The sequence below is a fragment of the Amycolatopsis methanolica 239 genome (assembly GCF_000739085.1).
Classification (GTDB): Bacteria; Actinomycetota; Actinomycetes; order Mycobacteriales; family Pseudonocardiaceae; genus Amycolatopsis_E; species Amycolatopsis_E methanolica.
The window spans coordinates 4,887,552-4,943,505 of sequence record NZ_CP009110.1 but is presented as its reverse complement, the minus strand read 5'-3'; the positions used below and the strand labels follow the sequence as shown (position 1 = coordinate 4,943,505).

The following is a 55,954-nucleotide window of genomic DNA, read 5'->3' as shown; positions in this document are numbered from 1 at the left end:
GAACTCGCGTGGTTGAGCGCAGAACTCGCGTGGTTGAGCGTGGGACTCGCGTCGACGCTAGGTCAGGGCTGGGCGCCGACCTTGGTGACCGCTCGCGCGCCCAGCCGCACACCGGATCGCAGGACGTCCACAGTGGACGACCCGCGGAGCCAGGCCGCCAGCACGCCCGCGTCGAACGCGTCGCCCGCGCCGGTGGAGTCCACGCACTCCGCCTCCTCCGCCGGCACGCTCACCTCACCGTCCGCGGACACCCACGTCGCGCCGTCCAGACCTGCCGTCACCACCACCGCGCCGACGTCGTCCAGCAGCGCCTTCGCCGCCGACGATGACGCCGAACCGGTCAGCGCCAGCAGTTCCTCCGTGTTGGGCAGCAACAGATCCGTGCCTCGCACGTCCGCCAGGAACGCCCGTGGATCGGTGATCAACGCGGCCGCCTGCGGGTCCACCGACGTGGTCAGCCCGGCCTCCTTCGCCGCCGCCAGCGCGGCCAGCCCCGCGGGCCGCGACGAGGGGTCGAGCAGCACGTACCCCGACAGGTGCAGGTGGTCCGCGCCGGCCAGCACCGCCGGGTCGATGTCCGCCGGCTCGAACCGCGCCATCGCGCCCCGGTCCGGCAGCATGCTCCGCTGACCCGAACCGTCCACCAGCACCACGACCACGCAGGTCGGCGCCTCACCATCGACCGCGAACGCGCACGACACGCCCGCCGCCTCCAGCTCGGCCCGCACCGTGCGCCCGCCGGCGTCATCGCCGACGCGCGCGACCAGCGTCGTCTCCACGCCGGCCTCGGCCAGCCACACCGCCGTGTTCGCGCCCGCGCCGCCGCCGGCCAGCCGCACCCGCGACCGCGAGTCGCCGCCGTGGACGATCGGTCCCTCGTGCCGGGCCACCACGTCCAGCCCGGCGTCCCCGACCACGACGACCTTCACGCGAGCTCCACCGCGACCTCGGCCGCCACCCGCGCGTTGGACACCACCAGTTGCTCGTTCGCGTCCAGGCTCACCCCGCCGCTCGCGGTGTGGAAGTGCTCCAGCAGCACCGGCGTGACCTCCTTGCCGTGCACGCCGCGCGACTCCAGCAGCGCCAGCCCCTCGGCCAGCAGCCGGTCGTGCAGCTCGGCGTCCATCTCCGCCTCGGCCGGGATCGGGTTGGTCAGCAGCACCCCCGACGACGAGTACTGCCGGTGCGCGGCGACGACGGCCGCGGCCGCGGCCGGGTCGTCGACCCGCCACGGCACCTCGAAGCCGGAGGTCCGCCGGTAGAACGCGGGGAACTCGCCGGTCCGGTACCCCAGCACCGGCACCGAGTTCGTCTCCAGCACCTCCAGGGTGGCGGCGATGTCCAGCACCGACTTCACCCCCGAGCACACCACCAGCACCGGCACCCGCGCCAGCACGCCGAGGTCCGCGGAGATGTCCCAGGACTCGGCCGCCCCGAGGTGCACGCCGCCCAGCCCGCCGGTGGCGAACACGCCGATCCCGGCCGCGTGCGCGAGCGCCGAGGTGCTCGCCACCGTCGTCGCGCCCGAGCGGCCGAGGCCGATCGCGGGCCCCAGGTCACGCAGGGACAGCTTGTCCAGCCCGGCGTCGGGCGCGCACACGCGCTCCAGCTGCGCGCGCGACAGGCCGGCGTACACGACGCCGTCGAGCACCGCGATGGTGGCCGGCACCGCGCCGGCCTTCCGGACGGTCTCCTCCAGCCGGTTCGCGACCGCGAGGTTGCGGCCGGGAGGCAGGCCGTGGGACAGGATCGTGCTTTCGAGCGCGACGACCGCGCGGCCGCTGTGAACGGCGTCGGCGACCTCGTCGGCCAGCGATATCGGGGGTGTCACGAGGGACCATCTTCACCGACGGTCCGGCGTGAAGTCCCAGCGGGTGGGCGAGCCGCCGAAGTCGCGCTCGTCCAGCCCGAACACCCACCGCGGGCGGACCCGCACGGTCGCGTTGACGCCGGGGTCGAGGAAGTCCATGCCGTAATCGGTGCGGTACTTGGCGTTCACCGCGTCCAGGAACGCCCGCACGGACACCGTGTCCCGCACCACCTTGGCGACACCCTCCAGCACGACGGGGTTGAGCGCGTCGTCCGTCGAGATCGTGACGGCCGGGTTGGCGAGCAGGTTGCGCACCTTCCGCGCGCCGCGCGACGAGGAGAACCACAGCGCCTCGTCGTGCCACACCGCCCACACCGGCATCAGGTGCGGGCGGCCGTCCGGCCACACGGTCGCGACCCAGTAGTCGTGCGAGTCCCGCAACCGCTTCTCCGCCCAGGACCAGGGCAGCAGTCCCGTCCCCTGGTCGGCGGGCAGGGTGCCGTAACCGGGCATGTGCGGGCGGGTGGCGCGGGGAACGGCCATCGGCGGAGCCCTCCCTTCACCCCAGATACTGCGCCACGCCCTCCCCGAAGGACCAGTCCACCGGCTGGTTCTCGGTCACGCTGACGAACACGTTCCGCGGCTCGATCCCGGCCCGTTCGGATGCCAGCTCCGCGATCCGCGCGTAGAGCGCCTTCTTCTGCGCGTAGGTGCGGCCCACCCGCATCGTGATGCTGACGAACACCACGCCGTCGTCCCGGCGGATACCGAGGTAGCCGGGGTCGTAGCGGAGGTGGCCGTCGGAGCGGGTGACGATCTGGAAGAAGTCGTCCCGCGGCACGTCGATCGTCTCGGTCATGGCCTCATGGACCGCGTCCCCGAGCGCGGTCAGGGTTGCGTCGTCGTGCACGGGCAGGGCGTCGATGCGTACGAGTGGAATGCGACCATCGTACATACCAGTAGGTACAGAAGCCAGTGTGTCGGGCACGGCGGGTGCTGCGGCAAAATGGAACACATGAGCACCCAGACGCTGCCCGAGGTCGACACACGCCCGGAGACCACCGACGAGACCGACAGCGATCAGCCGAAGGTCTTCCACTACGTGCGCAAGGACAAGATCGCCGAGAGCGCGGTCATGGGCACGTACGTGGTGGCGCTGTGCGGCGAGGTCTTCCCGGTCACCCGCTCGCCCAAGCCCGGCTCGCCCGTGTGCCCGGCCTGCAAGGAGATCTACGAGGGCTTGCGCCCCGGCCCCGACGGCGAGGACTGATCCGCGAGGTCGTCCTCCTCGGCCGCGGGAGCTTCCTCCTGCTTGCGCGGCTTCCGCAACGGCTGCGTGGTGCGCTCCCACAGTGACGGCGAGTCCGCACGCAGCCGTTCCTTGGCGCGCTCCATCTCCAGCCGCCGCCACTTGCGGCGCTGGCGGCGCGTCATCTTCGCGGGCCAGAGCTCCTGGATGGCGGCGTTGAAGTAGGCGCCGCCGACGATGGCCATCCCGATGAAGAACGTGAACAGCAGGAACGCGATCGGCGTGGCCAGCGCGCCGTAGGTGTAGCCGGTGCTGGTGATCCAGGACAGGTAGACCCGCAGGCCGACACTCGCGAGCAGGAAGATCACCATCGCCAGCACCGCGCCGGGCAGCCCGCGGTGCCACGGCAGCCGGCGCGGGAGGGCCAGCTTGTACAGCGTCGCCACGGCCAGGACCAGCAGCACCCCGATCACCGGGTAGTACAGCCAGCTGATCCACGTGGTGATGGTCGGCGCCCAGCCGTCGGGCAGGAAGTCGATCAGGACGTTCGGTCCGATCGCGATGATCGGCAGGCCGACCACCAGCAGCACCAGGCTCGCCAGGTACAGCAGCAGCGCGTAGATCCGCTGCCAGACCTCGTTGCGCACGCCGTACTGGTCGTGCGCCACGGTGATCGCGTCGACGAACGACGACATCGCCGACGAGCCCGCCCACAGCGAGATCAGGAAGCCGACCGAGACGATCTCGCCCTTGCCGATGGTCAGGATGTCGTCGACCGTGGGCTCGATGATCTGGCTCACCACGTTGCCGCTGAAGATCTTGTCCGCGAACGTGATGATCCGGTCGTGCACGGCGGTGACGAAGCCCTGGCCGAACCAGTCGCCCATGAAGCCGAGGCTGCCGAGCAGCCCGAGCAGCAGCGGCGGCAGCGACAGCGTCTGCCAGAACGCCGCCTCCGCGGACTCGGAGAAGATGTTGCCGTCCCACGCCTTGTTCAGCGTGCGCCCCAGCAGGCGCGCCGGACCCTTGCGGCGGGCGGCGCCATCGGGCGTCTCGTCGGACGGTGAACTCATGTCAGCCCCAAGCATGGCGGAATCGGCGCGGTTTGGCTTGTCAAGACCTGTGGCGTGTTCAACTCCGCCGTGCCGTTCGCGGCCCTTGTCGGGGGGGACGGGTAATCTCCGATGAGCCGCCCTCACCCCCGTCCGGCATCGCGGCCGGGCAGTTCCGTGGGGGCATTCGCATGTCGCGTTCCATCGTCGGCGAGAGGAGGGGGAGGAATCCCTTGTCGGACACGGCCCAGGGTAATCGGACCGGTCAGGGCTTCGCCGCACCCGAGCCCCAGCACGACTCCACCGCCCGCCCGCTGCGGGCCTGGCAGCGCCGCGCGCTGACGAAGTACCTGAGCACGCAGCCGCAGGACTTCCTCGCCGTCGCGACGCCGGGCGCGGGCAAGACGGTCTTCGGCCTGCGCATCGCCGCCGAGCTGCTGTCCGACCGCACGGTCGAGGCGGTCACCATCGTGACCCCGACCGAGCACCTCAAGCACCAGTGGGCGGCGTCCGCGGCGATGGCGGGCATCCCGATCGACTCGAACTACCGCAACGGGCAGGGCGCCGTCGCGGCCGACTACCGTGGTGTGGCGCTGACGTATGCGCAGGTGGCTGCGCACCCGACGCTGCACCGCGTGCGCACCGAGGGCCGCAAGACGCTGGTCATCCTGGACGAGATCCACCACGGCGGCGACGCGAAGAGCTGGGGTGACGCGATCCGCGAGGCGTTCACCCCCGCCGTGCGGCGCCTGTCGCTGACGGGTACCCCGTTCCGCAGCGACGACTCGCCCATCCCGTTCGTCACCTACGAGCCCGACGGCGACGGCTCGCTGCGCAGCAAGGCCGATCACGCCTACGGCTACGCCGACGCGCTCGCCGACGGCGTCGTCCGGCCCGTCGTGTTCCTCGCCTACAGCGGTGAGGCGTCCTGGCGCACCAGCGCGGGGGAGGAGTTCACCGCGCGGCTGGGCGAGCCGCTGACGGCCGAGCAGACGGCCCGCGCGTGGCGCACCGCGCTGGACCCCGGCGGCGAGTGGATCCCCGCCGTCCTGCAGGCCGCCGACACCCGGCTGCAGCAGCTGCGCAGCGGTGGCATCCCGGACGCGGGCGGCCTGGTCATCGCCACCGACCAGGAGTCGGCGCGCGCCTACGCGAAGATCCTGGCGCGGATCACCGGCGAGGCGCCCACGGTGGTGCTCTCCGACGATCCGAAGGCGACCGCGCGGATCAGCGAGTTCTCCGAGTCGACCGACCGGTGGCTGGTCGCGGTGCGGATGGTGTCCGAGGGCGTCGACGTGCCGCGTCTCGCCGTCGGCGTGTACGCCACAAGCGCGTCGACGCCGCTGTTCTTCGCCCAGGCCATCGGCCGGTTCGTGCGGGCCAGGCGCAAGGGCGAGACGGCGAGCGTGTTCCTGCCCAGCGTGCCGGTGCTGCTGGAGCTGGCCAGCGAGCTGGAGGCCCAGCGGGACCACGTGCTCGGCAAGCCGCACCGGGAGAAGGACGGCTGGGACGACGAGCTGCTGGCGCAGGCCAACCGCACCGAGGACGAGCCCGGCGAGGAGGAGAAGGCGTTCACGTCGCTGGGCGCCTCGGCCGAGCTGGATCAGGTGATCTACGACGGCAACTCCTTCGGCACCGCGGTGTTCTCCGGCAGCGAGGAGGAGCAGGAGTACCTCGGGCTGCCCGGGCTGCTGGAGCCGGACCAGGTGCGGGCGCTGCTGCGCAAGCGGCAGGAAGAGCAGCTCGCCGACGCCAGCCGCCGCAAGCCGGAGAAGGAGCAGGTCCCGGCGCCTGCGCCGCGGCCGCAGTCGGTGAACGAGCGGATCGCCGCACTGCGCAAGGAGCTGAACACCCTGGTGGGCATGTACCACCACCGCACGCGCAAGCCGCACGGCGCGATCCACAACGAGCTGCGCCGCGCGTGCGGCGGCCCGCCCACGGCGATGGCGACGATGGAGCAGCTGGAGGAGCGGATCGCGACGCTGCGCTCCTGGTGAGAGGGGCTCGCGGCGCGGGGCCGACCTCGGTGATCATGAGGGCCGGGCACGGCCCGGCCGGTCGTGGCCCGCGGGGCGGGCCCTGGTGGGGCCGGCAAGCGGCGGTGGGGGCGATTGGCCCGGCTGGTCGTGGCCCGCGGGGCGGGGCCCGGTGGGGGCCGGCAGGCGGGGGCGCGATCGGATCGGCTCACCGCGCCTCGCGCGGCGTTTCCGGCCCCGGTGACCGCAAGACCGGCCGCCGTTGGCCGCCCCGGGGCGGCCCGGGAGCGCGGGCTGCCCCGGGGCGGCCCGCCGCTACGTCCCGGCGCGCGCCACGGTGGGGCGGCGGCGGTGCGCCCGCCACCCGAGGAAGGCGTCGAGCAGCAGGAACGCCAGCAGCGACAGCCCGAAGACCGGCATGAACCAGCCGACCACGATGCCGGCGGCGGCCAGCGGCACCAGCACCTTCATCGGCAGCCGCCGCAGCGAGCCGCGCACGAAGGGGCGGCCCACCGGCCGTCCGGCCGGGCGGCGCTGCCACCACATGCGGTACCCCCAGACGATCATGGCGATCAGACCGGCCATCACCACGGCCAGCACGATCTGGTTCGCCAGCCCGAACAGCAGGCCCATGTGCGCGTCGATGCCCCAGCGGGCCAGCTTCGCGGCCAGCGGCCAGTCCTCGAAGCGCAGCACGTTGAGCACCTCGCCGGTGGCGGGGTCGATCGCGGCCGAGTCCTGCCTCTCCGGCCAGCTGCGCTGGATCTGTTTGACCACGTAGGCCTTGCCCGCCCCGGGCGGGGTGATTTCGACCGGGTCGTCCAGGCCCACCGTGCGGGCCGCGGCCAGCGCCCCGTCGAAGTCCACCGCGGGGGCGGCGGCCGCGCCGGGCAGCTTCGACGGCACCGACGGCGTCTGCCAGCTCAGCGCGGCCCTGACCTCGGAGATGTTCTGCCCGGCGAACTGCGACCACGTCAGGCCCGTCGCGGACAGGAAGAACAGCACCAGCGCCACCCACGTGCCGGTGGTCGCGTGCCAGGACAGCGTGCGTGCCCGGCCGGTGGTGACCTTGCGCTTGCGGCGGCGCCCGCCCCACCACAGCACCAGCCCGCCTGCCACCACGACCGCCAGCCAGCTGGCTGCCAGCTCGCTGTAGATCCGGCCGACGTCACCCAGGTGGAGGTTGCGGTGCAGGTTGTCCAGCCAGCCGCGGATCGGCATCGGGCCACCGGAGCCGTAGGTGTCCAGCACGCCGCGGATCTCGCCGTCGTAGGGGTTCACGAAGGCGGTGCGGTAGTAGCTCTCCGGCAGGCCGTCGACCTTGAAGACGACCTGGGTGGTGTCGGTCGCCGTCGGGCCGGGGCGCACGCTGTACAAGGTCCCCTCAGGCACCGCGTTCTCGGCGGTGGCGACCTGCGCGGACAGCGGCTGCGCCGTGGTTCCGGCCGGCACGTGCAGCTCGTGGTCGTAGACGACCTGTTCCAGCTGCGGCGTGAACACGTACAGCAGACCGGTGATCGCGGCCACCACCAGGAAGGGGCCGACGAGGATCCCGGCGCAGAAGTGCAGGCGCAGCAGGACCGGTCGCAGCGTCCCGCGGGGCGTGGACGGGGCGGCGGGCGGTGCGGTTGGCTCCAGGATGTCGTCCGTCGTCATGCTGCTCCTCGGCGGGGAGGGACCGGCTTTCCCTCCAGGTCGCCGGGATCAACGCGACGGTTCCCGGTGTGACGTCGGGCACATGACAAGCGGGCGCCCGGGTGAACCCCGGGCGCCCGCCTGCTGTCTGTGGTCTGGCTCAGCCGCGCTGGATCTCCGCAGCGATCTCCTTGAGCTTCGACTCGTACTCGCGGGCGTGGTGGCCGCAGAAGAGCAGCTCCCCACCGCTGGAGAGGATGGCTCGTACCTGTGCTGCGGCGCCGCACCGGTCACAACGGTCGGCTGCGGTCAACTCGGGGCGGGTGAGCGTCGGTGATGTCATTGGAGTCTCCCTCCGTCCCGGCATCGGCTGCCCGATGCCATCGATCCAGCGGCGACCACTTCGGCCCTGCGGTTGCCCGTCGGCTCCGCGGTGTTCGCTGGCCTCCACTCTTGCAGACGCTGAGCGCCTGGCAAGTGTTCCCGGCTGCTTGGGATGTGTGTCACGCATAATTACCCCGGATGTCGTAGATCAATCCCGCCATTCAGGACGGAGAAACCTGTCAGAAACCCGTTTCCCGTGGTCAGGACCAATGTGAGCAGGCGGAAATCGGCTCGTGCGAACCCGTGTCAAGCGGGCGCGCGGAGCAGCTTGTTCGTTCTCAGCGGAATTCGGTGGACCGGTCCGAGGCAAGATCGTGATCAGTCCGTGTGCGAAACCATCCCCCGCGCGGGGCACGTGAGACACTCCCTGTCATGACGAAGCAGGCGTCGGCGGCCGCGAAGGACCTGGCGGCAACCGGGGTCGGCGGGGCGCAGATCGCCTGGGCCGACAACAACGGCATCCCGCGCTCGCGGATCGTGCCGATGTCCGGCCTCGCCGCGGCCGCGACCCGGGGCGTCGGGATCACGTCGTTGTTCGCCGTTTTCGACACCCACGACGTCATCACGTTCGGCCACCCGGGACTGGGCACACCCTCGGGTGACGTGCGTCTCGCGCCGGTGATCGACCGGCTGCGACGGCTCGCCGGGCAGCGCGCGCTCGCCTGGGCGCCCGGGCGGCAGATCGCCGCCGACGGATCGCCGTGGCCCTACTGCCAGCGCACCGCGCTGGAAACCGTGGTGTCCGCCACGGCGAACCTGGGTTACGAGATCCGCGCCGGCTTCGAGATGGAGTTCGCCGTGGCTCCCGCCGGGGCGCCGGACATCGCCTCGGCGCCCGGCCACCACGGTCCGGCCTACAGCCCGCACGCCTTGATCCCGCTGGACGACTTCGTCGCGACCGTGCTGCACGACTTCGACGCCAACGGCCTGTGGCTGAACCAGTTCCACGCCGAGTACGGCCTGGCGCAGCTGGAACTCTCGCTCGCGGCGACCGATCCGGTGTCCGCGGCCGACGACCAGCTGCTGGCTCGTCAGACCCTGCACGCCGCTGCGCACAAGCACGGGCTGCGGCTGAGCTTCGCGCCGATGGTCAGCCCGGAGGCGGCGGGCAACGGCTGGCACCTGCACACCTCGGTGTGGCGCAAGGGGCGCAACCTCCTCGCCGGCGTGCCGCACGCCGAGGGCGCGGGCTATCTCGCCGGGCTTCTGCGGGACCTGCCCGCCATCACGGCGGTGACCGCGCCGAGCGTGCCGTCCACTCTGCGGTTGCGCCCGGGGTACTTCGCCAGCGCGTACGCGTTCTGGGGTGTGGAGAACCGCGAAGCGCCGTTGCGGTTCGTGCCGGGGTCCGACCTGCTCGGCGACGAGCACGCCAACGTGGAGCTGAAGCCGTGCGACGCCTCGGCGAACCCGTACCTGGCGCTCGCCGCCGTGATCACCGCCGGGATCGCCGGACTGGAAGAAGGGCTCGCCCTGCCCGATCCCGTCGGCGAGGATCCCGGCGTCTGGACCGAGGACGGCCGGGCGGCCGCGGGAATCCGCCGTCTTCCGGCCACATCGGACGAGCAGGACGAGGCGCTGGCGTCCAATGACCGGATGCGCGCGGCGCTGGGGGAGGAGCTGCTCGGCGCGTTCCGCGCGGTGCGCGCCTCGGACCGGCGCTGGGCCGCGGACCGGACGGTCGAGGAGATCGTCGCCGCCCACCTGTGGCGGTACTAGTGGGGCTGCTCGACGAGGTGCGTTGGTTCCCCGGCGCCACGCGCCTCATCGACCTCGCGCGGGCCGAGATGCCGCAGCAGAAGGGCGAGTCGGCCGCGTTCGTCACGCTGGTTTCCCTGCGGGCGCACGGGATCGTGGTCGCGAACCAGGACGACACCGCGTCCGCGGGTTTGTCGCCGGCGTCCACCGCGGCGGCCGTCGCGGAGCTGTCCGGGGGCGAGCTGACCGCGGTCGCCGCCGAGGGCCGGTGGACCGCCGCCGCGTTGCGCGCGATCCTGGCCGGGGTGCCTGAGCTGGACGCCACGCTGGTGGCCTTTGTGGACACCGCAGACCTCGGCGCGCCGGACACCCCGGACGCCGCGCTGCGCGACTACCTCGACGGCGGGCTGCCGCCGTTCTGGAGTTCCCGTTGGCGTGCCAGGAATCCGGTGTTCCTCGCGGGCGTGCTCAGCGGTGTGGGCGGCACACTGGTGGCCATTGTGGACGGTTATCGCTGGGCGGGCCGGGATGGGGTGCACCTGCAGATGCTCGACCGGGTGGTCGCCGCCCTGCGCGGGCTGCTGCTCGTGGTGCCCGCCGCCGACGCGGCCGCGGCGCGGGCGCTGGTCGCGCGGGCGGGGTTCACTCCTTGACCGCAAGGCGGGAATGCCTGCGGCCGTAGGCGAAGTAGATGACGAGGCCGATCGCGAGCCAGACGGCGAACCGGATCCAGGTCAGCACGTCCAGGTTCAGCATCAGGTACAGGCAGGCCAGCGCGGCGATGACCGGCAGCGCCGGGGACAGCGGCACCATGAAGGGCCGCTTGAGGTCCGGACGCTTGTGGCGCAGCACCGGCACCGCGATCGCGACGATCACCATCGCCGACAGCGCGCCGATGCTGACCATGTCGGACAGCTCGGTGATCGGCACGAACGCCGCGAGCAGGGCGATCAGCACCGCGCCGCCGATGGTCATCCGGTGCGGCGTGCCCCAGCGCGGGTGCGTGGTGCCGATCGGCTTGGGCAGCAGACCGTCCCGGCCCATCGCGAACCCGATGCGGCCGATGGTGACCAGTTCCACCATCATCACCGAGGTCAGGCCGGTGACCGCGCCGAGCGAGATGAGGGCGCTCACCCAGTGCTGGCCGACCGCGTCGAACGCGGCGGCGAGCGGCGCGCTCGTGTCGATGTCGGTGAACGGCACCATGCCGGTCAGCACCAGCGACACGGCGAGGTAGAGCAGGGCGCACACGCCGAGGGCGCCGAGGATGCCGATGCGCAGGTCCTTGCGCGGGTTGCGGGTCTCCTCGCCGAGGTTGGCCAGCGCCTCGAACCCGGTGTAGGCGAAGAACACGATCGCCGCCGCGGACAGCACACCGCCGATGCCGTACACGGACTGTTCGAGCCCCAGCCCGGCCTGCACGACCGGCTGGTGCAGCACGCTCGCCCCGCTCTCGTCGGGCTGGGCGGGCGGGATGAACGGGGTCAGGTTGGCGCCCTTGATGAAGAACACGCCCACGGCGATGATCAGGACGCACACCGCGACCTTGACGAGCACCAGCACGTTCGTCACCCGGGCCGACTCGCGGATCCCGAGCACGGCGACGACGGTGAGGACCGCGATGATGGCGACGGCGCCCACGTTGACGGTCGCCTCCTCGCCGAACCACTCCTGCGGCAGCCCGAGCAGGTTCGCGAGGTACCCGGACCACCCGCGCGACACCACGGCCGCGCCGAGCGCGAACTCGAGGAGCAGGTCCCAGCCGATGATCCAGGCGAACACCTCCCCGAGCGTGGCGAACGCGTAGGTGTAGGCGCTGCCGGCTGTCGGCACGCTGGAGGCCAGTTCGGCGTAGCAGAGCGCCGCCAGGCCGGCCACGACAGCCCCGATCACGAACGACAACGTCACGGCCGGCCCGGCGTGCGTCTTGGCCTCCACGCCCGCGAGCGTGAAGATGCCGGTGCCGATGATGATGCCGACCCCGAAGCCCACCAGATCCCTGGCCCGCAGGCGGCGCTTCAACTCGCCGGACTCCTGCCGGGCGAGGACTTCGTTGACGTCAAGCGTTCGGGTGATGCCCATGGTGGAACGTTAGAAGATCACCTGGCTCCCCGCAGCGCGGTGGCCCTTTGCTGTGACGAAGGCGGCGAGGACATCTTTTGATCTTTTTCCTGCGCTTCGCGCAGGAGCGCCTCACGGCGCTCGAACGGTCACCTGTCGACCCCCGCCCCCGATGCCTGAATGTGTTTCAGTCGCCGAGCAGGCGTGTCAAGGCGGGGAAGCGTACCTTGACACCCCTGCTCGGCGACTAAAGATCGGCTGTGGATCGGGAGGTCTGGTTGGGGTAGTCGGCCTACTTGCGTTGCCGGCTTGCGTTGCCTTGTAAGAGAAGAAGCCCGGGCCTGGTGGCCCGGGCTTCCTCTTTTGCTCTCAGTCCAGGTAGTCCCGCAGGACCTGCGAGCGGCTGGGGTGCCGCAGCTTGGACATCGTCTTCGATTCGATCTGCCGGATGCGCTCGCGCGTGACCCCGTAGACCTGGCCGATTTCGTCTAAAGTCCTCGGCTGGCCGTCGGTCAGGCCGAAGCGCAGCCGGACCACGCCGGCCTCGCGCTCGGACAGCGTCTGCAGCACCGACTGGAGCTGATCCTGCAGCAACGTGAACGACACGGCGTCGACCGCGACGACCGCTTCCGAGTCCTCGATGAAGTCGCCCAGCTGCGAGTCGCCCTCGTCGCCGATCGTCTGGTCCAGCGAGATCGGCTCGCGGGCGTACTGCTGGATCTCCAGGACCTTCTCCGGGGAGATGTCCATCTCCTTCGCGAGCTCCTCGGGGGTGGGCTCGCGGCCGAGGTCCTGCAGCAGCTCACGCTGGATGCGGCCGAGCTTGTTGATCACCTCGACCATGTGGACCGGAATACGGATGGTCCGGGCCTGGTCCGCCATCGCGCGGGTGATCGCCTGCCGGATCCACCACGTCGCGTACGTGGAGAACTTGTAGCCCTTCGTGTAGTCGAACTTCTCGACCGCACGGATGAGGCCCAGGTTGCCCTCCTGGATCAGGTCCAGGAACGCCATGCCGCGGCCGGTGTAGCGCTTGGCCAGCGACACGACCAGACGGAGGTTCGCCTCCAGCAGGTGGTTCTTGGCGCGCTCCCCGTCCCGGATGATCCAGCGCAGGTCGCGGCGCATCTGGGTGGCGAGCTTCTCGCCCTCCTCCTCCGCGATGCGCAGCCGCTCCGCCGCGTACAGGCCGGCCTCGATCCGCTTGGCGAGCTCGACCTCCTCCTCGGCGTTGAGCAGCGCGACCTTGCCGATCTGCTTCAGGTACGCGCGCACCGAGTCCGCGGACGCGGTGAGCTCGGCGTCCTTGCGGGCCTGCCGCAGGGCCTCCGACTCCTCCTCGTCCCAGACGAAATCACGATCGGTCGACTTGGCGCCCGACTTCGCGGCCGGCGTCTTCTCGTCCGGCTCGTCCTCGTCGAGGTCTTCGGCTTCGTCGGTGACGGTCGCGTCGACGACGTCGACCTCCACCTCGCCTTCGAGGTCGGCGAGATCGGCTTCGAGGTCGACGTCCTCGATGTCCTCGCCGCCGGGGCCGTCCGGCTCCCCGTCGTCGGTCTTGCCGGCCTTGCGGGTGGTGCGGCCCTTGGCCGGAGCCTTCTTCGGGCCCTTGGCCGCGGCCGGCTTACGGGTGGTCGCCTTCTTCGTGGCGCCGGAGCCCTGAGCCTCGGCCTCGGTCACGTTCTCACGGCCCGCGTTGGGTTCCGCGCTCACGTCGGCGGCGCTCGTTGTCTTCGTGCCGCTTCGGGTAGCGGTTTTTGCGGCTGCCACGTACGCCCTTTCGCAGCGGTCGATCACGGCGAGCCGGGATGGTGCGTCCCGGCTGCCTCAGATTCGGGGAACGTCCCGCGGCCTGCGGTTTTGTCCTCCGCGACCGTGGGCCGTGTTCCATTGTAACGACGATACGCCGGTGCGTTGCGGCCGATCATCGTTCAAACCCGCGGCGGCCTGTTCGCTGGTCAGTGCTCCAGGCCCTCGGCCGCGGCCAGCGCCGCGCCCACGATCCCCGCGTTGTTCTGCAGCGATGCCACCAGGACCGGTGTCCTGATCTCCAGCAGCGGCACCCACTTCTCGGCCTTCTTGCTGACCCCGCCGCCCACGATGAACAGATCCGGCCAGATGAGGTTCTCCAGCACGGAAAGGTAACGGTTCACGCGCTTGGCCCAGTGGGGGTAGGACAGGCCCTCGTTGTCCTTGACCGAAGCGGCCGCCTTCTTCTCCGCGTCGTGCCCGTCGACCTCGAGGTGGCCGAACTCGGTGTTCGGCATCAGGGTGCCGTGCTGGAACAGGGCGCTGCCGATGCCGGTGCCGAACGTCAGCAGGGTGGTGACGCCCTTGCGGGCCCGCGGGTCGCCGTAGCGGATCTCGGCCATGCCCGCCGCGTCGGCGTCGTTGAGCATCGCGATGTCGTCCTCGTGGCGGTCCAGCCGCTTGGCGAACAACGCGTCCGCGTCGGTGCCGATCCAGCTGGGGTCGATGTTGGCCGCGGTGTGCGCGACGCCCTTCTTCACCACCGCGGGCAGCGTGATGCCGACCGGGCCCTCCCAGCCGAAGTGGGCCACGACCTGGGCCACCGCGTCGGCCACCGCGTCCGGGGTCGCCGGCCGCGGGGTGTCGATCCGGAAGCGGTCGCCGATCAGTGCGCCCTTTTCCAGGTCGACAAGGGCGCCCTTGATACCGCTGCCGCCGATGTCGATTCCGAAACCACGGGTCGCCGTCATTGGCGCCGTCCCTTCTCGCTCGATTCAGAAACCTGTGCCGGAGACTTTAACCGGGTGTGGTCCCATGGTGGACGTGGGAGCTGCCGAAACAGAGTTGAAGGACGTTGCCGTCCAGGTCGCGGCTGAGGCCGCGGACCTGGTCCGCCGTGCCCGTGACGCCATGGTCGCAGGTGAGCCGGTGTCGGTCGAGACCAAGACGACCGACACCGACGTGGTCACCGCGGTCGACCGCGCCGCCGAGCAGCTGGTGCGCGACCGGCTGGCGGAGCTGCGGCCGGGGGACCACGTCCTGGGGGAGGAGGCAGGCGGCGCGGCGGGTGACGGCGTGACGTGGGTGGTGGACCCGATCGACGGCACCGTCAACTTCCTCTACGGCGCACCCCTGTTCGCCGTGTCGCTCGCGGCGCAGGTGGACGGGGTGTCGGTGGCCGGGGCGGTCGTGGAACCCGTCAGCGGGCGCTGCTGGACGGCCGTGCGGGGCCAGGGCGCGTGGCTCGACGGGCGGCGGCTCTCGGTGTCCTCGCCCGAGCGGCTGGAGCTGAGCCTGATCGGCACCGGGTTCGCCTACCAGGCCGAGCGGCGCGCCCGGCAGGCCCGGTTGGTGTCCGGGCTGCTGACCCGCGTGCGCGACGTCCGCCGGGCTGGGGTGGCCTCGCTCGACCTGTGCGCGGTGGCGGCCGGGTGGCTGGACGGGTACCTGGAGCACGGCCTGCACCGCTGGGACTGGGCGGCCGGAGCGCTGGTGGCGGAGGAAGCGGGCGCGGTGGTGCACCTACCGGGCTCGGACCCGGCCCTGGGGGCGGACGCGACCTTCGCGGCCGCGCCGTCGATCGCCGGAGCGCTCTACGACGCGGCCGTGGAGTGCGGCGTCAAGGAGGTGTAGCGCCCGACGGCGACCGCTGCGGCCGGGTGCCGAACTCGCGCTCGTGAGTGTGGGACTCGCGGGCGGGAATACGGGACTCGCGGGTGCGAGCGGGTCAGCAGGTGCCGGGGCGGGCGGCGGCCAGCAGCGCCTTGTCGATCACCGGCGGGTTGACCGCGGACTGCTCGCCGCCGTCGCCGTCGTGCTGGTTCGACCACGCCTGCAGCTGCGCGAGGATGTCGCGCGCCGCCTGCGTCGGCACCACGTCGCCGAAGGCGCTGCCGATCGCCAGGTCCACGCTCGCGTCCTCGCGGTTGTCCCGCACCAGTTCGACGCACGGCACGACCAGGCTGAGCGTGCGCGCCGCGGAGCTGCCGTTGTCGCCGAAGCGCAACTGGCCGCGGCAGGCCGCCTCGTCGGTCGCGTAGGCGGGGTCGTTCTCCGGCGGCGCGATCTGCGTGAAACCCAGCTGCCGCAGGCTTTCCGTGGTGATCGCGGCCTGCCCGCGCTTCTCGCTCGCGTTGAGCACCTTCACCGCGATCCGGTCGGCGGGCACGGGTGTGGTCTCGTCGAGCGCGTTGTAACCCAGGTTGGTGTACGTCACACCGGGTGGCGGCGTGGGCGGCGGATCGCACCGCAGCGCCTCGTCGATGTCCTGCTTGCTGGTGATCGCGCGCACCCAGATGACCATCGCGACGAGTCCGAGCACCCCGATCACGATCAGCGCGGGTAGCGGGCGGCGCTTGCGGTAGGGCCGCGATCTCCGGTTGCCGTAACCGATCCCCGACGACACCTGCCCCACCCCTTCGATCGAAGACCCGAACACCCGCTCGCCCGAACCGTCGTTCCTGATCAGCGTAGGCGTTACAGTGCACCAGCGTCGTCACCCGTCCGAAGCCGGGGTACGTGTCGCACCGTCCCACGGGCGTCCCCGGGAATGTGTTCCCTCTGTTGGGTGACGTATGCCCTGCTTCGAATGACACTCTGCGCGCGCGGGTAAAGCGTGAGCTACCCTCTGCGGGCTCCGCCCGTAGATCAGGTACCGAAACACGTTGCTGAAGAGAGACCTGGCTCACTACGGCGGCGGGCACAAATCGGGGCGCTGGGACGTTGACCAGCGGCACGACGGCATGCGAACAGTGTGCTTGAACAGTGATTACGAAGCTGATCGCAGGGGTGAGGGACAATGGCGACCGACTACGACGCTCCGCGCCGCAGCGAAGCCGACGAGCTCGCCGAGGACTCGTTGGAGGAGCTGAAGGCTCGCCGGAACGAGACGCAGTCCGGCGTGGTGGACGTGGACGAGGACGCGAGCGCGGAGAACTTCGAGCTTCCGGGCGCGGACCTGTCCGGGCTGTCGGGTGAGGACCTGACGGTGAAGGTGGTGCCGAAGCAGGCTGACGAGTTCACCTGCTCCGTGTGCTTCCTGGTGCACCACCGGAGCAGGCTGGCGGAGGAGCACAACGGGCAGATGATCTGCCGCGACTGCGCGTGAGACCGCGGACGGCCGGGCTACTTCCCTGAGCGGAGCAGCTCGGCCAGGGCCTCCGGCCTGCGGGTACTGAACACCCAGTAGGGGGTCGGGTCCGCGGGGTCGGTCAGGTGCACGCGCAGCAGCGAACCGACCCAGCCGCGATGCGTCACGTATGCGGCGGGGTCGAGTTCCGGTCCCATCGCCTTCCGCTTCCGGTCCTTACCGATGACCTCGACCTCACCCACGAACCGCAACGGCAGATGAGCGTCACCGACTTCGAGCTCGTCGCCGGTCACCCGGATCCGGGCCCGGCCCATGGCCACCAGCCACGCCACCATCAGCGGCATCAGCACCGCGAACGGCAGCCACAGCGGCACCGAGGGGTAGCCGAGGTGGATCTCGTAGGCCAGCAGCGCCGCGCCCGCCAGCGGCAGCGGCCAGCCCCACCACGACAGGTACAGCCGTTCGGAATACCGCGTGCTGCCGTCTCCCGCAGTCGTCTCGCCCACCGCACCGGCCGCGCTCGCGTGCTCACCCATGCCTCCAGGGTAGTCTCGCCGCCCGTGTCCCCCGTGCAGGTCCTGCTCACCCGGCTCGATCCGGGCGTCCCGATCCCGTCCTACGCAAGGCCCGGCGACGCCGGCGCCGACCTGGTGACCACCACCGACGTCGTGCTGGCGCCCGGCGAGCGGGTGCTGGTCGGCACCGGCGTGGCGATCGCGCTGCCGCCTGGCTACGCCGGGTTCGTGCACCCGCGCTCCGGCCTGGCCGCGCGCACCGGGCTGTCCGTCGTGAACACGCCGGGCACCATCGACTCGGGCTACCGCGGGGAGATCAAGGTGTGCCTGGTCAACCACGACCGCAGCGAGCCGATCCGGCTCGCGCGGGGGGACCGGATCGCGCAGCTGGTGGTCCAGCGCGTGGAGACGGCGGAGTTCGTGGAGGTCGCGGAGCTGGCGGCGACGGAACGCGGGGCGGGCGGGTACGGCTCGACCGGCGGGCATGCGACGCTGACCGGGAATCCCGGGGAAGGAACGAGGGAGTAGTGGGCATCTTCGGACGCAAGAAGCGGGGCCGCCACGCGATGGCCGACCCCGGCGAGTCCTGGGACCCGGACATCGCCGAGGAGCCGGAGGAGGAACCGGAGCCGGAGCCGGAGGCCACCGACGGGCCGTTCGACATCGCCGACGCGCCGGAGGACGGCAGGCCGCGGATCGACCTCGGCTCGGTGCGGGTCCCGGTGCCCGACGGCACCCAGGTGCAGGTCGAGATGGACCCGCAGGCCGGTGGGGTGCGCGCGGTGCACGTGGTGACGGCGCACGGCCAGGTCACGGTGAGCGCCTACGCGGCGCCGCGGTCCGGCGGGCTGTGGCGCGAGGTGGTCGGCGAGCTCACCGAGCAGCTGCGCAACGACGGCGCCAAGGTCGCGCCGGGCCAGGGTGAGTGGGGGCCGGAGCTGTCCGCGCTCATCGGCGACGTGGCGCTGCGGTTCGTCGGGGTCGACGGGCCGCGCTGGATGCTGCGCGGCGTGATCGCGGGCCCGCAGTCGATGGCGGCCGAGGCGCCCGCCGTGCTGCGCGACATCGTCCGGGGCACGATCGTCGACCGCGGCGACGCGCCGATGCCGGTGCGCACTCCGCTGCCGATCACGCTGCCGGAGGCGGTCGCCGAGCACATCGCGCAGCAGCAGGGCCAGCAGTAGGCAAGCACTCGGTGGTCGCGGGAGCGCGCGCCAGGGTGCGTGCTCCCGCCTTGTCCGATCGGGTTCCCCGCCGGGATGGTGAACATCGCCGCGGAGGCCGACCGATTCGACCGACAGCCGCGGCGTACCCGCCGCGGGGCGCGAGCTTGTGAAGCGCTGCCGTGCGACTCTGCTCGCCGCCGCGGTGCGGGCCTCAGCCGCCCGCCTGGAGCCACGCCAGCAGCGCGGCGCGGCCCAGTGACTCGTGGTCGGCGCCGAGCGCGGTCAGCGTGGTCTCCTGGACCACGGCGCGGGGAAGCGCTTCCGCCCAGGCGTGCGCCACCGCGACCGGGTGGACCGGATCGTCGGTGCACGCGGCGATGCCGACCGGGACGTCCAGTCCGGCCAGCGCGTCCAGCGTCGGCGCGGCGTGGGCCGCCGCGACGCGCAGGCTCGCCGCCAGGCCCTCCCCGTGCCGCCGCCAGGCCCTCGTCAGCTCGGCGGCGAGCCAGGGTGCCACTCCGGCCGTCGCGAGCCGCAGCGCCTCCGTCAGTCCGCGCGAGTCGACCAGGTCGGCGGAGGCGCGCGCGGCGAGCGAGGCAGGCGCGTCGCCCGGACGACCGCACCAGGCCGGCATCGCGAGCAGCAGGCCGGCGCATCGGCCGGGGTTGCGGACCGCCCATTCGGCCGCCAGGTGCGCGCCGAGGGAGATGCCTCCGGCGAGCACCGGGCCCTCGGTCGCCGCTTCGTCGAGTGACGCGAGCAGGCCTGCTGTCACAGCGGTGCCGCCCGGCGGTGCGGGGGTCCGTGTGCGTATGCCGAACGCACCCAGTGGACCTGCGAAAACAGACCGGACGAACACCTCGTCCGAGCCCGTCCCCGGTAGCAGGACGGCGGCCGGTTCCGGCATTGCGGACGTCACGTTGCGATCTTGCCGCAAAGCGGTTGTGCTGGCCCCCACGAGGTTAGGCTGGATGACGTACGGGCCGTTCAAGTCGGGGGCCCCGGAACAGGAGCAGACGCCTATGTCCGCCAAAGACGGCGGCTATTTCAGCCGGCTGGTGCGCAAGCTGACCAGCGACGTCGAGGAACTCGACGCTGATGATCTGTCCGAAAAATCCGAGGCAGGCGGCGCGCGACGAGCATGCGACTGCCGGTCGGGCGAAGAGGTGACCGTCCTCGGGCGGTTGCGCAGCGTGGAGCTGTGTCCCACGAAAGAGGCGGCGACACTGCGTGCCGAGTTGTTCGACGGCACGGAGGGCGTGACGCTAGTCTGGCTGGGACGGCGCCGCATCCCGGGCATCGAACCGGGCCGGACCATCAAGGTCCGGGGACGCATGGCCGAGCGAGACGGCCAGAAGGTGCTGTACAACCCGTTCTACGAGCTGCAGACGACCTCCTGAGTTGGTAACCGCGTGACTGAACCCGCCCGTCCAGGCGACAAGACCGATCCGCACCCCGCCGCGAACGGGGCCGAGCCTGGGCGGGCGGGTGAGCGGCCCGAGCCCACGATGCTGGAACAGATGGGTGGGGTGTCCGGCCTCGTCTACTCCTCCGTGCCGATCGTGGTGTTCGTGCTCGCGAACTCGTTCTTCGGGCTCACGGTGGGCATCTGGAGCGCCGTCGGCAGCGCCGCGCTGATCACGATCGTGCGCCTGGTGCGCCGCGAGTCGCTGCAGCCGGCCATCTCCGGACTGTTCGGCGTCGGCATCGGCGCGTTCATCGCCTACCGCACCGGGTCCGCGAAGGGCTTCTTCCTGTTCGGGATCTGGGCGAGCCTCGTCTACTGCGGCGTGTTCGTGCTGTCCGTGGTGGTGCGCTGGCCGCTGGCGGGCGTGATCTGGAACTTCCTCAACGGCACCGGCACCGCGTGGCGCCGGGACAAGCCGTCCCGCCTCGGCTACGACGTCGCCACCCTGGCGCTGGCCGCGGTGTTCGGCGCGCGGTTTGTGGTGCAGCGGTGGCTGTACGAGGCCGACTACACCGGGTGGCTGGCGTTCGCGAAGATCGTCATGGGCTGGCCGCTGTACGGGCTGGCGCTGCTGGTCGTCGTGTGGGCCGTGCGCCGCTCCGACAAGCGCCTCAAGGAGATCGAGGAGGCCCGCGTCGCCGAGGAGGCGGACGCCGAGGCCCGCCTCCGCCTGAAGTACGGCCAGCCGCCGCAGGAGGCCTAGCGCGCCTGGTCCGCCTCCGCGCGCGTGCCGGTGAGCAGCCGGTCCTCGGGCGCTGGTAACCCAGTGCCCGAGTAGCCCAGCGCCCTACTCGTCGGGTAGGACCTCGCTGTAGGCCGGCCGCGAGTGATCGTCGACGAGTGAGTGGACGTAGTCATAGCCGATCGGGTTGTCGCGACGTTCGCGAGTTCGACCGATCTCGCGGCCGTGCGCCCGCCAGCCACCGCCGTCGGGGATCTTGCCGAGCGTCTTGACATCCATATGGACCACCTCGCCTGGGCGGTCGCGTTCGTAGCTCGGGCAGTAGCGTGGGACACGAGAACCTCCGAGTTGGAGTGGGCCTTAGACAAGCCACATCCCATTCGGAGGGTTCTCGTTCGTTCAACCAGGCTCGCCGCTACCAACGTCTCGGCCGGGTACACCTAGTAACCCAGCGCCTTGCGGATGTCGTTCTCGACCTCCGCGTTGGCCACGAACAGCAGTTCGTCGCCCGGCTCCAGCGGGTCCTCCGGCTGCGGCACGATCACCCGGTCGCCGCGCAGGATCGTCACCAGCGCGGCGTCCCGCGGCAGCGCCAGGTCGCTCACCGGGCGGCCGGCCAGCGGGGTCTGGTCGGGCAGGGTCAGCTCGACCAGGTTGGCCTGCCCCTGCCGGAACGTCAGCAGCCGCACCAGGTCGCCGACGCTGACCGCCTCCTCGACCATCGCGGCCAGGATCCGCGGCGTCGACACGGCGACGTCCACACCCCACGCATCGGTGTAGAGCCACTCGTTCGCCGGGTTGTTCACCCGCGCCACGACCCGCCGCACCGCGAACTCGGTCTTCGCGAGCAGCGACACGACCAGGTTCACCTTGTCGTCACCGGTCGCGGCGATCACCACGTCGCAGCGCTCGATGCCGGAGTCCTCCAGCGTCGAAACCTCGCACGCGTCGCCGAGCACCCAGTCGGCCTGCTCGACGGTGTCCGGCTCGAACTGCCCGGCCTGCCGCTCGATCAGCATGACCTGGTGGCCGCCGTCGATCAGCTCCTTGGCGATCGACCGGCCAACCGCGCCTGCTCCCGCGATCGCGACCCGCATCAGGCTTCCTCCTCCGGCGCACGCGCCGCGGTGCTCGTCACGTCGCCGACGGTTCCGGACCTCGCGGCCACGTAGACCAGGTCGTCCGCCTGCAACACCGTCTTGGAATCGGGCAGAACGGGCGTGCCGAACCGCATGATGAACGCGACCCGCGCGCCGGTCGACTCCTGCAGCTCGTTGACGCTGCGGCCGACCCAGCCCTCGTGCAGCGGCAGCTGCAGCACCGCGACGTTACCGCTGGGGTCCCGCCACGCCGAGGCCACCCCGTCGGGCAGCAGCGTGCGCAGGAACCGGTCGGTCGTCCACGGCACGGTCGCCACGGTGGGGATGCCCAGCCGCTCGTAGACCGCCGCCCGCTTCGGGTCGTAGATGCGGGCCACGACGTGCTCGACGCCGAAGTTCTCCCGCGCCACCCGCGCCGAGATGATGTTCGAGTTGTCGCCGCTGGACACCGCGGCGAAGGCGCCCGCCTTCTCGATGCCCGCGTCGATCAGCACCTGCCGGTCGAAGCCCATGCCCAGCACCTGCTGGCCGTGGAAGTCGCTGCCGAGCCGCCGGAACGCCTCCTGCGCCTTGTCGATCACCGCGACCTCATGACCCAGGCGCTCGAGGGCCGCGGCCAGGGACGCGCCCACCCGGCCGCACCCCATGATCACCACGTGCACGTCACTGCCTCCTGTGTGTCACCCGAACGGCGGTTACCCGGTAGATGCCGACGCAGAACCTACCTTGTCCGGCCCCCTCGCGGACCCGCCCGTACCCTTCTGACGTGTCGAAGATTGCGACCGCCACCAAACGGCTGCTCGTCGGCCGTCCGTTCCGGAGCGACCGGCTCTCCCACACCCTGCTCCCGAAGCGGATCGCGCTGCCGATCTTCGCGTCGGACGCGCTCTCGAGCGTCGCGTACGCGCCCGAGGAGATCTTCCTGACGCTGAGCGTCGCCGGGCTGTCGGCCTACGCCTACTCGCCGTGGATCGGCGTCGCCGTCGCGGTGGTCATGCTGGTCGTGGTGGCTTCCTACCGCCAGAACGTGCACGCCTACCCCAGTGGTGGCGGCGACTACGAGGTCGCCAGCACCAACCTCGGCGGCAGATTCGGCCTGACCGTGGCGAGCGCGCTGCTGGTCGACTACGTCCTCACCGTCGCGGTGTCGACGTCGTCCGGCGTGGCCAACATCGGGTCGGCGATCCCGTTCGTGGCCGAGCACAAGGTGCTCAGCGCGGTGATCATCGTGGTGGTCCTGACCTCGATCAACCTGCGCGGCGTGCGCGAGTCCGGCAAGGCCTTCGCGATTCCGACATACGGGTTCATCATCGGCATTCTGGGCATGGTCCTGTGGGGTCTCTTCGAGGCGGTCCGCGGCACGCCGATGCGCGCCGAGAGCGCGGATTTCGACCTGCACGCCGAGGCGTCCTTCACCGGCTTCGCGTTCGTCTTCCTCATCGCCCGCGCGTTCTCCTCCGGCGCGGCGGCGCTGACCGGCGTCGAGGCGATCAGCAACGGCGTGCCCGCCTTCCGCAAGCCGAAGTCCAAGAACGCGGCCACCACGCTGCTGATGATGGGCCTGCTCGCGGTGACGATGCTGCTGGGCATCATCACGCTGGCGATCCTCACCGACGTCAAGTTCGCGGAGGACCCGGCGACCCAGCTGAGCGGCACCCCGGAGGGTTACCAGCAGAAGACGATCGTCGCCCAGATCGCGCAGGCGGTGTTCCCGCACTTCGAGCCCGCCTTCTACTACATCTCCTTCAGCACCGGCATCATCCTGCTGCTGGCCGCGAACACCGCCTTCAACGGATTCCCGGTGCTGGCCTCGATCCTCGCGCAGGACCGGTTCCTGCCGCGCCAGCTGCACACCCGCGGCGACCGGCTGACCTTCTCCAACGGCATCCTGTTCCTGGCCGCGTTCGCGCTGGTCCTGATCATCGCGTTCGACGCCGAGGTCACCAAGCTGATCCAGCTCTACATCGTGGGCGTGTTCGTGTCGTTCACGGTGAGCCAGGCCGGCATGCTGCGGCACTGGAACCGGCTGCTGTCCCGCGAAACCGATCCGCTGGCCCGGCGGCGGATGCGCCGTTCGCAGACGGTCAACGCGATCGGCCTGACGATGACCGGCACCGTGCTGATCATCGTCTTGATCACGAAGTTCTTGCTCGGCGCGTGGATCGCGATCGCCGCGATGGTGGCGATCTACCTGCTGATGACCGCGATCCGCAAGCACTACGACCGGGTGTCCGAGGAGCTGGCCGCGCTGGACGGCAGCCCGACCGTGCTGCCTTCGCGCAACCACGCGATCGTGCTGGTCTCCAAACTGCACCTGCCGACCATGCGCGCCCTCGCCTACGCGAAGGCCATGCGGCCGGACGTCCTGGAGGCCGTGACGGTCAACGTGGACGACTCCGAGACGCGGCAGCTGACCGCCGACTGGGAGGCCAAGGGCTTCAAGGTCCCGCTGAAGGTCGTCGAGTCGCCGTACCGCGAGATCACGCGCCCGGTGCTGGACTACGTCAAGCGCGTGCGCGGCGACAACCCGCGTGACGTGGTCACCGTGTTCATCCCCGAGTACGTCGTCGGGCACTGGTGGGAGCAGCTGCTGCACAACCAGAGCGCGCTGCGGCTCAAGGGACGGCTGCTGTTCCAGCCGGGTGTGATGGTCACCAGCGTGCCGTGGCAGCTGGCGTCCTCGGCCAAGGCGGTGCGGCGCGCGTCGCGGGCCCGCCCGGCGGCCGGTGACGTGCGGCGTGGCTTCTTCGGGGACGGGGCGTCCCGCACCGGGGCCGGCAAGGACGGCGGGAAGTGACCGGACAGGACTGGACCGGCCGGATCCTGGAGCTCGAAGTGGGACCCGTCGCCCACGGCGGGCACTGCGTGTCCCGGGTGGACGGCCGGGTCGTGTTCGTCCGGCACGCGTTGCCCGGCGAACTGGTGCGCGCCGAGGTGACCGAGGACAAGGGCGGATCGTTCTGCCGCGCGGATGCGGTGGAGGTCCTCCGCGCGGCGCCGGAACGGGTCGATCCCCCGTGCCCGCTCGCCGTGCCGGGACAGTGCGGCGGCTGCGACTGGCAGCACGCGACGCCGGAGTTCCAGCGGGAGCTCAAGGGCCGCGTGGTCGTCGAGCAGCTGCAGCGGCTGGCCGGGCTGGACTGGCCGGTCGAGGTCGAGGAGCTGCCCGGGGGCGCGCTGGGCTGGCGGTCGCGGGTCCGGCTCGTCGCCGGACCGGACGGGCGGGCCGGGTTGCGGGCGCACCGCAGCCACCGGGTCGTGGCGCTGGAGAAGTGCCCGATCGCGGCGCCGGGCGCGCTGGACCGGGCGTTGTCGCGGCGGTGGCAGCCGGGCACGGAGATCGAGGTGACCAGCGACGGGGACGGCCACGTGCACGCCCGTGAGCTGGCGACCGTGCGGGGCAAGCGCCGGGCGCGGCAGCTGGCCGGCGGGGAGGCGGTGCAGCACGCGGCGGGCCGGGACTGGCGGCTGCAGGCCCACGGGTTCTGGCAGGTGCACCCCGCGGCGGCGGATATGTTCGCGTCGGTGGTGCGGGAATGGGCGCGGGCGTCGCCCGGGGAGCTGGCCTGGGACCTCTACGCCGGGGTCGGGTTGTTCGCATCGGTGCTGGCCGCGCAGGTCGGTGTGACCGGGCACGTGGTGGCGGTCGAGTCGGGGCAGCGCGCGGTGAGCGACGGCGAGCGGAACCTGGCGGACCTACCGCAGGTGAGCTGGCGGGCGGGCCGGACGGAGCACGTGCTGCGGTCGCTGTCCGGGCAGCCGGTGGTCGTGGTGCTGGACCCGCCGCGGTCGGGGGCGGGGCGCGAGGTGGTCCAGGCGGTGGCGGCGGCTTCGCCCGAGCGGGTGGTGTACGTGGCGTGTGATCCGGCGGCGCTGGCCCGGGATGTCGCGACCTTCGGCGAGTCGGGGTATCGGCTGGACCGGTTGCGGGCGTTCGACGCTTTCCCGATGACCCACCACGTGGAGTGCGTGGCGCTGCTGGTGCGCTGACGTGCCCGGAATTGTCGGTGGCCTCCGGCATGATGCGGGGCATGGCCGAGTCCACTGTAGAAACGTTCGCCGTCCTGCTGTGCGATGCCGCCCAGCGGCGGCTGGGTGAGCTCGCGGCGCGGGAGCTGGCCGGCCCGCGCTACGACGCGCGGCTGATCGATCGGGCGGCGGAGCTGGCGCTGCGGGAGGTGCTGGCCCGGTTGTGGCGGACCGGCTGGCAGCCGGGTGACGTGCACCAGATCGCGTTGCGGCGGCTGGACCGGCGGGGGGTGGCGCTGACCTCGGACGTGCTCGCCGGGTGCGGCGGCGCCGAGCGGCCGTTGCTGGAGCGGTGGTCGGAGCAGCACGGCGTGGAGCGGGTGGCGGCGTTGCTCGTGGTGCTGTCGGTGCTGGAGGTGCTGCTGCCCCTGCCGCGGTTGCCGGAGGTGCCGGTCGCGGCGGAGCGGGCGGGCGTGGACGAGAAGGTGCTGGCGCGGATCCGGGCGCTGCTGGCGAAGGCGGAGTCGACGTCGTTCGCCGAGGAGGCGGAGGCGCTGTCGGCGAAGGCGCAGCAGCTGATGAGCCGGTACTCGTTCGAGCAGGCGCTGGTGGACGCGCCGGGGCCGAGGGCGGGTGCGGCGCGGCGGTTCTGGCTGGAGCAGCCGTACCTCGGCCCGAAGTCGTCGCTGGTGACGGCGGTCGCGACGGCCAACCGGTGCCGGGCGGCGTTCTACGCCAAGCTGGGGTTCGTGGTGCTGGTCGGCCACGAGGTGGACCTGGACCTGGTGGAGTTGCTGTCGACGTCGCTGCTGGTGCAGGCGAACGAGGCGATGCTGGCCGCCGGCCGAGGCGCGCGGACCCGCTCGTTCCGGCACGCGTTCCTGCTCGCCTACGCGACGCGGATAAGCGAACGCCTGACGGACGCCGACCGTGCGGCGGGGGCGGAGTTCGCGGACGCGCGGCTGCTCCCGATCCTCGCCCGGCGGCGCCGGGAGGTGGACACGCTGTTCGTCGAGCTGTTCCCGCACACGACAAACCGCAGGACGACCATCAGCAACACCGAAGGCTGGACAGCAGGCCGAGAAGCCGCCAACCACGCACGACTGACAGTGGAGCGAGCCCAGATGGAGGCGGGTTAGGACGATTTGCCTCTGGGGGAGCTTCGCGGCGTTCAATTCCCGGGTGCGGTTCCCCTGAATCAACGGTTGAGGAGCGGGCGGCCGAGGCGGGGTGCCCACGCGCGGGCCGCCGGGAGCCGCACGCGGTTCGTCCGGAGGACGCTGCCCGGGGTGTGGCTCGCTTGGGGTGCGGCTCGCTTGGGGTGCTGCTGGTCGGCAGCGCTGAGGGCTGCACGCGCCGCCCTCGGCGCTGCCGCCCTGCTCACGCGCGGCGTTTTCCGCCCCTGGCCGCGCTCCTCCCGCCCCGCGGCGCTCCCGCCGCTGCGCCGCTGCTGTCGCCCCTCCTGCCCGGCTCAGGCCCCATGCCGCCGCGCGGCGCTTCTGCTCCTGGCCGCGGTCCTCGCGCCCCGGCGGCGCTGTCGCGCCCCCGAACGGCCGCATCCCACGCCCCTGCGCCCTGCGCCCCACGTGCTGCCTCGCCCCGCGCCCGACGCCCCGCGCGCCGCCGTGCGTCCTGGCCGAGCCCCTCCCGCCCGGCCGTGGGCCACTCTCCTGCGCCGCCCGCGCTGCGGCGCCCCACACAGTCGCGTCCGACGCCGCCGTTCCCCGCGTGCTGCCGTTCCCCGGGCCGCTGCGCCCCGCGCCCCGCGCGTGCTGCCGTTCCGCGCGCCGCTGGGCCCCGTTCCCCGCACCGCCGCACGTCGCCCCGTCAGGCCCGCCCGCACGTCGCCCTGCCCGTGCGCCGCCTCGGCCGCGCTGCCGCCGCGTGTCTCGGGCCGCCCCGCTCCCGGCCGCGCCCGACATCGCCGCTCCGCCCGCCGCGGAATCACCCGGACCGCAGCGCCGCTCCCAGTACGTCCCTGTTCAGGCGGCCGATCGTGTCCAGGGGGATCCCCTTCGGGCACACCACCGTGCACTCGCCGCTGTTCGTGCAGCCTCCGAAGCCCTCTGCGTCCTGCGCGGCGACCATCGACACCGCCCGCGCCGGCCGCTCCGGCTCGCCCTGCGGGAGGACCCCCAGGTGCGTCGCCTTGGCGGCGGTGAACAGCATGGCCGAACCGTTCGGGCACGCCGCCACACACGCGCCGCAACCGATGCACGCCGCCGCTTCGAACGCCATGTCCGCGGCCGGTTTCGGCACCGGCGTGGCGTGGGCTTCGGGCGCGCTCCCGGTCGGCGCCGTGATGTACCCGCCCGCTTCGATGATCCGGTCCAGCGCCCCACGATCCACCACGAGGTCCTTCACCACCGGAAAAGCCCGCGCCCGCCACGGCTCCACCGTCACGGTCTGCCCGTCCGCGAAGTGCCGCAGGTGCAGCTGGCACGTGGTGGTCGCCGCCTGCGGGCCGTGCGGCGTGCCGTCGATGACGACCCCGCACGCCCCGCAAATGCCTTCCCGGCAGTCGTGGTCGAACGCCACCGGTTCGTCGCCCGCGGCGGTGAGGCGCTCGTTCAGCACGTCGAGCACCTCCAGGAACGACATGTCCGGCGACAGGCCGTCCACCTCGTACCGCACCAGCCCACCGCGGTCCGCCGCGTCCTTCTGCCGCCAGATCTTCAACACGAGTTTCACGAGTAGCTCCGCTGGCTGGGTGTGACATGGTCGAACGACAACGCCTCGCGGTGCAGCACCGGCGGCCGTCCGACCCCGGTGAACTCCCACGCGGCCACGTACGAGAACGCCGCGTCGTCGCGCCGGGCCTCGCCGTCGGCGGTCTGGCTCTCCTCCCGGAAGTGCCCACCGCAGGATTCCGTGCGGTGCAACGCGTCCAGGCACATCAGCTCCGCCAGTTCCAGGAAGTCCGCGACCCGCCCGGCCTTCTCCAGCGACTGGTTCAGCGCAGCCCCCGAACCCGGCACCCGCAGCCGTGACCAGAACTCCACGCGCAGCGCCGGAATCAGCTCCAGCGCCTTCCGCAGCCCCGTCTCGTTGCGGCTCATCCCGCAGTGCTCCCACAGCACCGCGCCCAGTTCGCGGTGGAAGTCCTCCGCGGACCGGTCCCCGTCCACGGCCAGCAGCCGCGCGATCCGGTCCTCGACCTCCGCCTGCGCCCCGGACACGTCGCCGACCGCCGGGAAGGGGCCGTCGGCCAGGTAGTCGCCGATCGTCGTGGGCAGCACGAAATACCCATCCGCGAGGCCCTGCATCAGCGCGCTCGCCCCGAGCCGGTTCGCGCCGTGGTCGGAGAAATTCGCCTCGCCGATTACGAACAGGCCGGGGATGGTGCTGTGCAGGTCGTAGTCGACCCACAGCCCGCCCATCGTGTAGTGCACGGCCGGGTAGATGCGCATCGGCACTCGGTACGGGTCGTCCCCGGTGATCCGCTCGTACATCGCGAACAGGTTGCCGTAGCGGGACTCCACACCGTCCCGGCCGAGCCGCTCCAGCGCGTCCGCGAAGTCCAGGTACACCCCAAGCCCGCCGGGCCCGACCCCGCGGCCCGCGTCGCACACGCTTTTCACCGCGCGGGAGGCGATGTCGCGCGGCACGAGGTTGCCGAACGCCGGGTACCGGCGCTCCAGGAAGTAGTCCCGCTCCGCCTCCGGGATCTGCGACGGCGGCCGGGTGTCGCCCGCCGCGACGGGCACCCACACCCGCCCGTCGTTGCGCAGCGACTCGCTCATCAACGTCAGCTTCGACTGGTGTCCGCCGCTGACCGGGATGCACGTCGGGTGGATCTGCGTGAAGCACGGGTTCGCGAACAGCGCGCCCCGCCGGTGCGCACGCCAGATCGCGGTCGCGTTGCAGCCCTTGGCGTTCGTGGACAGGTGGAAGGCGTTGCCGTACCCGCCGGTGGCCAGCACCACCGCGTCCGCGACGTGGGTGGAGATCTCGCCGGTGACCAGGTTGCGCACCACGACCCCACGTGCGCGGCCGTCCACCACGACGAGATCGAGCATTTCGGTGCGCGGATGCGTCGCGATCCGTCCAAGATGGATCTGCCGCGCCATCGCCTGGTAGGCGCCGAGCAGCAGTTGCTGCCCGGTCTGTCCCCGGGCGTAGAAGGTGCGGGACACCTGCGCGCCGCCGAACGACCGCGTGTCCAGCAGCCCGCCGTATTCCCGCGCGAAGGGCACGCCCTGCGCGACGGCCTGGTCGATGATCCGCACGCTCAGCTCCGCCAGACGGTGCACATTGGACTCCCGCGCCCGGAAGTCGCCGCCCTTGACGGTGTCGTAGAAGAGCCGGTGGACGCTGTCGCCGTCGCCGCGGTAGTTCTTGGCCGCGTTGATCCCGCCCTGCGCGGCGATGCTGTGCGCGCGGCGCGGGCTGTCCTGGTAGCAGAACGAGCGGACCTGGTAGCCCAGTTCGGCCAGGGTGGCCGCGGCGGACGCGCCGGCCAGTCCGGTGCCGACGACGATGATCGAGAGCCGGCGCCGGTTGGCGGGGTTGACCAGGCGGGCGGTGAACCGCCGCCGTTCCCAGCGCTGTTCGAGTGGGACGTCCGGCGCGCGGGTCTCGGAGATCGGGGTTCCTTCGACGAACACGGTGCTCACCCGGCCAATCCGGTGACGACGGCGAACGGGACGGACAGGTACCCGGCGGTGACGGCGACGGCGACGCCGAGCGCGACGCCCTGCGCGGTGCGTCGCGCGGCGCCGGACGTGCCCAGGCTCTGCAGCGCGCTCCACAGCCCGTGCCGGATGTGGAACCCGAGCGTGACCACGGCCAGCGTGTAGACCAGCGTCACGTACCAGAGCCGGAAGTCGGCGATGACGTTGTCGTGCACCGCGCCCGGTACGCCGTTCGGGTTGAGGTGCCCGGTGGTCAGGTCGAGCACGTGGTAGACGACGAACAGCGCGAGGATCACCCCGCCCCAGCGCATGGTGCGCGCCGCGTAGTCGCCTTGGACGCGGCCGCGGCGGGCGTACCGGACCGGTCGGGCGGCGCGAGCGCGGCGCGCCAGACGAGCCGCGGTGACGGCGTGCAGCACGACGCAGAAGACCAGCCCGGCGCGGAGTATCCAGAGGGACCCGGAGTGTCCGAGGACGCTGTCCAGGATCGTGCGCAGCCAGGCCGCGTAGTGGTCGAAGCTCGCCGTGGACACGAAGAACTTCAGGTTGCCCAGCATGTGCGCGACGACGAAGAGCAGCAGGAGCAGGCCGGTCACGGCCATGATCGCCTTCTGCCCGACGGTCGAGGACCACAGCCGGCGTGGTGGTGCGGAACGTTCGAGAAGGGCCACGTCGGCAGCGTGCGGCCCACAGTGGCGAGTCGTCCAATATATCGAAGTGCTGGAAACGATAGCCTGAAGTTATGACGCTGCAGCAGCTGCTGTACTTCCTGGCCGTGGCCGAGACGCGGCACTTCACGCGCGCCGCGGAGCGCACGTATGTGGCGCAGCCCTCACTGAGCAAGCAGGTCCGCGCGCTGGAGGACGAGCTCGGCGCGCCGCTGTTCAGCCGGGCGCGGGGCAACGTCACGCTGACCCCGGCCGGCGAGGCGCTGCTGCCGATCGCGCGGCGCATCGTCGCCGACGTGGACACCGCGCGGCTGGAGGTCGCCGAGCTGGTCGGACTGCGCCGCGGACGGGTCCGGGTGGGCGCGACGCCGAGCCTGTGCGTCACGGTGTTCGCCGACGTGCTGCACCGCTTCCACCGCGAATACCCGGGCATCGAGCTGGTGGTGGAGGAGAGCGGTTCGAAGGATCTCGTGCGGGCGCTGACGCACGGTGAGCTGGACCTGGCGGTGCTGATCGCGTCCGGGGAGGAGGCGGCGCTGACGTCGGTGCCGCTGCTGCGGGAGCGGCTGGTGGTGGCCTCACCCGCCGGCGTGGACCTGGGCGGGGACGTCCGGCTGGCGGAGCTGCGCGACCGGCCGCTGGTGATGTTCCGGGAGGGCTACGACCTGCGGGACACCACCCTGCAGGCCTGCCGCGCCGCCGGGTTCACGCCGGTGTTCGCGGCGCAGGGTGGGGAGATGGACGCCGTGCTGAGGTTCGTTGAGGTGGGGCTCGGGGTCGCGGTGGTGCCGAGCCTGGTGCTCGCCGGGCGGCCTGCGCTGCGCGGGACGCCGCTGACCGCGCCGGAGATCACCCGCACCATCGCGCTGGCCCAGCGGACGGACGTGGCGCCGACCAACGCGGCGCGCGCGTTCCGCGAGACGCTGCTCACGCACCTCGACGAGCTGCACCGGGCCGGGAGTCTGCCGGCCGGGGTGGAGCTGGCCGGGCGGTGAGGCGTCGGGCGGGGAGGTGGCTGGGGGGGGCAGGGCGGATGTCGCGGTGTGCGGCGGTGCCCTCGCGGGACGTGGCCCCTGAGCTGGACCAGCGAGCCCGGCGCGCCGCGACGCCACCCACACCAGTCTTGATCGGTTCACCAATCCCGTGGCCTGATGTAACGCCACGCCTGGCCGGACCCGATCTCACGGGATGTCACCACGTGCGCGCCCCCGGTGCGTCATGTCAGTGAGACAGTGTTCACACGGTTGCGGCAGCGGCCGGCACCTTCTCACCGCGTGATCAGTGACCCGGAACGCGCGGGGCGGCCGGAGGACTACGGTTCTCCGTAGACTGACTGGACGCGCCCTGGCGGGCAGGGCGAGGTATCTATGCGGGTGAGGTGGAAAGTGACGCTGCTGGAGTCCGTGCACGGACCGGCCGACCTGAAGCGCATGGGACACGGCCAGCTCGAGCACCTGGCGGGCGAGATCCGCGACTTCCTGGTCGACAAGGTCCGCCGCTCCGGCGGCCACCTCGGCCCGAACCTCGGCGTGGTCGAGCTGACCCTGGCGCTGCACCGGGTGTTCGACTCGCCGAAGGACGCGATCGTCTGGGACGTCGGTCACCAGTGCTACGTGCACAAGATCGTGACCGGCAGGCACACCGAGTTCGACCTGCTGCGCCAGCAGGGCGGGCCGTCGGGCTATCCGTCCCGTGAGGAGAGCGAGCACGACCTGGTGGAGAACAGCCACGCCTCCACCGCGCTGTCCTATGTGGACGGCCTGTCGAAGGCGTTCGAGCTCGCCGGCGGCGGGCGGCACGCGGTCGCGGTCGTCGGGGACGGCGCGCTGACCGGCGGCATGTGCTGGGAGGCGCTGAACAACATCGCCGCCGAGCCGGGCCGTCCCGTGGTGATCGTGGTCAACGACAACGGCCGGTCCTACTCGCCGACGATCGGCGGGTTCGCCGAGCACCTGGCCTCGCTGCGGCTGCAGCCGGGCTACGAGCGCATGCTCGACGGCGGGCGCGAGCTGCTGCTCAACACGCCGGTGGTGGGCAAGCCGATCTACGCGGCGCTGCACGCGGCGAAGGCCGGCATCAAGGACGCGCTGAGCCCGCAGGAGATGTTCTCCGACCTCAAGCTGAAGTACCTCGGCCCGGTCGACGGCCACGACATCGCCGCGCTGGAGAAGGCGTTCCAGGCGGCGAAGGCGTTCGGCGGGCCGGTCGTCGTGCACGCGGTCACCGAGAAGGGTCACGGTTACCCGCCCGCGGTGAACCACGAGGCCGACCAGATGCACCAGACCGACCCGATCGACCCGGAAACCGGGCTGCCCAAGCCGAAGGGCCTGAGCTGGACCGCGGTGTTCGGGGACGAGCTGGCGCGCATCGGCGAGGAGCGCGAGGACGTCGTGGCGATCACCGCCGCGATGCTGCGCTCGACGGGGCTGCACGAGTTCGCCGAGCGGCACCCGGGCCGCTGGTTCGACGTGGGCATCGCCGAGCAGCACGCCATGACCTCGGCCGCCGGCCTCGCGATGGGCGGCATGCACCCGGTGGTCGCGGTGTACTCGACGTTCCTCAACCGGGCGTTCGACCAGCTGCTGATGGACGTCGCGCTGCACCGCCAGCCGGTCACGCTGGTGCTGGACCGGGCCGGCATCACCGGGCCGGACGGGCCGAGCCACCACGGCATGTGGGACCTGTCGCTGCTGGGCATGGTGCCCGGCATCCGGGTCGCCGCGCCGCGCGACGCGCAGACGCTGCGCGAGGAGCTGCGGGAGGCGGTGGCGGTGTCCGACGGGCCGACCGCGCTGCGGTTCTCCAAGGGCAGCGTCACCGAGTCGGTGCCCGCGGTGGAGCGGACCGGTGTGATCGACGTGCTGCGGCGGCCGCGGGAAGGCGCGGGGGCCGACGTGCTGCTGGTCGCGGTGGGCGCGTTCGCGCCGCTCGGGCTGGCCGCTGCCGAACGGCTGGCCGACCAGGGCATCGGCGTGACCGTCGTCGACCCGCGGTGGGTGCTGCCGGTGCCGCGCGAGCTGGTCGGCCTGGCGAGTGAGCACCGGCTGGTCGTGACGGTCGAGGACAGCGGCAGGCACGGCGGTTTCGGCAGCGCGCTGGCATCCGTGCTGCGGGACGCCGAGTGCGACGTGCCGCTGCGCGACCTGGCCGTGCCGCAGGAGTTCCTGCCGCACGCTTCGCGCGAAGAGGTGCTCGCCAGCGTCGGCCTGACGGCGCAAGACGTCGCGCGGCGCGTGACGGAGTGGGCGTCGAACCTGATCGGCGAGGCGCAGCCCGCCGCGGCGGAGGCCCCGAGCGAGTGACACTGCGCGGGCCGCGCTCCGATGGGGCGCGGCCCGCGGCGGTGGATTCATTGGCGGAGAAGCACCGGCCCGGTGCCGGTGAGCAGCCCCGCGTGAGCGCGGCCATTTCCAGCGCACAGGCGGCACCACACTCGCTTAGACCAGCGCCAGCACGAGAGCCCGCGCGGCCGCTCAGCGGGAGCGGACCACGCGGAACCCGACATCGTCGCTGCGGTAGGACGGGTGGCTTCGGCGCCGGACGAGGCGCGGCAGCTCCAGCGCTCGTCGAACCAGCCGCCGCCGCGCAGGACGCGGTACGGGCCGTACACCTGGGCGTCGTAGACGTCCCAGCACCAGTCCCACGCGTTGCCGATCATGTCGTGCAACCCCCACGCGTTCGGGCGCTTCCCGCCGACCTCGTGGATCCGCTCGCCGGAATTGCCGCGGTGCCAAGCGATCTCGTCGAGGTCACCGTAACGCGGGCCGTCCGTTCCGGCGCGGCAGGCGTGCTCCCACTCCGCCTCGGTGGGCAGTCGGTAGCCTTCCGTGGCCCGGTCCCACTCCACGACAGCCCCGAACGAGTACACCGGGGACAGTCCCTCGTGGACGGACAACGCGTTGCAGAACCGCACCGCATCCGCCCACGTCACGCTCTCCACCGGAGTTCCGAGCCCCTGCGTCACATGGTGCGCCGCCATCCGGAAGGGCGCGACCTCGACGGATCAGCTCCGCTGCGTCCGCCGGTCGGACACCCTCACGCTCCCGCCCGGAACGGCGATCATCTTCATCCAGCGGATGCTACTGCCGGCCGCGGAACCTCCTCGCACCACTGGCGCAACGTCGTCGGGGTGGTGGCTTCCGGCGTACGTGGTTCCGCGTTGTCCAGGCCCGCGTTCTTGGCCACCGCCATGTCGACCATGGCCTGCGCCATCGCCTCGGACCAGCCCCGCTGCCGCAGGCTCGCCTTCAGCGCCTCGGCCGAGAGTTGCTCGAACCGCACCGGCCTGCCCAGCACGTCCGACATGATCTCCGCCACCTCCCGGTAGGTCAGGTCCCCCGGTCCGAGCACCGGCACCTCGCCATGCCCGCTCCACGAATCGTCGAGCAGCAGCCGGGCTGCGCCGCGCGCAGGCGGTTGGCGAAGACCCGCTCGAAGTCGGCTGCCGTCGGCGCGTCGCGCATCTCCACGAGCCAGCGCTGCTGGTCGGGCAGGGTCACGCCGCGCCGCCGGGCCAGGTCGCGCACCTGCACGTCGAGCCGCCCGTGGTCGACCATCAGCGTCATGCCGACGTCCTTGACGTGCTCGTCGCGGCGACAGCCCGGCCTGCCGGGCGCGGATCAGCAGATCGCGATCGGCGGCGCTCAATTCGGTCTGCGCGGTCACATTCCGTGGTACGGCCAATTGGACGAACAACAGGACCATCAGCATGGTCAGGAATCGTCTAGAGGCCGAACGCATCAGTTCGTCCCGGATCGCTCGCAGCCCTGCACTTCGTTCCCGTCCGGGCTGACCGGGAACCACGCGTCGCCGGATCCCAGCCCGCCCGTTTCCCCGGGCATTTCGTCGGGCCGGTAGCGGTACAGCGGGTGCCCGGCGAGCGTCACCTGGTCCGTGCGGTCGGCCCGGGTGAGGGATCCGACGAGCGTGGGGTCGATGCCGTGCAACTGTTGTGCCGCGGTCGCGGGCACGGGCTGCCACGTCCGGGTGCACGCGCTGTCACACGCGGACCGCGGCGAGGCGGTGGTGTCCTTGTCGTAGCGGTACAAGGTGAATCCCGCGCCGTCGACCACGATGCGGCCGAGGTCGGCGCGGCCTCCGCCGCGGGAACGGACTGGGGCGGCAGCGGCGCGGGGGAGCCGGTGTCGCACGCGGTGATCACCGCGAGGACCACGCAACCGGTGGTCAGTGGTGTCAGCGCAGGGGATCGAGGCACGTCGGGACGCCTTCCTGGAATCCACAGTGGACGGAAAAGGTTCGGGTCGCGGGGGAACGACGACCTGGCCACCGCCCTCTACCGGGAGTTCGGCCGTCCCCTGCTCGCGTTCGTGATCACCCTGACCGGGGGTGACCGCCTGTGGGCCGGGGACGTCGTGCAGGAGACCCTGATCAGGGCCTGGCGCAACGCCGACAAGCTCGACCGGGAGCCGGAGATGCCGCGGGCGTGGCTGCACACCGTGGCCCGCCGCATCGTCATCGACGGTTGGCGCAGCCGCCGCGCGCGGCCCCAGGAGGTCGAGGAGCCCGACGCGAACTCCGTCGGGGTGCCGGACGAATCGGACAGGGCCCTGGCCGCGATGATGCTGTACGAAGCACTGCAGACCCTGTCCGCGGAGCACCGGGAGGCGGTCCTGCGCACCTACGTCCACGGCCGCACGGTCAACGAGGTGGCCGAGACGCTCGGTGTGCCGCCGGGGACCGTGAAGTCCCGGATCTACCACGCGGTGCGCGCGCTGCCGCTCGCTGCGGGAGCGGGGGTGAGCGGCATGGGCAAGCCGGCGCACACCGACATCGCCGCCTACGTCCTCGGTGTGCTCGACGATGCCGACAACGCGGTGTTCGAGGCGCACCTGCTGGACTGCCCGAACTGCCAGCTCGACGTCCTGGAGATGCACGAGCTGCCGGACCTGCTCGACGAGATCCGCCGCTACTGGCCGGAACCGCCGGTTCCCGCGCCGCGGGTGCTGGCGCCGACGCTCGACGAGGCCGCCGCGAGCCGCCGTCGCCGCACCCTGGTGCGCCGGGTGCTGGCCGTCGCGGCCATGCTGATCATCGCCGGCCCGCTGGTGACGCTGGCCGTCGTCCCGTCGCAGGCCCCGGCGCGGCTTCGTGGCCGTGCCGCAACTGCGCATCACGCTGGTCTACGACATCCCGCGCGACGTCCAGGTCGCCGGAAAGTACAAAGTGGACTCCTTCCCGGAGGAGAGCCACAACCCGCGGTCCGACCACGACGACTTCGCTAACGTGATGTCGCAACGGATCATGAACCGCCTCGTGTGGTGCGTCAACCGCGACCGCACCTGCGGCGGGTGAAAGAAGTCTGAACCGCGCGGTGGCGGCGGACGTGTGCATTGCGCCGGAAGCGAATTCCCCGAGAAGGAGACGACCATGACCGCGCGCATCGTCCTGCCCGCCGCCGGACTCGCCCTGCTCACCACGTGCGGGCAGGGCGAGCCCGGCCCGGCCGCCGCCCCGGTCGTGATCCAGCAGGCGGCCGCCGCCCAGCCCGCCGTCGGGCTGGGCGCGTCCAACGTCAACGGGCTCGGCCCGGTCCTCACCGATTCCAACGGCATGACCCACTACCGCTTCGACCGCGACCGCGCGGCCGCCCAAGTCCGCGTGCGCAGGCGAATGCGCCACCACCTGGCCGCCGGTGGTGGCGACCGGGGCGGTGGACGTGCGCGGGGTCGACGCGAAGCTCGTCGGCACGGTCGCGCGCGCCGACGGCACCCAGCAGGTCACGGTCAACGGCTGGCCGGTCTACCGCTACGCCAAGGACACCGTGGCCGGCGACGCCAAGGGCCAGGGCGTCGGCGGGACGTGGGCGGCGATCACGCCGACCGGGGCGAAGGCCGCCACCCCGGAGACCGCGATCCGCACCACCAACATCCCAGCCAGGACACCGTCCTCACCGACGGCGACGGCCGCACGATCTACCTGTTCACCAAGGACGGCAAGAACCCGCCGAAGACCACGTGCGAGGGTCAGTGCGCCACCACCTGGCCGCCGGTCGTGGCGCGCGGGGAGACCCGCATCGAGGGCGTCGACCCGAAGCTGGTGGGCACGGTGACCCGGCCGGACGGAACCGAGCAGGTCACCGTCGTCGGCACCTGGTTCGCCATCGAGACCAACGGCTGCAAGGTCGCCGCGGAGAAGAAACCACTCGCGGCCGCGCCGAGCAGTTACTGACCCCCAGCGAGGAGTGAGTGCGGATGCCGGTGCTACGCGCCGCGAAACGGACGGCGGTCGCCGACGAGGCCCTGATCCGGACGCTGTACGAGGAGCACGGGCGGGCGCTGCTCGCCTACGCCCACCGGCTCACCGGCGACCACGCCGCGGCCGAGGACGCCGTGCAGGAGACCCTGGTGTGGGCGTGGCGGCATCCGGACACCCTCGTCAACGGCAAGGGTTCGGTGCGCGGCTGGCTGCTGACGGTGGTGCGCAACATCGTCGCCGACCGGTTCCGCGCGAAGGCCGCCCGGCCGCCGCGGGGCCGCGGTCGGGGAGGTGGCCGGATGACGATCCACGATCCCGGAGCGCTCGCCGCTCACCTGCTTGAAGCGCTCGAGCACGAGGAGATGCGAGCGATGCAGCGGCACCTGAACTCCTGCCGTCGTTGCCAGGCCGAGGTGGCGTCCCTGCGGATGGCGCGCGCGGCCCTGGAGGTCGTCCCGCCGGAGGCGATGCTGGACGGGCCGCCCGACGGCGGGGACCTGCTGCTGCGGCGCACGCTCGGCCAGGTCCGCCGCGAACGCGACGCGCGGGTGCGGCGGAACCGGCTGGTGGACGGGGCGGCGGCGGTCGCGATCGCGCTGGGCGCGGGCGGCGTGGTGCTGGGCCGGACGACGGTGCCGCCCACGGTGACCGCGCAGGAGCCGGGCACGCGGACGGTGTCCGGCACGGACGCGATGACCGGCGCGACGATGTCCGTGGCGGTCCGGCCCGCCGCCGGGTGGGTCCGGCTGACGGCGTCCGTGGGCGGCATCCCGGCAGGCCAGAAGTGCCGCCTGGTGGTCGTCGCCCGCGACGGTTCGCGCGTCGAGGCGGGCAGCTGGCTGGTGTCCCCGGCCGGTGAACGGGACGGCACCGCGCTGGACGGCTTCGCGCTCGTGGCACCCGCCGAGGTGGCCGCGGTGGTGGTGGAAAACCTCGACGGGCGGCGGTTCGTGGAGGTGCCGGTCTAGACCACGCCGCGGGCTTGCCGGGGCAGCTCGCGCGGTGTCGGAGGGCTGGTCCGCCGGGCCGCTGGGGGAGCCCTGGCCGGGCCGTTGCGGCGGTGCGGGTGCCACGGGGGGCAGGTCGCGCCGGCCGTGCCAGAGGCGCCGCCGGCCGCTGGGGCGGCCTGCGTGGGCGCCGTCGAGGCGGCCCGGGGGGCCACCGCGGCCGCGGGGTGCCGGGGCGGTGCGGCCCGCAAGCGCTGCCCACCGAAGGCGTTCCGCACCGGTGCACCCGCTGGCCGCCACCGCCGGCCGGCCACTGCCGGGCGCCATTGCTGGCCGGCCACCGCCGGCGGCCGCCACCCGGCGCGGGTCGGGTCGGACCCTCTCAACCCGCTCGCGTGTAGACCAGTTCGAAGTCCGGTGACCAGTCCCCGCCCGGATCCTTCTTCTCCCACGAGCCGTCGATCCGGTAGCCGTCCGCGCTGAACACCCCGGTGAACCGCTGCGCGAAGTCCAGCGGCGTGAAGTCCGCAGCCTCCCGCAGCAGCGTCCACCGCCCGCCGTCGAAGGTCATGGCGTACAGGCGGCTCACCCCGCGCGAGTCGAAGTAGTGCTGGGTGTACCCGCCGTCCGCCGGGGCGACCAGCGACAGGCTGTCCGGCACCTCGGGCAGCGGCACCTCGGTGCGCTGCGCCAGGTAGGCGCCGCCCAGGATCCACTCGAACACCGACCGCGCGGGCGGCACGCCGGGGAACCCGACCTCGACCGTCCACTCGCCGACGAAGATCTCCAGATCGCTCATCCGGGCCACCCCCAGCCAGTCGCGCACAGCCAGGGTACCGCCGCCCAGGTAACTCTCAGGAAACTGTGGCACGGTTGTCTGCGTGCGAATTCTGGTTGTCGAGGACGAGGCGCCGCTGGCGGATGCGATCGCGCGCGGGCTGCGCCGGGAAGGCATGGCGGTGGACGTCGCCCTCACCGGCGACGAGGGGCACGAGAAGGCGAGCATCACGCGCTACGACGTGGTGCTGCTCGACCGCGACCTGCCCGGGATGTCGGGGGACGAGCTGTGCCGCCAGATCGTCTCCTCCGACGAGCTGACCCGCGTCCTCATGCTGACCGCCAGCGGCACGGTCTCCGACCGCGTCGAGGGCCTGTCCCTCGGCGCCGACGACTACCTGGCGAAGCCGTTCGCCTTCCCGGAGCTGGTCGCCCGCGTCCGCGCGCTCGGCCGCCGCGCCACCCCGGCCGCGCCGCCGCTGCTCACGGTCGGCGACGTCGAGCTCGACCCGGCCAAGCGCACCGTCCGCCGCGCGAGCGGCCCGGTCGACCTGACCCGCAAGGAGTTCGGCGTCCTGGAGGTCCTGATGTCCGCCAAGGGCGCGGTCGTCAGCAGCGAGGAGCTGCTGGAGCGGGTGTGGGACGAGAACGCCGACCCGTTCACCACGACCGTGCGGGTCACGGTGATGACCCTGCGCAAGAAGCTGGGCGAACCTGGAATCATCGAGACCGTGGTGGGATCCGGGTACCGGGCACGCGACACCGGCCCCGCGAAGGGGTGAGCTCGCGCTCGACACGCACGCCGGTGCGCAGCCTGCGGGCGCGCATCACGCTGCTCGCGACCGGGCTGGCGGCCGGCGTGAGCCTCGTGCTGCTCTGGCTGGCCTGGACGCTGGTCGGCGACGCCGTGGCGGCGGTGCCGCAGATGCCGCCGGGCACGGTCGTGCGCGTCGACGGCGTGAACGTGGACGCCGCCGCGCTGGCCACGCACCTGCGCGACCACGCGCGGGACAAGATGCTGCTCGCCGGGACAATCGCGTTCTGCTGCGTGGTGCTGGCCACCGCGATCCTGGCCTGGACGTTCACCTCGCGCGTGCTGCGCCCGCTGCGGGACATCACCGGCACCGCGCGGCGGTTGTCGGTCGAGTCGCTGGGCGAGCGCATCGGCGAGGTCGACGCGCGCGGTGAGCTGGCCGAGCTGGCGCAGACCTTCGACGCGATGCTCGACCGGCTGCAGTCGGCGTTCGAGGCGCAGCGGCACTTCGTCGCCAACGCCAGCCACGAGCTGCGCACCCCGCTGTCGGTGATCCGCACCGAGCTGGACGTCACGCTCGCCGACGACCAGGCCGACACCGCCGAGCTGCGCCGCATGGCCGGCGTGGTGCGGGACGCGACGGAGAGGGCCAACCAGCTCGTCGGGTCGCTGCTGCTGCTCGCCCGCACCGACGGCGCCGGGCTGGTGGTGACCGAGCCGGTCGACCTCGCCGCGCTGGTGGCGAGCGCGTGGCGGGCGGTGTCCGGAGAGGCCGACCAGCGCGGCCTCAAGACCACCTTCCACGTCGAGCCGGCGTGGACCACGGGCGATCCGGCGTTGCTGGAGCGCATCGCGGGCAACCTGCTGGAGAACGCCGTGCGGCACAACGTCGACGCCGGCTGGATCGAGGTCACCACCCAGGCCGGGGAGCAGTGGTCGACGCTGCGGGTGCGGTCCTCCGGCGGACTGGTCGACCCGCAGGCGGTGGACGAGCTGTTCGAGCCGTTCCGCCGCGCGGGCGTGGCGCGCACCGCCCGGCACGGGGCCGGTCTCGGGTTGTCGATCGTGCGCGCGGCGGTCGAGGCGCACGACGGGCTGGTCGGCGCGGAACCCGTGGTCGGCGGCGGGCTGTCCGTCACCGTCCGGCTGCCCGCGACGCGCTGAGTTACGGTGCTGGGCATGGTCCCTTCCATCCGGTTGAACAACGAGATCGAGCTGCCCGCACTCGGGTTCGGGGTGTACAAGCTGCCCGACGACGAGGTCGAGCGGGTGATGCACGTGGCGATGGAGGCGGGCTACCGCAGCTTCGACACGGCGACCCTCTACGGCAACGAGCGCGGCGTCGGCGCGGCGGTGCGGTCGTCCGGTCTGCCCCGCGAGGAGCTGTTCGTCACCACCAAACTGTGGAACACCGAGCACGGCTACGACCGGGCGCTGAAGGCGTTCGACGGCAGCCTGGAGCTGCTCGGGCTCGACTACGTGGACCTGTACCTGATCCACTGGCCGGTGCCGGGGCAGGACCGCTATGTCGAGACGTGGCGCGCGCTGGAGAAGATCCTCGCCGACGGCAGGGCCCGCGCGATCGGCGTGTCCAACTTCCAGATCCCGCACCTGGAGCGGCTGATGGCCGAGACCGAGGTCGTGCCCGCGGTCAACCAGGTCGAGCTGCACCCGGGCCTGCAGCAGGCGGCGCTGCGCGGCTTCCACGAGGAGCACGGCATCGTGACCGAGGCGTGGAGCCCGCTCGCCCGAGGCAGGCAGCTGGACCACGAGGTGATCACCACGATCGCCCGCAAGCACGGCAAGACCCCGGCGCAGGTGGTGCTGCGCTGGCACATCGAGATGGGGCACATGGTCATCCCGAAGTCGGCCACCCCGAGCCGCATCCGGGAGAACATCGACATCTTCGACTTCGAACTGGACTCCCACGACATCGCCGGGATGGCGACGCTGGAGGCGGGCGACCGCCACGGACCCCACCCAGACGCCTGAGGTAATTCGCACCACGAACTGTTAACCTGGTGGAATGCCCGCACAGGATGACGGCCGGATGGGGATCGTGACCGCGCTGGTGCGGTCCACGTTCCTGGTGAACGCGGTGTATTCCGAATCGGCCAGGGAGCACGGCATCACGATGCCGCAGGGGCAGCTGTTGTGCGTACTGATGGGGCGGCCCTACGGCATGACCGAGCTGGGCGCGGTGCTGCGGCTGGCGAAGTCGAGCCTCACCGGGCTGGTCGACCGCACCGAACGGAACGGCCTGGTGCGCCGTGAGCCGGATCCACGGGACACCCGGGCGGTTCTGGTCGCGCTCACGCCGGAGGGGAAGCGGCTGGCGGGGGAGTTCTACGCCGAGACCTGCCGCCGGATCGAACAGCTGCCTGCCGGCCTCGACGCCGCCGACCGGGACCGGCTCGCCGACCTGCTCGGCCGGGTCGTGACGGACAACGAGGTGCCCCCGGTCTTCCTGGACCGCTGACCGTTCCAGTTCGTACTACGAACCATTATAGTTCGCAGTGCGAACTGGAGGATTCTCATGACCGCACCTGACGCGGTTTTCGGATTCGGCGCTCACACCCGGGTTCCTGCTCGGCAACACCGAACGCATCGCGGGCTTCGCCAACGTCACCAACCTGCCGCTGCGGCCCCCGGCGATGCTGGCGAGGACGGTGACGACCCTGTCGGCGCTGTCCGGCGGCCGGGTCGTGCTCGGGATGGGCGCCGGCGGGCTGCCGGACCGGATCGCCGACATGGGCGGGTCGCGGTTCACCCCCGCCGAGGCGGTGGAGGCCTTCGAGGAGGTGATCCTGCTGGTCAAGAGCCTGGCCGGCCGCGGAGAGCCGGTGACCCACGAGGGGCGGCACTACCGGGTGCGCGACATCGAGCCCGCGCCGGTGGCCGCGCCGCCGGTGTGGACCGGATCGGTCGGGCGGAAGTCGCTCGCCGCGACCGGCCGCGTCGCCGACGGCTGGCTCCCCGGCCACGCGGCGGACTGGCTGAGCGAGCGGTACCGCACGTCGCGGCCGGTCGTCGACGGGGCGGCGGCCGCGGCGGGCCGCGACCCGCGCGAGGTCCGCACGATCCTGAACTTCCCCGGCCGGATCACGGACGCGCCGCTGGCGAAGACGCGGGACGAGAAGGGCCGCTGGATCGGCGGGTCCGTGGACCAGTGGGTCGAGGAGCTGACCTCGGGCGTCCTCGAACACGGGATGTCCGGCTTCATCCTGTTCCCACCGGGCCACGCCGCCCATGACGACGTGTCCTTCGGCCGCTGGGCCCGCGAGATCGTGCCCGCCGTCCGCGAGATCGTCGCCAAGGAGGGCTAGGGCCGGATCGCCGCCGCGAGGTGCTTCGCCAGCACCTCCGGCGCCTGGGCCTGGGGCAGCGCCCGCTCGAACGCCTCGAACGCCGTCCCGTACGGCTCGGCGCCCTCGTTCAGCTTGCCCAGCAGCAACGTGACCAGCACGTCGAGGTCGCGGTAGCGGTCGAAGGCCGGCTCGTGCGCGTTCAGCGCGGCGAGGTCGGCCGCGAGCGGATGGGCCAGCGGGCGCAGCACCGGCCGCACCGGGCTCTCCCGCAGCGCCGCCACGTACTCCGCGGAGAACCCCGACACGTCGCGGTTCACGATCTCCACCGCGCGGTCCAGATCGCCCTCGGCCGCACGCAACGGCTCCAGCGCGTGGACCCCGAACGGGCTCGACACCGGTTCGTAGGCCACGACCGACCGCAGGTCCCGCCGCTGCACAGCGGCCTCCAGCGCGATCAGCCCGCCGTAGCTCCAGTCGAACATTTCCACCTCGCCGCCGAGGGCGTCCAGCACGTGGTGCAGGTCGTCGATCTCGGTGCGCAGCGAGTACCCGTCGCCGAGCGGGCCGCTTGGCGCCCGGCCGCGCCGGTTCAGCACCACGACCGGGTTCGGCAGCGCGAGGGCGTCGACCACCGGCCGCCACGACGCGGCATCGGCCATCACGCCCGGCACCACGACCACCGGCGGCCCGTCGCCGTCGCGCCGCTCGGCGGTCCAGTCGTGCCGTCGCGGTGGAACCGCGGGATCTCCATCGGTTTTCCTTTCACAGAACGATGTCCAGCAGGGGAACGAGGACGCCGGTGCACACCGTCATCGCGAACGTGTTGCCCGCGCAGGGATGCACGCCGAGCGGGATGCGGCGGGACGCGAACGCGGCCAGCGGGGGAGCGGCCAGCGCCCCGAGCACCGCGCCGCTCAGCACGGCGGGCCACGTCGGCCCGTAGGTGAGCAGCACCGCGGGCGCGACGGACACGACCGGCACGAACGTCGGGTACCAGCCGTGCCGCGCCCACTGCCGCCGGTACACCAGCACGCCGAGCGTGGCGGTAAGCACCTGCGCGGTGAGCAGGGCGGGCAGCAGACCGCTGCCGTACACCGGGGTCAGCGGGTTGAGCAGGTAGGTCAGCACCGTGCCGGCGAGCAGTCCGAGCGAGGCGATCTCGTTGCCGTGGAAGGGAGCCTCGGTGAAGTCGGCGAGCACGCGGCGCACCACCCAGGCCGGCCCTTGCCGCGGCACGGTGCGCTCTGCCGCGGGCGGCGGGACCGGCCGCGGGAGCCACGGCAGGCGGCGGCACAGCGGGAACGCGATCAGCGCGCTGACCCACATCGCGGTCACCGAGCCCAGCACCGCGGGCTGCCCCAGCGGCACGCACACGAGGTTGACCAGCAGCAACGCGGCGGGCGTGGTCAGCGCGGCGCCGAGGACCGCACCCGTGACGGCGACCCGCCACCCCGCGCCGTAGGTGAGGACCACCATGGGCGGCACCGACACGAACGCCACGAAGGTCGGCTGCCACGCGCCGGTCGCGGGGATCATCCACCCCCAGGCCAGGTTGGACAGCAGCAGCCCGAGCAGGGCCGCGGCGGTGACCCACGGCCACAAGCCGCTGCCCCCGCTGACCGCGAACCCGGCCCAGCGGCGGCCCCGCCGCCACCCCGCGTGCGCGATCCAGCCACCGGCCAGCAGACCGAGGCCGCCGAGCGCGGACTTGTAGAACTGCGCCTCGGTGGTGTCGCCCAGCACCCAGCGCAGGAACTGCGGGATGTGGTGGTAGGCGTGCTCCTGCCACTCGTCGTACGCGGACAGGACGTGCGGCAGCGAACCGGTGACGCGGGCCAGCAGCAGGGCGAGACCCGCGGTGACCCCGAACAGCGCGGCGCCGGTCAGCCAGCGGCCGAGCGCGCCGGCGGGCTTCGTCGCCCGGCGGGTCGTGGTGAGCACCGGGATCACCGCGGGTAGGCCTGGCCGCCGCGGTATCCCAGCAGCGGATCGTAGAGGTCGGTGCGGCGGTCGCGCGGCAGGTCGTTGAGCTCGTTCCAGATCGCCGCGGACCGGGTGGCCATCAGGTCGAGTCCGCTGTAGACGATCGTGTCGCCCTCGGACGCGGCGACCTCGCTCGCGGGCCAGCCGTTGGTGCCGGTGATCAGCGAACACCCGAGGAACTTCGCGCCGCGCTCCTCGCCGGCCCGGTTCGCCGCGACGATCGGCACACCGTTGACGTGTGAAGCGGTCATGGTCAGGTAGGCGGCCATGCACCGGCCGGCGTCGTCGAACAGCGGTGGCGGCGTCCAGACCCAGTTGTTCACGCTGCAGATGACGTCCGCGCCCTGCACCGCGAGCAGGCGCGCGACCTCCGGAAACCAGATGTCCCAGCAGATCAGCAGGCCGATCCGGCCGATGCGGGTCTCGAACACCGGGAACCCGAGGTCGCCGGGGGTGAAGACGAGCTTTTCCCGGTGCCACAGGTGGGTTTTGCGGTAGTGCCCGATCAGGCCGTCCGGTCCGATGAGGACGGCCGTGTCGAACAGGCGCACCCCGTCGAGCTCGGTGATCCCGCCGACGAGGTGGATGCCGCGGCTGCGGGCGAGTTCGGTCCACGCCTGCACCGTCGGGCCGGTCAGCTCCTCGGCGTGCGCGTAGGCCTCCTCGCGCGTGTCGAAGGAGTAGCCGGTGTTGACCAGTTCGGGCAGCACGACCAGGTTCGCGCCCTGGTCGGCGGCCTCGGTGATCAGTTCGAGGGTCCGGTCGAGGTTCTTGTCCTTGTTCTCCAGCCCGACCTGGGGGTCGCACTGCACGGCAGCGGCGGTGATGGCGCTCGTCGACATTCGGCTGTTCCCTTCAGAGGTGTTCGGCGATCGTCAGGAGGTCGTGCTCGGAGCCGGGTGGGCCGACGAGCTGCAGTCCCACGGGCAGCTCGCCGGCGAGACCGGCGGGGACGGACAGGGCGGGCAGCCCGAGAACGCTCCACGGGCTGGTCAGCGACAGCAGCGCGGCCCGCACGTCGCCGACGTCGGAGGTGCGGTCGTCGATCGGCGGGGCGGGCAGCGGGGTCGTGGGCAGTGCGAGGATCCCGTGTTCCCGCAGCAGGTCCAGCACTTCGCCGCGGACCCGGTCGCGCAGTTCGCGGGCGCGGACGTACTCCCAGCCGCGGACTTCGCCACCGGCTCGGAGCCGGTCGCGGACCTCGTCGCCGAAGCGGTCAGGCCGATCGGTGAGCCGCTCCGCGTGCACGGCGTAGGCCTCGCTCCCCTGGATCGCCACGTACGCGGTACGCAGTGCTTCCGCTTGCGGGACAACGACTTCGTCGAGGCCACGCAGGTGCTCGCGAACCGTGGCGGTCACGTCTGGCGCGGTCGGGTGGATCGTGTCCGGTGGCAGCCAGGCGGCGCGGGGTGTGGTCCCGCGGTGTTCGGTTCCACTCATGATGGTCCACAGCAGACGCGCGTCCGCTGCCGTGCGGGCCAGCGGGCCGACGGTGTCGAGCGACGGCGCCAGCGGCAGGACGCCGTGTGTGCTCAGTGCGCCGTGCGTCGGTTTCAGACCGACGATCCCGCAGCACGCGGCGGGGATCCGGACGGAGCCGCCGGTGTCGGTGCCGAGGGCGAGCGGGACGACGCCCGCCGCGACCGCCGCCGCCGAGCCGCTGCTCGACCCGCCGGTCATCCGGTCCGGGTCGTACGGGTTGCGGGCCGGGCCGTTCGCGGCGCGGTCACCGGTCGGCCCGAACGCGATTTCGTGGGTGGCGGTCTTGCCGAGGACGATCGCCCCCGCCGTACGGAGCCGTCGCACGCAGTCGGCGTCCGCGGCGGCGACGTGGCCCGCGAACTGGCGAGAACCGGCCGTGGTCGGCAGCCCGCGCACGTCGATCACGTCCTTGACCGCGACCGGGACGCCGTGCAGCGGCCCGCGGTCCACGCCCGCCGCCAGCTCGCGCCCCGCCTGGTCGGCCGCGGCCCGGGCGCCGGCCTCGTCCACGGTGACGAACGCGTTGATCACCGGCTCCCACCGGGCGAGTTCGGCGAGCGCGGTCTCGACCAGGTCGCGTGGCGTGAGCCGTCCGGCGCGCAGGTCCGCGGCCAGGCCGGCTACCGGCCGGTGTGCGAACCACCCGGCGCCGGGTGGCGGGGAGAGCCTGGTCCCGAGGGATGACGACACGGTGTTCCTCTCCTTGCGCAAACGTTTGGGTCCGTGTTGCGTATGAACCCAAACGTTTGGGAAAATCGTTTGGGTAGTATCAAGGGGCCCGGGAGCCGCCGTCAAGGGGTGGCCGGGCGGAAGGCTGGGAAGTGGGTCGAGCGGAGCGCAAGCGGCCGGCCACGTTGCGGACCATCGCGCAGAGCGCCGGGGTCGATATCTCCACGGTGTCCCGCGTGCTCAACGGGTCACCGGAGGACGCCGCGCGCGCTGCCTCGCGGGAGACGGCCGACGCGATCCGGGAGTGGGCGGCCCGGCTGGACTACCGGCCCAACCCGCACGCGAAGAGCCTGCGCACCCAGCGCAGCAACCTCGTCGGGGTGCTGGTGCCGCGACTGTCCGACGTCGTCCTCGCCACGATCTACGAGGGCATCGAGGACGCGGCGGCGGGACACGGGCTGGCGACGTTCGTGATGAACAGCCACGACCGGCCCGCCGAGCAGCGGGCGCGCACCGAACTGGCGCTGTCGCGCCGCGTGGACGGCCTCATCCTGGGCGACGCGCACCACGACGGGGAGTTCACCGGGGAGCTGGCCGAGCGGCGCGTGCCGTTCGTGCTGGTCAGCCGCCACGCGGGCGAGCACCCGTCGGTCACCTGCGACGACTACCTCGGCGGCAGGCTGGTGGCGGAGCACTTCCTGGAACTGGGGCACCGGCGGGCCGGGGTGATCGCCGGGGAGCCGTTCGCGAGCACCGGCATCGACCGGACGGCCGGGTTCGCCGACCGGTACCGCGCGGAGGGGCTCGAGGTTGCGACCGTCCACTCGGGATTCGACACCGCGGGCGGCCACCGGGCGGCCGAGCGGCTGCTGACCGAAACCGGCCCGACGGCCATCTTCGCGGTCAACGACTTCGCGGCGATCGGCGCGCTCGGCGCGGTGCGGGACGCCGGCCTGCGCCCCGGGATCGACGTCGCCGTGGCGGGTTTCAACGACACCCCGCTGGCCGCCGAGCTGCCGGTCCCGCTGACCAGCGTCCGTTCCCCGATGCACGAGATGGGGCGGCGCGCGCTCGAACTGCTGATCACCGTCCTCAACGGACAGTCGCCGGAGTCGGAACGCCTGGCGCCGGAGCTGTTCGTCCGGGCGTCCACCGCGCGCTGACGGCCCCCTCGCGTGAGGGGGCCGTCAGGTCACGCTGTCAGGCCGGCACCGAGGCCACACCCGGGGCCAGGAACGGCTTGCCGGTCACCTTCTGCGAAACGCCGGTCCGGTCCAGGTACGGCGTGATGCCGCCGAGCCAGAACGGCCAGCCCGCGCCGAGGATCAGGCACAGGTCGATGTCCTGCGCCTCCGCGACCACGCCTTCGTCGAGCATGATCCGGATCTCCTGGGCGATCGCGGCGAGCGCCCGCTCGCGCAGCTGCTCCGCGGTCGAGGGCTGGTCACCATGCTGCCACAGCGCCGCGACCTCCGGGTCGACGCTCGGGTTGCCCTTGTCGTCCCACTGCCACACCGCGGTCTTGCCGGACGCGACGAACTTCTTGAGGTTCTCGCTGATCGGGAACCGGTCCGGGAACGCGCCGTGCAGCGTCTCGCCCACGTGCAGGGCGATCGCCGGGCCGACCAGCTGCATCAGCGTCAGCGGCGACATCGGCAGGCCAAGCGGCTCCAGCGCGCGGTCGGCCACGTCGAACGGGGTACCCTCGTCGACCGCGGTCAGCACCTCGCCGAGGAAGCGCAGCAGCAGCCGGTTCACCACGAACGCCGGGGCATCCTTGACCAGCACGCTGGACTTCTTCAGCTGCTTGCCGACCGCGAACGCCGTCGCCAGCGCCGCGTCGTCGGTCTTCTCGCCGCGCACGATCTCCAGCAGCGGCAGCACGGCCACCGGGTTGAAGAAGTGGAACCCGACGACCCGCTCCGGGTGCCGCAGCTTGGAGGCCATCTCCGACACCGACAGCGACGAGGTGTTCGTCGCCAGGATCGCCTCGGGCTTGACGTAGTTCTCCAGGTCGCCGAAGACCTGCTGCTTGACGCCCATCTCCTCGAACACGGCCTCGATCACGAAGTCCGCGTCCGCGAAGGCGGCCTTGTCCAGCGAGCCGCTGACCAGCGCCTTGAGCCGGTTCGCCTCGTCCGGCGAAATCCGCTTCTTGCCGAGCAGCTTGTCGATCTCACCGTGCACATAGGACACGCCCTTGTCGATGCGCGCCTGGTCCACGTCGGTCAGCACGACCGGGACCTTCAGACGCCGCACGAATAGCAGCGCCAGCTGGCTCGCCATCAGACCCGCGCCGACCACGCCGACCTTGGTCACCTTGCGCGCCAGCGACTTGTCCGGCGCTCCTGCCGGGCGCTTGGCCCGCTTGTTGACCAGGTTGAACGAGTACAACCCGGCGCGCAGCGTGTCGTCCATCAGCAGCTGCGCCAGCGCCTGCGTCTCGGCCGCGTAGCCTGCGTCGAGGTCGTTCGCGCGGGCGAGTTCGAGCAGCTCGACCGCCTTGGTCGCGCCCGGCGACGCGCCCCTGGTCTTGCCGTCCACGATGGCCTTGGCGCGGGCGATCGCCGCGTCCCAGCCCGCGCCGCGGTCGATCTCCTTGCGCTGCGGGGTGACCTGGCCGTTGACGACCTTGGCCAGCCACAGCAGGGACTGCTCCAGGAAGTCCGCGCTGCCCAGCAGCTTGTCCACGATGCCCAGCTGCGCGGCCTGCGCCGGCTTGAGCATCTTGTTCTGGTTCAGCGCGTTCTCGATGATCACGGTGACCGCGGCGTCCGGCCCGATCAGGTTCGGCAGCAGCTGCGTGCCACCCCAGCCGGGGAACAGGCCGAGGAACACCTCGGGGAACGAGATCGCCGCGGCGGACTCCGACAGCGTGCGGTAGTGGCAGGACAGGGCCAGTTCGAGCCCGCCGCCCATGACCGCGCCGTTGACGAACGCGAAGGTCGGGATCGACGAGTCGGTCAGGCGGCGGAACACCGCGTGGCCGGTCTCGGCGATCTCGTGCGCCAGGCTCGGGTCGCTGATCGCCTCGACGCCGGACAGGTCCGCGCCGACGGCGAAGATGAACGGCTTGCCGGTGACCGCGATGGCGGCCGGCTCCGCCGCGAACGCTTCGTCCAGCGCGGCGTTCAGGCTCACCAGGCCTTGCGGGCCGAACGTGGACGGGCGGGTGTGGTCGTGCCCGTTGTCCAATGTGATCAGCGCGACCTGCTTGTCCAGGCCGGGGACCCGGATCAGGCGCGTGGTGGCGCGGGTGACCACCTCGTCCGGGAAGGCGGCCTTGGCCTGCTCAACCGTGAACGTCACTTGTCACTCCCGTCGTAGGCAGGGTTCTCCCAGAGCACGGTGCCGCCCATGCCGAGGCCGATGCACATCGTGGTGATGCCGTAGCGGACCTCGGGGTGCTCGGCGAACTGGCGGGACAGCTGGGTCATCAGCCGCACGCCGGAGGAGGCCAGCGGGTGGCCGCATGCGATCGCGCCGCCCCACGGGTTGACGCGCGGGTCGGTCTGCTCGATGCCGAAGTGGTCCAGGAAGGCCAGGACCTGCACGGCGAACGCCTCGTTGATCTCGAACAGGCCGATGTCGTCGATGGACAGGCCGGTCCGCTTGAGGAGCTTGTCGGTGGCGGGCACCGGGCCGACGCCCATGACCTCGGGGTCGACGCCGGCGAAGGAGTAGCCGACCATCCGCATCGCGACGGGCAGGCCCAGCTCGCGGGCGGTCTCCTCGTCGGCGAGGATCGCGCCGGTCGCGCCGTCGTTCAGGCCCGCGGCGTTGCCCGCGGTGACCCGGCCGTGCGGGCGGAACGGGGTCTTCAGGTTGGCCAGGGTCTCGACCGTGGTGCCCGGGCGCGGCGGCTCGTCCTCGGTGGCCAGGCCCCAGCCCAGCTCGGAGCGGATCGCGACCGGGACGAGCTCGGGGCCGATCTTGCCGGCCTTGACGGCGTCGGCGTAGCGCTCCTGGCTCTGCGCGGCGTACTCGTCCGCGCGGCGCTTGGTGATCGCCGGAAAGCGGTCGTGCAGGTTCTCCGCGGTCTGGCCCATGACGAGCGCGGACGGGTCGACGAGCTTGTCGGCGACGATGCGCGGGTTGGGGTCGACCCCTTCGCCCATCGGGTGGCGGCCCATGTGCTCGACACCGCCCGCGATGGCGATGTCGTAGGCGCCGAAGCCGATCCCGCCCGCGACCGTGGTGACCGCGGTCATCGCGCCGGCGCACATGCGGTCGATCGCGTAGCCCGGAACGGACCGCGGCAGGCCGGCCAGGAGGGCGGCCGTGCGGCCGATCGTCAGACCCTGGTCGCCGGTCTGGGTCGTGGCGGCGATGGCGACGTCGTCCACCCGCTCCGGCGGCAGTTCCGGATGGCGGCGCAGCAGTTCGCGGATGACCTTGACCACGAGGTCGTCGGCCCTGGTGTTGGCGTAGATGCCCTTGTCACCCGCCTTGCCGAACGGGGTGCGGACCCCCTCGACGAAGGCCACGGTGCGCACCGCCCGCGCGGTCGGCGCAAGGGGGGTTGCAGCCACGATGTGCTCCCTCTGTCAGCTCTGGGACCGCCGGTTACCCGGCGGTAATGACGCCACTCTAGCCCCGGTTACCGATGGGTAACCAGTGTGGTGGGTAGGACCACCTTTTCGAGCGGCGCAAGCCGATCTCTGAACACAAGCGAAGCTGGGTGGTCATCCCGGAGCCTGCCCGTCCGGCGAGGACATCGTTTGATCTTTGGAGCCGCGCTGTCGCGCGGAAACAGCGCCTCACGACCAAAGATCGGCTGTGGATCGGGGGCGGGGGAGGTCTGGTTGGGGTAGTCGGCGTGCCTTCGTTGCCGGCTTCCGGTTTGGCGGTGGTCGGCAGAAAAGCCGCCTGCTCAGGCAGTCGCTTGCAGTGCCTCGACCAGCACCGGCGCCGTCAGCTCCACCTGCCACGGGCGTGCGCCGCCCGCGGCCAGCGCTGCCGAGACAGCCTCGAGGGTCCTGTCCTGGGGCGGGCGCCAGCAGGTGCGGCGCAACAGGTCCGGCAGCAGCAGGTTCTCCACCGGCAGCTGGTGGTGCTCGGCGATCTTCGCCAACCCGGCACGGGCCGCGGCCAGGCGGGCCGCCGCGTCGGGGTCCTTGTCCGCCCATCGGTTCGCCGGGGGAGGGCCGTCGTTCGGTTGTGCCGGGTTCGGCAGCTGATCGCGCGGCAGTTGGCGTGCCGCCTGGAGGTGGCGGAACCAGTTGCCCGTGTAGCGCCGCTGCACGCGGCCACCGAAGACCGGCAGCGCCTGCAGCTCGGCCACGGACTTCGGCTCCGCCAGCACCGCGTTCACGATCGCGCTGTCGGGCAGCACCCGGCTCGGCGCGCGATCACGCTTGCGGGCCAGCTCGTCGCGGGCCTCCCAGAGCGCGCGCACCGCCGCCAGGCCTCGCGCGGTGCGGACCTTGTGGATCCCCGACGTGCGCCGCCACGGCTCGCTCCTCGGCGGGGGCTGCGGGGCGGTCCGCACGGCCTCGAACTCCTGGCGCGCCCAGTCCAGCTTGCCCTGGGCGTCCAGCTCGGCCTCGAGCTTCTCCCGCAGCGGGATCAGCAGCTCGACGTCCAGCGCCGCGTAGTTGAGCCAGTCCACCGGCAGCGGCCGTTTCGACCAGTCGGCCGCGCTGTGCCCCTTCTCCAGGTGGTAGCCCAGCAGCTTCTCCACCAGGGTGCCCAGCGCCACCCGCTCGTAGCCGGCCAGCCGCCCGGCCAGCTCGGTGTCGAACAGGCTGCCCGGAACCAGGTCCAGCTCGGCCAGGCACGGCAAGTCCTGCGAGGCGGCGTGCAGCACCCACTCCTCGCCGTTCAGCACGTCCTGCAACGGCCCCAGCCTGCCCGCCAGGGCAATGGGGTCCACCAGGACCGTGCCGGAGCCCTCCCGGCGCAACTGCACCAGGTAGGCCTTGGGCCAGTAGCGGTAGCCGGACGCGCGCTCGGTGTCCACCGCGATCGCGCCCGTGCCCGCCGCCCGCCGTTCGCAGGCGCGCGCCAGCGCCGGCTCGTCCGCCACCACGTCCGGCGTTCCGTCGGCCGGCTCCTTGAGCGTGACCGGGACGTCCGGTTCGCTGGTATCAGGCACTTGATCTGCGGTTTCCACGTCGGTCAACCCTACGGGACGGGCGCACCGGCACCGGTACGCCCGTCCGTTGGGTCGTGTTATCGGCTGGGATCAGCGGATGACGCCGGCTCGCATCGCCAGCGCCACCATCTGCGCCCGGTCGCCGGTGCCGAGCTTGCGCCCGATCCGGGACAGGTGCGACTTGACGGTGAGCGCCGAGAGGCTGAGCTCCTCGCCGATCTCCTTGTTGGACTGGCCGTCGGCGACCAGCTGCAGCACCTCCACCTCGCGTGCGGACAGCTCCCGCGGCGTGTTGTCGGTGCCCGGCACCCGCGTGCCGGTCGCCAGGACCGGGGCCACGCTCGGATCCGCGTACACCCCGCCGTCCAGCACCCGGCGCACCCCGTCGGTCACCACCATGGGCGAGGCCGACTTCAGCAGGTACGCCTGGGCGCCGGCCTGGAAGGCCGAGCGCACGGCATACGGGTCGTCGGACGAGGCGAGCACCACGATGCGGGGCCAGCCCTGGCTGCGGAGTTCCGTGACCAGGTCGATCCCGCTCCCGTCCGGCAGCCCGAGGTCGAGGATGGCCAGGTCGCACGGACCCGTCGCGGTCGCCCGCGCCCTCGCCTCCGCTACCGAGGCAGCTTCGTGTACGGTGCCCGCGCCCATCTGTGCGAGTCGTGCGGCAATCGCCTCCCTCAGGAGCGGGTGGTCGTCGACCACCAGCACCGAAAACAGCTCCTCCCGCGGGTGCGGGACCATGCTCGCCGGCAAAGCACCGGCTGGCGTGGATCTGACGGCCTGCGACAAGCCGACGGCAGCCACGTCACTACCTCCCTGGAGTCGGTCGTGCCCCCCGACCGGCACCGGGTACTTTCGGCCGATCAGCCGCGCCAGCTCTAGACCGAAAGTGGTGTCGTCGAAGAGGCACTCTAGCCGCCGATCGCCCTCCGCGGGGGGATCGAACGGGTATCTATCTCGATCGGGTAGTTACTAGCTGGCATCGTTGTACCACGTTCGGAGTAATAAACTGCCCGTGGCTAACGGGTCGCAGAGTGCCAGCGATATGACCTTTTCGGGGGCAGGCTGCTGCGCGTGCATACAGACCGTGCATCTGCTCACGAACCGTGTCCGGCGGCGTTCACCGGTTGGACCAGTGGCGCCATCAGATCGACGGATGCGAACTCTTTGCGCAGCGTAGGCGGCTGCTGTGGCTCTCCGGAACGCGCCCGCCCGGCCTCGCCGGGGCGACCGGGCGCCGCGGGACCGGACTCTATCGACGCCGCCGCGGGTCGCGGAGTGAGGTCTACGTCACACTCGGCGCGTCGCGGGTCGGTCAGCCGCTCTGGCGGTGGCCGAACAGCGACACCCCGACCGGCGGCAGCCCGGCCACGCTCGACATCAGCTGGCAGAACGCCTCGCCGTGCGGGCGCAGTTGCTGGTCCGACGGCGTCCACGACGCCCGCAGCTCCAGGTCGTCGGTGCGGGCGGGACCGCTGATGTCGCCGAACCGCGCCGACGAGGTCTCGGTGACCGTGCCGCCCAGCGCGGTGAAGGACGCGCCGGAGGTCTCCAGCGCGTCGGTGAGCCACGACCAGCCGACCGCGGGCAGGA

The 55,954-nt window shown here is 72.1% G+C and carries 53 protein-coding genes and 6 pseudogenes (1 of these 59 running past the window's edge); 26 read left to right on the top strand and 33 right to left on the bottom strand.

Annotation, left to right across the window (positions count from 1 at the left end):
• Positions 1 to 62: 62 nt before the first annotated feature.
• Genes AMETH_RS24070 through AMETH_RS24055 form a run of 4 tightly spaced genes read right to left on the bottom strand, consistent with a single transcriptional unit; the run spans position 63 to position 2,765 of the window.
• Positions 63 to 929, bottom strand: a complete 867-nt coding sequence (locus tag AMETH_RS24070) for a carbohydrate kinase family protein (protein ID WP_017983726.1) — start codon at positions 927 to 929, stop codon at positions 63 to 65.
• Positions 926 to 1,831: a pseudouridine-5'-phosphate glycosidase gene (locus AMETH_RS24065; protein WP_017983725.1), complete on the bottom strand. Its 906-nt coding sequence runs from the start codon at positions 1,829 to 1,831 to the stop codon at positions 926 to 928. The genes AMETH_RS24070 and AMETH_RS24065 overlap by 4 nt, the downstream gene beginning before the upstream one ends.
• A 12-nt stretch (positions 1,832 to 1,843) precedes the next feature.
• Entirely contained in the window at positions 1,844 to 2,353 is a 510-nt protein-coding gene (locus tag AMETH_RS24060; RefSeq protein WP_017983724.1) for a pyridoxamine 5'-phosphate oxidase family protein, read from the bottom strand.
• A 16-nt stretch (positions 2,354 to 2,369) separates the two neighbouring features.
• Entirely contained in the window at positions 2,370 to 2,765 is a 396-nt protein-coding gene (locus AMETH_RS24055) for a tautomerase family protein (RefSeq protein WP_017983723.1), read from the bottom strand.
• A 60-nt stretch (positions 2,766 to 2,825) separates the two neighbouring features.
• On the opposite strand from AMETH_RS24055, the gene AMETH_RS24050 reads away from it, so the two are divergent.
• A complete protein-coding gene (locus AMETH_RS24050; RefSeq protein ID WP_017983722.1) occupies positions 2,826 to 3,080 on the top strand; it encodes a DUF3039 domain-containing protein in 255 nt (84 codons plus the stop codon).
• Here the strand turns inward: AMETH_RS24050 and AMETH_RS24045 are convergent.
• Complete coding sequence (locus AMETH_RS24045) at positions 3,041 to 4,132, bottom strand: YihY/virulence factor BrkB family protein (RefSeq protein ID WP_017983721.1); 1,092 nt, start codon at positions 4,130 to 4,132, stop codon at positions 3,041 to 3,043. The genes AMETH_RS24050 and AMETH_RS24045 overlap by 40 nt on opposite strands.
• A 212-nt stretch (positions 4,133 to 4,344) precedes the next feature.
• Between AMETH_RS24045 and AMETH_RS24040 the strand changes: the two genes are divergently transcribed.
• On the top strand, positions 4,345 to 6,108 hold the full coding sequence (locus tag AMETH_RS24040; RefSeq protein WP_017983720.1) for a DEAD/DEAH box helicase: 1,764 nt from the start codon (positions 4,345 to 4,347) through the stop codon (positions 6,106 to 6,108).
• A 294-nt stretch (positions 6,109 to 6,402) separates the two neighbouring features.
• Here AMETH_RS24040 and AMETH_RS24035 read toward each other — a convergent pair whose 3' ends face one another.
• Both AMETH_RS24035 and AMETH_RS24030 read right to left on the bottom strand, forming a co-directional pair.
• A complete protein-coding gene (locus tag AMETH_RS24035) occupies positions 6,403 to 7,743 on the bottom strand; it encodes a PepSY-associated TM helix domain-containing protein (protein ID WP_017983719.1) in 1,341 nt (446 codons plus the stop codon).
• 139 nt (positions 7,744 to 7,882) lie between these two features.
• Positions 7,883 to 8,065 carry a DUF7455 domain-containing protein gene (locus AMETH_RS24030; protein ID WP_017983718.1) on the bottom strand — a complete coding sequence of 61 codons (183 nt, stop codon included), beginning with the start codon at positions 8,063 to 8,065 and terminating at the stop codon, positions 7,883 to 7,885.
• Between the two features lie 413 nt (positions 8,066 to 8,478).
• On the opposite strand from AMETH_RS24030, the gene AMETH_RS24025 reads away from it, so the two are divergent.
• Both AMETH_RS24025 and AMETH_RS24020 read left to right on the top strand, forming a co-directional pair.
• Positions 8,479 to 9,825 (top strand): type I glutamate--ammonia ligase, encoded by a 1,347-nt coding sequence (locus AMETH_RS24025; protein WP_017983717.1) that lies wholly within the window; start codon positions 8,479 to 8,481, stop codon positions 9,823 to 9,825.
• Positions 9,813 to 10,457: a DUF6885 family protein gene (locus AMETH_RS24020; protein ID WP_223842926.1), complete on the top strand. Its 645-nt coding sequence runs from the start codon at positions 9,813 to 9,815 to the stop codon at positions 10,455 to 10,457. The genes AMETH_RS24025 and AMETH_RS24020 overlap by 13 nt, the downstream gene beginning before the upstream one ends.
• Here AMETH_RS24020 and AMETH_RS24015 read toward each other — a convergent pair.
• The 3 genes from AMETH_RS24015 to ppgK form a co-directional block, all read right to left on the bottom strand.
• Positions 10,447 to 11,886, bottom strand: a complete 1,440-nt coding sequence (locus tag AMETH_RS24015) for an amino acid permease (RefSeq protein WP_017983715.1) — start codon at positions 11,884 to 11,886, stop codon at positions 10,447 to 10,449. The two genes, AMETH_RS24020 and AMETH_RS24015, sit on opposite strands and share 11 nt — an antisense overlap.
• 348 nt (positions 11,887 to 12,234) lie before the next feature.
• Positions 12,235 to 13,635: an RNA polymerase sigma factor gene (locus AMETH_RS24010; RefSeq protein ID WP_026153316.1), complete on the bottom strand. Its 1,401-nt coding sequence runs from the start codon at positions 13,633 to 13,635 to the stop codon at positions 12,235 to 12,237.
• A gap of 188 nt (positions 13,636 to 13,823) precedes the next feature.
• Complete coding sequence (gene ppgK / locus AMETH_RS24005) at positions 13,824 to 14,585, bottom strand: polyphosphate--glucose phosphotransferase (RefSeq protein WP_017983713.1); 762 nt, start codon at positions 14,583 to 14,585, stop codon at positions 13,824 to 13,826.
• A gap of 64 nt (positions 14,586 to 14,649) precedes the next feature.
• Here ppgK and AMETH_RS24000 point away from each other — a divergent pair, with 64 nt between their 5' ends.
• Positions 14,650 to 15,468 carry an inositol monophosphatase family protein gene (locus AMETH_RS24000; RefSeq protein WP_026153315.1) on the top strand — a complete coding sequence of 273 codons (819 nt, stop codon included), beginning with the start codon at positions 14,650 to 14,652 and terminating at the stop codon, positions 15,466 to 15,468.
• Between the two features lie 94 nt (positions 15,469 to 15,562).
• Here the strand turns inward: AMETH_RS24000 and cei are convergent, their stop codons facing one another.
• The gene (cei, locus tag AMETH_RS23995) at positions 15,563 to 16,240 is read right to left on the bottom strand and encodes an envelope integrity protein Cei (RefSeq protein ID WP_026153314.1); all 678 of its coding nucleotides are present in this window, start codon (positions 16,238 to 16,240) and stop codon (positions 15,563 to 15,565) included.
• A gap of 393 nt (positions 16,241 to 16,633) precedes the next feature.
• Here cei and AMETH_RS23990 point away from each other — a divergent pair, with 393 nt between their 5' ends.
• Positions 16,634 to 16,942, top strand: coding sequence for a DUF4193 domain-containing protein (locus AMETH_RS23990; RefSeq protein WP_017983710.1), 309 nt, complete (start codon positions 16,634 to 16,636; stop codon positions 16,940 to 16,942).
• Between the two features lie 17 nt (positions 16,943 to 16,959).
• On the opposite strand, the gene AMETH_RS23985 is transcribed toward AMETH_RS23990, so the two are convergent.
• On the bottom strand, positions 16,960 to 17,460 hold the full coding sequence (locus tag AMETH_RS23985; RefSeq protein ID WP_017983709.1) for a DUF3093 domain-containing protein: 501 nt from the start codon (positions 17,458 to 17,460) through the stop codon (positions 16,960 to 16,962).
• 24 nt (positions 17,461 to 17,484) lie between these two features.
• Between AMETH_RS23985 and dut the strand changes: the two genes are divergently transcribed.
• On the top strand, positions 17,485 to 17,967 hold the full coding sequence (dut, locus tag AMETH_RS23980) for a dUTP diphosphatase (RefSeq protein ID WP_026153312.1): 483 nt from the start codon (positions 17,485 to 17,487) through the stop codon (positions 17,965 to 17,967).
• Positions 17,967 to 18,623: a DUF3710 domain-containing protein gene (locus AMETH_RS23975; RefSeq protein WP_017983707.1), complete on the top strand. Its 657-nt coding sequence runs from the start codon at positions 17,967 to 17,969 to the stop codon at positions 18,621 to 18,623. The genes dut and AMETH_RS23975 overlap by 1 nt, the downstream gene beginning before the upstream one ends.
• Before the next feature lie 193 nt (positions 18,624 to 18,816).
• Here the strand turns inward: AMETH_RS23975 and AMETH_RS23970 are convergent, their stop codons facing one another.
• Positions 18,817 to 19,512 carry an alpha/beta fold hydrolase gene (locus tag AMETH_RS23970; protein ID WP_017983706.1) on the bottom strand — a complete coding sequence of 232 codons (696 nt, stop codon included), beginning with the start codon at positions 19,510 to 19,512 and terminating at the stop codon, positions 18,817 to 18,819.
• Positions 19,513 to 19,627: 115 nt separating this feature from the next.
• Here AMETH_RS23970 and AMETH_RS23965 point away from each other — a divergent pair, with 115 nt between their 5' ends.
• The gene (locus AMETH_RS23965) at positions 19,628 to 20,005 is read left to right on the top strand and encodes an OB-fold nucleic acid binding domain-containing protein (RefSeq protein WP_026153310.1); all 378 of its coding nucleotides are present in this window, start codon (positions 19,628 to 19,630) and stop codon (positions 20,003 to 20,005) included.
• 12 nt (positions 20,006 to 20,017) lie between these two features.
• A complete protein-coding gene (locus AMETH_RS23960) occupies positions 20,018 to 20,776 on the top strand; it encodes a DUF3159 domain-containing protein (protein ID WP_410468212.1) in 759 nt (252 codons plus the stop codon).
• A gap of 87 nt (positions 20,777 to 20,863) precedes the next feature.
• On the opposite strand, the pseudogene AMETH_RS37280 reads toward AMETH_RS23960, so the two are convergent.
• From AMETH_RS37280 to AMETH_RS23950, 3 genes and pseudogenes are all read right to left on the bottom strand, one after another.
• Positions 20,864 to 21,067, bottom strand: a pseudogene (locus AMETH_RS37280) (IS481 family transposase); the annotation flags it as partial.
• Positions 21,068 to 21,195: 128 nt separating this feature from the next.
• The gene (locus AMETH_RS23955) at positions 21,196 to 21,852 is read right to left on the bottom strand and encodes a potassium channel family protein (protein ID WP_017983702.1); all 657 of its coding nucleotides are present in this window, start codon (positions 21,850 to 21,852) and stop codon (positions 21,196 to 21,198) included.
• Positions 21,852 to 22,517 (bottom strand): potassium channel family protein, encoded by a 666-nt coding sequence (locus AMETH_RS23950; protein ID WP_017983701.1) that lies wholly within the window; start codon positions 22,515 to 22,517, stop codon positions 21,852 to 21,854. Before AMETH_RS23950 ends, AMETH_RS23955 begins: the two co-directional genes overlap by 1 nt.
• A gap of 104 nt (positions 22,518 to 22,621) precedes the next feature.
• Between AMETH_RS23950 and AMETH_RS23945 the strand changes: the two genes are divergently transcribed.
• From AMETH_RS23945 to AMETH_RS41680, 3 genes are read left to right on the top strand one after another with little or no spacing between them, the layout of a single operon-like run.
• On the top strand, positions 22,622 to 24,652 hold the full coding sequence (locus tag AMETH_RS23945; RefSeq protein ID WP_017983700.1) for an APC family permease: 2,031 nt from the start codon (positions 22,622 to 22,624) through the stop codon (positions 24,650 to 24,652).
• On the top strand, positions 24,649 to 25,845 hold the full coding sequence (locus AMETH_RS23940) for a class I SAM-dependent RNA methyltransferase (RefSeq protein WP_017983699.1): 1,197 nt from the start codon (positions 24,649 to 24,651) through the stop codon (positions 25,843 to 25,845). Before AMETH_RS23945 ends, AMETH_RS23940 begins: the two co-directional genes overlap by 4 nt.
• Before the next feature lie 41 nt (positions 25,846 to 25,886).
• On the top strand, positions 25,887 to 26,963 hold the full coding sequence (locus tag AMETH_RS41680; protein ID WP_038533439.1) for a DUF2786 domain-containing protein: 1,077 nt from the start codon (positions 25,887 to 25,889) through the stop codon (positions 26,961 to 26,963).
• 805 nt (positions 26,964 to 27,768) lie between these two features.
• Here the strand turns inward: AMETH_RS41680 and AMETH_RS23930 are convergent.
• From AMETH_RS23930 to AMETH_RS23920, 3 genes are read right to left on the bottom strand one after another with little or no spacing between them, the layout of a single operon-like run.
• Positions 27,769 to 28,515: a succinate dehydrogenase/fumarate reductase iron-sulfur subunit gene (locus AMETH_RS23930; RefSeq protein ID WP_017983697.1), complete on the bottom strand. Its 747-nt coding sequence runs from the start codon at positions 28,513 to 28,515 to the stop codon at positions 27,769 to 27,771.
• Positions 28,512 to 30,440 carry a fumarate reductase/succinate dehydrogenase flavoprotein subunit gene (locus AMETH_RS23925; RefSeq protein WP_017983696.1) on the bottom strand — a complete coding sequence of 643 codons (1,929 nt, stop codon included), beginning with the start codon at positions 30,438 to 30,440 and terminating at the stop codon, positions 28,512 to 28,514. Before AMETH_RS23925 ends, AMETH_RS23930 begins: the two co-directional genes overlap by 4 nt.
• Complete coding sequence (locus AMETH_RS23920; protein WP_017983695.1) at positions 30,437 to 31,129, bottom strand: succinate dehydrogenase cytochrome b subunit; 693 nt, start codon at positions 31,127 to 31,129, stop codon at positions 30,437 to 30,439. The genes AMETH_RS23925 and AMETH_RS23920 overlap by 4 nt, the downstream gene beginning before the upstream one ends.
• A gap of 71 nt (positions 31,130 to 31,200) precedes the next feature.
• Here AMETH_RS23920 and AMETH_RS23915 point away from each other — a divergent pair, with 71 nt between their 5' ends.
• Entirely contained in the window at positions 31,201 to 32,121 is a 921-nt protein-coding gene (locus AMETH_RS23915; RefSeq protein WP_017983694.1) for a LysR family transcriptional regulator, read from the top strand.
• Positions 32,122 to 32,511: 390 nt separating this feature from the next.
• Positions 32,512 to 34,428, top strand: coding sequence for a 1-deoxy-D-xylulose-5-phosphate synthase (gene dxs, locus AMETH_RS23910; protein WP_017983693.1), 1,917 nt, complete (start codon positions 32,512 to 32,514; stop codon positions 34,426 to 34,428).
• 171 nt (positions 34,429 to 34,599) lie between these two features.
• Here the strand turns inward: dxs and AMETH_RS23905 are convergent.
• From AMETH_RS23905 to AMETH_RS38800, 4 genes and pseudogenes are all read right to left on the bottom strand, one after another.
• Positions 34,600 to 35,195 (bottom strand): annotated as a pseudogene (locus AMETH_RS23905) (formylglycine-generating enzyme family protein).
• The gene (locus AMETH_RS23900; protein ID WP_209436804.1) at positions 35,192 to 35,476 is read right to left on the bottom strand and encodes a Rossmann-fold NAD(P)-binding domain-containing protein; all 285 of its coding nucleotides are present in this window, start codon (positions 35,474 to 35,476) and stop codon (positions 35,192 to 35,194) included. The pseudogene AMETH_RS23905 and the gene AMETH_RS23900 overlap by 4 nt, the downstream one beginning before the upstream one ends.
• A complete protein-coding gene (locus tag AMETH_RS39330; RefSeq protein WP_017983691.1) occupies positions 35,455 to 35,691 on the bottom strand; it encodes a DUF305 domain-containing protein in 237 nt (78 codons plus the stop codon). Before AMETH_RS39330 ends, AMETH_RS23900 begins: the two co-directional genes overlap by 22 nt.
• A gap of 174 nt (positions 35,692 to 35,865) precedes the next feature.
• The gene (locus AMETH_RS38800; RefSeq protein ID WP_157628489.1) at positions 35,866 to 36,276 is read right to left on the bottom strand and encodes a hypothetical protein; all 411 of its coding nucleotides are present in this window, start codon (positions 36,274 to 36,276) and stop codon (positions 35,866 to 35,868) included.
• On the opposite strand from AMETH_RS38800, the pseudogene AMETH_RS23885 reads away from it, so the two are divergent.
• From AMETH_RS23885 to AMETH_RS40750, 5 genes and pseudogenes are all read left to right on the top strand, one after another.
• Positions 36,268 to 36,987 (top strand): annotated as a pseudogene (locus AMETH_RS23885) (sigma-70 family RNA polymerase sigma factor); the annotation flags it as partial. The gene AMETH_RS38800 and the pseudogene AMETH_RS23885 overlap by 9 nt on opposite strands.
• A gap of 235 nt (positions 36,988 to 37,222) precedes the next feature.
• Positions 37,223 to 37,438: pseudogene (locus AMETH_RS40760) on the top strand (DUF1996 domain-containing protein); the annotation flags it as partial.
• Positions 37,439 to 37,778: 340 nt separating this feature from the next.
• Positions 37,779 to 37,898 (top strand): annotated as a pseudogene (locus AMETH_RS41675) (hypothetical protein); the annotation flags it as partial.
• A gap of 47 nt (positions 37,899 to 37,945) precedes the next feature.
• A complete protein-coding gene (locus AMETH_RS39325) occupies positions 37,946 to 38,314 on the top strand; it encodes a hypothetical protein (protein WP_017983688.1) in 369 nt (122 codons plus the stop codon).
• A gap of 23 nt (positions 38,315 to 38,337) precedes the next feature.
• Positions 38,338 to 38,610, top strand: a pseudogene (locus AMETH_RS40750) (sigma factor); the annotation flags it as partial.
• A gap of 1,060 nt (positions 38,611 to 39,670) precedes the next feature.
• On the opposite strand, the gene AMETH_RS23865 reads toward AMETH_RS40750, so the two are convergent.
• Positions 39,671 to 40,087 (bottom strand): hypothetical protein, encoded by a 417-nt coding sequence (locus AMETH_RS23865; RefSeq protein WP_038533428.1) that lies wholly within the window; start codon positions 40,085 to 40,087, stop codon positions 39,671 to 39,673.
• Between the two features lie 82 nt (positions 40,088 to 40,169).
• Between AMETH_RS23865 and AMETH_RS23860 the strand changes: the two genes are divergently transcribed.
• From AMETH_RS23860 to AMETH_RS23840, 5 genes are all read left to right on the top strand, one after another.
• Positions 40,170 to 40,847, top strand: a complete 678-nt coding sequence (locus AMETH_RS23860; protein ID WP_017983685.1) for a response regulator transcription factor — start codon at positions 40,170 to 40,172, stop codon at positions 40,845 to 40,847.
• A complete protein-coding gene (locus AMETH_RS23855; protein ID WP_017983684.1) occupies positions 40,844 to 41,983 on the top strand; it encodes a sensor histidine kinase in 1,140 nt (379 codons plus the stop codon). Before AMETH_RS23860 ends, AMETH_RS23855 begins: the two co-directional genes overlap by 4 nt.
• Before the next feature lie 15 nt (positions 41,984 to 41,998).
• Entirely contained in the window at positions 41,999 to 42,811 is an 813-nt protein-coding gene (locus AMETH_RS23850; RefSeq protein ID WP_017983683.1) for an aldo/keto reductase, read from the top strand.
• A 58-nt stretch (positions 42,812 to 42,869) separates the two neighbouring features.
• On the top strand, positions 42,870 to 43,298 hold the full coding sequence (locus AMETH_RS23845; RefSeq protein WP_017983682.1) for a MarR family winged helix-turn-helix transcriptional regulator: 429 nt from the start codon (positions 42,870 to 42,872) through the stop codon (positions 43,296 to 43,298).
• A gap of 67 nt (positions 43,299 to 43,365) precedes the next feature.
• On the top strand, positions 43,366 to 44,145 hold the full coding sequence (locus AMETH_RS23840; protein ID WP_223843249.1) for an LLM class flavin-dependent oxidoreductase: 780 nt from the start codon (positions 43,366 to 43,368) through the stop codon (positions 44,143 to 44,145).
• Here AMETH_RS23840 and AMETH_RS23835 read toward each other — a convergent pair.
• From AMETH_RS23835 to AMETH_RS23820, 4 genes are all read right to left on the bottom strand, one after another.
• On the bottom strand, positions 44,142 to 44,786 hold the full coding sequence (locus AMETH_RS23835; protein ID WP_267283494.1) for an alpha/beta fold hydrolase: 645 nt from the start codon (positions 44,784 to 44,786) through the stop codon (positions 44,142 to 44,144). The two genes, AMETH_RS23840 and AMETH_RS23835, sit on opposite strands and share 4 nt — an antisense overlap.
• 103 nt (positions 44,787 to 44,889) lie before the next feature.
• Positions 44,890 to 46,068 carry a hypothetical protein gene (locus AMETH_RS23830; RefSeq protein ID WP_223842925.1) on the bottom strand — a complete coding sequence of 393 codons (1,179 nt, stop codon included), beginning with the start codon at positions 46,066 to 46,068 and terminating at the stop codon, positions 44,890 to 44,892.
• A 5-nt stretch (positions 46,069 to 46,073) separates the two neighbouring features.
• Positions 46,074 to 46,952, bottom strand: coding sequence for a nitrilase family protein (locus AMETH_RS23825; RefSeq protein WP_017983678.1), 879 nt, complete (start codon positions 46,950 to 46,952; stop codon positions 46,074 to 46,076).
• A gap of 13 nt (positions 46,953 to 46,965) precedes the next feature.
• Positions 46,966 to 48,282: an amidase gene (locus AMETH_RS23820; RefSeq protein ID WP_017983677.1), complete on the bottom strand. Its 1,317-nt coding sequence runs from the start codon at positions 48,280 to 48,282 to the stop codon at positions 46,966 to 46,968.
• A 131-nt stretch (positions 48,283 to 48,413) separates the two neighbouring features.
• Between AMETH_RS23820 and AMETH_RS23815 the strand changes: the two genes are divergently transcribed.
• Complete coding sequence (locus AMETH_RS23815) at positions 48,414 to 49,424, top strand: LacI family DNA-binding transcriptional regulator (RefSeq protein ID WP_017983676.1); 1,011 nt, start codon at positions 48,414 to 48,416, stop codon at positions 49,422 to 49,424.
• A gap of 37 nt (positions 49,425 to 49,461) precedes the next feature.
• Here the strand turns inward: AMETH_RS23815 and AMETH_RS23810 are convergent, their stop codons facing one another.
• From AMETH_RS23810 to AMETH_RS23790, 5 genes are all read right to left on the bottom strand, one after another.
• Positions 49,462 to 51,570 (bottom strand): 3-hydroxyacyl-CoA dehydrogenase NAD-binding domain-containing protein, encoded by a 2,109-nt coding sequence (locus tag AMETH_RS23810; protein WP_017983675.1) that lies wholly within the window; start codon positions 51,568 to 51,570, stop codon positions 49,462 to 49,464.
• Positions 51,567 to 52,757: a thiolase family protein gene (locus tag AMETH_RS23805; protein WP_017983674.1), complete on the bottom strand. Its 1,191-nt coding sequence runs from the start codon at positions 52,755 to 52,757 to the stop codon at positions 51,567 to 51,569. The genes AMETH_RS23810 and AMETH_RS23805 overlap by 4 nt, the downstream gene beginning before the upstream one ends.
• A gap of 377 nt (positions 52,758 to 53,134) precedes the next feature.
• Positions 53,135 to 54,358: a ribonuclease D gene (locus AMETH_RS23800; RefSeq protein ID WP_017983673.1), complete on the bottom strand. Its 1,224-nt coding sequence runs from the start codon at positions 54,356 to 54,358 to the stop codon at positions 53,135 to 53,137.
• A gap of 90 nt (positions 54,359 to 54,448) precedes the next feature.
• Positions 54,449 to 55,165, bottom strand: a complete 717-nt coding sequence (locus AMETH_RS23795; protein WP_038532327.1) for a response regulator — start codon at positions 55,163 to 55,165, stop codon at positions 54,449 to 54,451.
• A 511-nt stretch (positions 55,166 to 55,676) separates the two neighbouring features.
• Positions 55,677 to 55,954, bottom strand: partial view of a DUF3000 domain-containing protein gene (locus AMETH_RS23790; RefSeq protein WP_017983671.1) — the 3' portion only. 286 nt of this gene lie beyond the right edge of the window; the window shows 278 of its 564 coding nt (coding positions 287-564); the start codon falls outside the window, past its right edge — the gene reads right to left on this strand; the stop codon is at positions 55,677 to 55,679.

Bases quoted from the DNA above. Each gene is read 5' to 3' on its own strand.
- AMETH_RS24060 (WP_017983724.1), bottom strand. From the start codon at position 2,353: ATGGCCGTTCCCCGCGCCACCCGCCCGCACATGCCCGGTTACGGCACC.
- AMETH_RS24055 (WP_017983723.1), bottom strand. From the start codon at position 2,765: ATGTACGATGGTCGCATTCCACTCGTACGCATCGACGCCCTGCCCGTG.
- AMETH_RS24050 (WP_017983722.1), top strand. From the start codon at position 2,826: ATGAGCACCCAGACGCTGCCCGAGGTCGACACACGCCCGGAGACCACC.
- AMETH_RS24045 (WP_017983721.1), bottom strand. From the start codon at position 4,132: ATGAGTTCACCGTCCGACGAGACGCCCGATGGCGCCGCCCGCCGCAAG.
- AMETH_RS24035 (WP_017983719.1), bottom strand. From the start codon at position 7,743: ATGACGACGGACGACATCCTGGAGCCAACCGCACCGCCCGCCGCCCCG.
- AMETH_RS24030 (WP_017983718.1), bottom strand. From the start codon at position 8,065: ATGACATCACCGACGCTCACCCGCCCCGAGTTGACCGCAGCCGACCGT.
- AMETH_RS24025 (WP_017983717.1), top strand. From the start codon at position 8,479: ATGACGAAGCAGGCGTCGGCGGCCGCGAAGGACCTGGCGGCAACCGGG.
- AMETH_RS24015 (WP_017983715.1), bottom strand. From the start codon at position 11,886: ATGGGCATCACCCGAACGCTTGACGTCAACGAAGTCCTCGCCCGGCAG.
- ppgK (WP_017983713.1), bottom strand. From the start codon at position 14,585: ATGACGGCGACCCGTGGTTTCGGAATCGACATCGGCGGCAGCGGTATC.
- AMETH_RS24000 (WP_026153315.1), top strand. From the start codon at position 14,650: ATGGTGGACGTGGGAGCTGCCGAAACAGAGTTGAAGGACGTTGCCGTC.
- AMETH_RS23990 (WP_017983710.1), top strand. From the start codon at position 16,634: ATGGCGACCGACTACGACGCTCCGCGCCGCAGCGAAGCCGACGAGCTC.
- AMETH_RS23985 (WP_017983709.1), bottom strand. From the start codon at position 17,460: ATGGGTGAGCACGCGAGCGCGGCCGGTGCGGTGGGCGAGACGACTGCG.
- AMETH_RS23970 (WP_017983706.1), bottom strand. From the start codon at position 19,512: ATGCCGGAACCGGCCGCCGTCCTGCTACCGGGGACGGGCTCGGACGAG.
- AMETH_RS23965 (WP_026153310.1), top strand. From the start codon at position 19,628: ATGTCCGCCAAAGACGGCGGCTATTTCAGCCGGCTGGTGCGCAAGCTG.
- AMETH_RS23955 (WP_017983702.1), bottom strand. From the start codon at position 21,852: ATGCGGGTCGCGATCGCGGGAGCAGGCGCGGTTGGCCGGTCGATCGCC.
- AMETH_RS41680 (WP_038533439.1), top strand. From the start codon at position 25,887: ATGGCCGAGTCCACTGTAGAAACGTTCGCCGTCCTGCTGTGCGATGCC.
- AMETH_RS23915 (WP_017983694.1), top strand. From the start codon at position 31,201: ATGACGCTGCAGCAGCTGCTGTACTTCCTGGCCGTGGCCGAGACGCGG.
- AMETH_RS39330 (WP_017983691.1), bottom strand. From the start codon at position 35,691: ATGACGCTGATGGTCGACCACGGGCGGCTCGACGTGCAGGTGCGCGAC.
- AMETH_RS23865 (WP_038533428.1), bottom strand. From the start codon at position 40,087: ATGAGCGATCTGGAGATCTTCGTCGGCGAGTGGACGGTCGAGGTCGGG.
- AMETH_RS23850 (WP_017983683.1), top strand. From the start codon at position 41,999: ATGGTCCCTTCCATCCGGTTGAACAACGAGATCGAGCTGCCCGCACTC.
- AMETH_RS23845 (WP_017983682.1), top strand. From the start codon at position 42,870: ATGGGGATCGTGACCGCGCTGGTGCGGTCCACGTTCCTGGTGAACGCG.
- AMETH_RS23835 (WP_267283494.1), bottom strand. From the start codon at position 44,786: ATGGCCGATGCCGCGTCGTGGCGGCCGGTGGTCGACGCCCTCGCGCTG.
- AMETH_RS23825 (WP_017983678.1), bottom strand. From the start codon at position 46,952: ATGTCGACGAGCGCCATCACCGCCGCTGCCGTGCAGTGCGACCCCCAG.